This window comes from Mucilaginibacter sp. MD40 (assembly GCF_002288635.1).
In the GTDB taxonomy this organism is placed as follows: Bacteria; Bacteroidota; Bacteroidia; order Sphingobacteriales; family Sphingobacteriaceae; genus Mucilaginibacter.
Genome location: NZ_NRSW01000001.1, coordinates 1738044 through 1795714 on the forward strand (window position 1 = coordinate 1738044; position 57671 = coordinate 1795714).

48 protein-coding genes (2 of these 48 cut by a window edge) are annotated in these 57671 nt (G+C 43.5%); 15 read left to right on the forward strand and 33 right to left on the reverse strand.

Features of this window, described 5'->3' with window-relative positions:
- The 3 genes in view from kdsB to CKK33_RS07910 are tightly spaced (at most 36 nt apart) and all read left to right on the forward strand, a layout consistent with a single transcriptional unit that may run on beyond the window.
- Positions 1 to 593 carry the 3' portion of a 3-deoxy-manno-octulosonate cytidylyltransferase gene (kdsB, locus tag CKK33_RS07900; RefSeq protein ID WP_095703579.1) on the forward strand. It extends 148 nt beyond the left edge of the window, so only the last 593 of its 741 coding nucleotides appear in the window; its start codon lies off the left edge, out of view; its stop codon occupies positions 591 to 593.
- Complete coding sequence (gene kdsA, locus CKK33_RS07905) at positions 580 to 1359, forward strand: 3-deoxy-8-phosphooctulonate synthase (protein WP_095703580.1); 780 nt, start codon at positions 580 to 582, stop codon at positions 1357 to 1359. Before kdsB ends, kdsA begins: the two co-directional genes overlap by 14 nt.
- A 36-nt stretch (positions 1360 to 1395) precedes the next feature.
- Complete coding sequence (locus tag CKK33_RS07910; protein WP_233138164.1) at positions 1396 to 1713, forward strand: DUF6122 family protein; 318 nt, start codon at positions 1396 to 1398, stop codon at positions 1711 to 1713.
- Here the strand turns inward: CKK33_RS07910 and CKK33_RS07915 are convergent.
- Positions 1710 to 2186 carry a nucleoside deaminase gene (locus tag CKK33_RS07915; protein WP_095703582.1) on the reverse strand — a complete coding sequence of 159 codons (477 nt, stop codon included), beginning with the start codon at positions 2184 to 2186 and terminating at the stop codon, positions 1710 to 1712. The genes CKK33_RS07910 and CKK33_RS07915 overlap by 4 nt on opposite strands.
- A 102-nt stretch (positions 2187 to 2288) precedes the next feature.
- Complete coding sequence (locus CKK33_RS07920; RefSeq protein WP_095703583.1) at positions 2289 to 2891, reverse strand: OmpH family outer membrane protein; 603 nt, start codon at positions 2889 to 2891, stop codon at positions 2289 to 2291.
- Positions 2892 to 3065: 174 nt separating this feature from the next.
- Between CKK33_RS07920 and gyrB the strand changes: the two genes are divergently transcribed.
- Complete coding sequence (gene gyrB, locus CKK33_RS07925) at positions 3066 to 5024, forward strand: DNA topoisomerase (ATP-hydrolyzing) subunit B (protein ID WP_095703584.1); 1959 nt, start codon at positions 3066 to 3068, stop codon at positions 5022 to 5024.
- A 58-nt stretch (positions 5025 to 5082) separates the two neighbouring features.
- Here the strand turns inward: gyrB and CKK33_RS07930 are convergent, their stop codons facing one another.
- From CKK33_RS07930 to CKK33_RS07940, 3 genes are read right to left on the reverse strand one after another with little or no spacing between them, the layout of a single operon-like run.
- Positions 5083 to 5529: a retropepsin-like aspartic protease gene (locus CKK33_RS07930; RefSeq protein WP_095703585.1), complete on the reverse strand. Its 447-nt coding sequence runs from the start codon at positions 5527 to 5529 to the stop codon at positions 5083 to 5085.
- A 59-nt stretch (positions 5530 to 5588) separates the two neighbouring features.
- Entirely contained in the window at positions 5589 to 7844 is a 2256-nt protein-coding gene (locus CKK33_RS07935) for a BamA/TamA family outer membrane protein (protein WP_095703586.1), read from the reverse strand.
- On the reverse strand, positions 7841 to 12958 hold the full coding sequence (locus tag CKK33_RS07940) for a translocation/assembly module TamB domain-containing protein (protein ID WP_095703587.1): 5118 nt from the start codon (positions 12956 to 12958) through the stop codon (positions 7841 to 7843). Before CKK33_RS07940 ends, CKK33_RS07935 begins: the two co-directional genes overlap by 4 nt.
- Positions 12959 to 13216: 258 nt before the next feature.
- On the opposite strand from CKK33_RS07940, the gene dnaE reads away from it, so the two are divergent.
- From dnaE to trxA, 3 genes are all read left to right on the forward strand, one after another.
- Positions 13217 to 16807, forward strand: coding sequence for a DNA polymerase III subunit alpha (gene dnaE / locus CKK33_RS07945; RefSeq protein WP_095703588.1), 3591 nt, complete (start codon positions 13217 to 13219; stop codon positions 16805 to 16807).
- Positions 16808 to 16872: 65 nt separating this feature from the next.
- Positions 16873 to 17277, forward strand: a complete 405-nt coding sequence (locus CKK33_RS07950) for an EthD family reductase (protein WP_095703589.1) — start codon at positions 16873 to 16875, stop codon at positions 17275 to 17277.
- A gap of 163 nt (positions 17278 to 17440) precedes the next feature.
- Entirely contained in the window at positions 17441 to 17761 is a 321-nt protein-coding gene (gene trxA / locus CKK33_RS07955; RefSeq protein ID WP_095703590.1) for a thioredoxin, read from the forward strand.
- A gap of 74 nt (positions 17762 to 17835) precedes the next feature.
- Here the strand turns inward: trxA and CKK33_RS07960 are convergent, their stop codons facing one another.
- The 3 genes from CKK33_RS07960 to CKK33_RS07970 form a co-directional block, all read right to left on the reverse strand.
- Positions 17836 to 18528: a head GIN domain-containing protein gene (locus CKK33_RS07960; protein ID WP_095703591.1), complete on the reverse strand. Its 693-nt coding sequence runs from the start codon at positions 18526 to 18528 to the stop codon at positions 17836 to 17838.
- Positions 18529 to 18742: 214 nt separating this feature from the next.
- Entirely contained in the window at positions 18743 to 20410 is a 1668-nt protein-coding gene (locus CKK33_RS07965) for a M1 family metallopeptidase (protein WP_095703592.1), read from the reverse strand.
- A gap of 142 nt (positions 20411 to 20552) precedes the next feature.
- A complete protein-coding gene (locus tag CKK33_RS07970) occupies positions 20553 to 22418 on the reverse strand; it encodes a CocE/NonD family hydrolase (RefSeq protein ID WP_095703593.1) in 1866 nt (621 codons plus the stop codon).
- 224 nt (positions 22419 to 22642) lie between these two features.
- On the opposite strand from CKK33_RS07970, the gene lpdA reads away from it, so the two are divergent.
- On the forward strand, positions 22643 to 24046 hold the full coding sequence (gene lpdA / locus CKK33_RS07975; RefSeq protein ID WP_095703594.1) for a dihydrolipoyl dehydrogenase: 1404 nt from the start codon (positions 22643 to 22645) through the stop codon (positions 24044 to 24046).
- Positions 24047 to 24093: 47 nt separating this feature from the next.
- A complete protein-coding gene (locus CKK33_RS07980; RefSeq protein ID WP_095703595.1) occupies positions 24094 to 24480 on the forward strand; it encodes a four helix bundle protein in 387 nt (128 codons plus the stop codon).
- Between the two features lie 55 nt (positions 24481 to 24535).
- Here the strand turns inward: CKK33_RS07980 and CKK33_RS07985 are convergent, their stop codons facing one another.
- The gene (locus CKK33_RS07985) at positions 24536 to 26896 is read right to left on the reverse strand and encodes an ABC transporter permease (RefSeq protein ID WP_095703596.1); all 2361 of its coding nucleotides are present in this window, start codon (positions 26894 to 26896) and stop codon (positions 24536 to 24538) included.
- Between the two features lie 188 nt (positions 26897 to 27084).
- Here CKK33_RS07985 and CKK33_RS07990 point away from each other — a divergent pair, with 188 nt between their 5' ends.
- Together CKK33_RS07990 and CKK33_RS07995 are read left to right on the forward strand one after the other, a co-directional pair.
- Complete coding sequence (locus tag CKK33_RS07990; RefSeq protein WP_095703597.1) at positions 27085 to 27723, forward strand: TlpA disulfide reductase family protein; 639 nt, start codon at positions 27085 to 27087, stop codon at positions 27721 to 27723.
- The gene (locus tag CKK33_RS07995) at positions 27724 to 28158 is read left to right on the forward strand and encodes a sterol desaturase family protein (RefSeq protein WP_095703598.1); all 435 of its coding nucleotides are present in this window, start codon (positions 27724 to 27726) and stop codon (positions 28156 to 28158) included.
- Between the two features lie 14 nt (positions 28159 to 28172).
- Here the strand turns inward: CKK33_RS07995 and CKK33_RS08000 are convergent, their stop codons facing one another.
- Positions 28173 to 28964 carry a hypothetical protein gene (locus CKK33_RS08000; RefSeq protein ID WP_095703599.1) on the reverse strand — a complete coding sequence of 264 codons (792 nt, stop codon included), beginning with the start codon at positions 28962 to 28964 and terminating at the stop codon, positions 28173 to 28175.
- 73 nt (positions 28965 to 29037) lie between these two features.
- On the opposite strand from CKK33_RS08000, the gene murB reads away from it, so the two are divergent.
- Together murB and CKK33_RS08010 are read left to right on the forward strand one after the other, a co-directional pair.
- The gene (gene murB / locus CKK33_RS08005) at positions 29038 to 30057 is read left to right on the forward strand and encodes a UDP-N-acetylmuramate dehydrogenase (RefSeq protein ID WP_095703600.1); all 1020 of its coding nucleotides are present in this window, start codon (positions 29038 to 29040) and stop codon (positions 30055 to 30057) included.
- A 272-nt stretch (positions 30058 to 30329) separates the two neighbouring features.
- On the forward strand, positions 30330 to 30869 hold the full coding sequence (locus tag CKK33_RS08010) for an RNA polymerase sigma factor (protein WP_095703601.1): 540 nt from the start codon (positions 30330 to 30332) through the stop codon (positions 30867 to 30869).
- Between the two features lie 71 nt (positions 30870 to 30940).
- On the opposite strand, the gene CKK33_RS08015 is transcribed toward CKK33_RS08010, so the two are convergent.
- Genes CKK33_RS08015 through CKK33_RS08030 form a run of 4 tightly spaced genes read right to left on the reverse strand, consistent with a single transcriptional unit; the run spans position 30941 to position 33266 of the window.
- On the reverse strand, positions 30941 to 31177 hold the full coding sequence (locus CKK33_RS08015) for a cytochrome b5 domain-containing protein (protein WP_095703602.1): 237 nt from the start codon (positions 31175 to 31177) through the stop codon (positions 30941 to 30943).
- On the reverse strand, positions 31174 to 31851 hold the full coding sequence (locus CKK33_RS08020; RefSeq protein ID WP_233138165.1) for a lycopene cyclase domain-containing protein: 678 nt from the start codon (positions 31849 to 31851) through the stop codon (positions 31174 to 31176). Before CKK33_RS08020 ends, CKK33_RS08015 begins: the two co-directional genes overlap by 4 nt.
- Entirely contained in the window at positions 31851 to 32426 is a 576-nt protein-coding gene (locus CKK33_RS08025) for a hypothetical protein (RefSeq protein WP_095703604.1), read from the reverse strand. The genes CKK33_RS08020 and CKK33_RS08025 overlap by 1 nt, the downstream gene beginning before the upstream one ends.
- A 6-nt stretch (positions 32427 to 32432) precedes the next feature.
- On the reverse strand, positions 32433 to 33266 hold the full coding sequence (locus tag CKK33_RS08030; protein WP_095703605.1) for a phytoene/squalene synthase family protein: 834 nt from the start codon (positions 33264 to 33266) through the stop codon (positions 32433 to 32435).
- Positions 33267 to 33339: 73 nt separating this feature from the next.
- On the opposite strand from CKK33_RS08030, the gene CKK33_RS08035 reads away from it, so the two are divergent.
- On the forward strand, positions 33340 to 34836 hold the full coding sequence (locus CKK33_RS08035) for an NAD(P)/FAD-dependent oxidoreductase (protein WP_095703606.1): 1497 nt from the start codon (positions 33340 to 33342) through the stop codon (positions 34834 to 34836).
- Between the two features lie 40 nt (positions 34837 to 34876).
- On the opposite strand, the gene ilvA is transcribed toward CKK33_RS08035, so the two are convergent.
- The 11 genes from ilvA to ilvD form a co-directional block, all read right to left on the reverse strand.
- Complete coding sequence (gene ilvA / locus CKK33_RS08040) at positions 34877 to 36127, reverse strand: threonine ammonia-lyase IlvA (protein WP_095703607.1); 1251 nt, start codon at positions 36125 to 36127, stop codon at positions 34877 to 34879.
- Positions 36128 to 36130: 3 nt separating this feature from the next.
- Positions 36131 to 37297 carry a 2-isopropylmalate synthase gene (locus CKK33_RS08045; protein WP_095703608.1) on the reverse strand — a complete coding sequence of 389 codons (1167 nt, stop codon included), beginning with the start codon at positions 37295 to 37297 and terminating at the stop codon, positions 36131 to 36133.
- Between the two features lie 127 nt (positions 37298 to 37424).
- Positions 37425 to 38180, reverse strand: coding sequence for a class I SAM-dependent methyltransferase (locus tag CKK33_RS08050; protein ID WP_095703609.1), 756 nt, complete (start codon positions 38178 to 38180; stop codon positions 37425 to 37427).
- A 47-nt stretch (positions 38181 to 38227) separates the two neighbouring features.
- Complete coding sequence (leuB, locus tag CKK33_RS08055; protein WP_095705790.1) at positions 38228 to 39298, reverse strand: 3-isopropylmalate dehydrogenase; 1071 nt, start codon at positions 39296 to 39298, stop codon at positions 38228 to 38230.
- A gap of 8 nt (positions 39299 to 39306) precedes the next feature.
- Positions 39307 to 40104: a methyltransferase domain-containing protein gene (locus tag CKK33_RS08060; RefSeq protein ID WP_095703610.1), complete on the reverse strand. Its 798-nt coding sequence runs from the start codon at positions 40102 to 40104 to the stop codon at positions 39307 to 39309.
- A 43-nt stretch (positions 40105 to 40147) separates the two neighbouring features.
- On the reverse strand, positions 40148 to 40738 hold the full coding sequence (gene leuD / locus CKK33_RS08065) for a 3-isopropylmalate dehydratase small subunit (protein ID WP_095703611.1): 591 nt from the start codon (positions 40736 to 40738) through the stop codon (positions 40148 to 40150).
- A 104-nt stretch (positions 40739 to 40842) separates the two neighbouring features.
- Entirely contained in the window at positions 40843 to 42258 is a 1416-nt protein-coding gene (gene leuC, locus CKK33_RS08070; protein ID WP_095703612.1) for a 3-isopropylmalate dehydratase large subunit, read from the reverse strand.
- A 161-nt stretch (positions 42259 to 42419) separates the two neighbouring features.
- The gene (ilvC, locus tag CKK33_RS08075) at positions 42420 to 43478 is read right to left on the reverse strand and encodes a ketol-acid reductoisomerase (RefSeq protein WP_095703613.1); all 1059 of its coding nucleotides are present in this window, start codon (positions 43476 to 43478) and stop codon (positions 42420 to 42422) included.
- Between the two features lie 119 nt (positions 43479 to 43597).
- Complete coding sequence (gene ilvN / locus CKK33_RS08080) at positions 43598 to 44203, reverse strand: acetolactate synthase small subunit (RefSeq protein WP_095703614.1); 606 nt, start codon at positions 44201 to 44203, stop codon at positions 43598 to 43600.
- Positions 44204 to 44224: 21 nt separating this feature from the next.
- Positions 44225 to 45976: a biosynthetic-type acetolactate synthase large subunit gene (gene ilvB, locus CKK33_RS08085; protein WP_095703615.1), complete on the reverse strand. Its 1752-nt coding sequence runs from the start codon at positions 45974 to 45976 to the stop codon at positions 44225 to 44227.
- A gap of 85 nt (positions 45977 to 46061) precedes the next feature.
- Positions 46062 to 47771, reverse strand: coding sequence for a dihydroxy-acid dehydratase (gene ilvD / locus CKK33_RS08090; RefSeq protein WP_095703616.1), 1710 nt, complete (start codon positions 47769 to 47771; stop codon positions 46062 to 46064).
- A gap of 997 nt (positions 47772 to 48768) precedes the next feature.
- On the opposite strand from ilvD, the gene CKK33_RS08100 reads away from it, so the two are divergent.
- Positions 48769 to 49833, forward strand: coding sequence for a phosphoadenosine phosphosulfate reductase family protein (locus CKK33_RS08100; protein WP_095703618.1), 1065 nt, complete (start codon positions 48769 to 48771; stop codon positions 49831 to 49833).
- A 56-nt stretch (positions 49834 to 49889) separates the two neighbouring features.
- On the opposite strand, the gene atpC is transcribed toward CKK33_RS08100, so the two are convergent.
- The 8 genes from atpC to CKK33_RS08140 all read right to left on the reverse strand — a co-directional run.
- Positions 49890 to 50135, reverse strand: coding sequence for an ATP synthase F1 subunit epsilon (gene atpC, locus CKK33_RS08105; RefSeq protein ID WP_095703619.1), 246 nt, complete (start codon positions 50133 to 50135; stop codon positions 49890 to 49892).
- An 82-nt stretch (positions 50136 to 50217) separates the two neighbouring features.
- A complete protein-coding gene (gene atpD / locus CKK33_RS08110; RefSeq protein WP_095703620.1) occupies positions 50218 to 51723 on the reverse strand; it encodes a F0F1 ATP synthase subunit beta in 1506 nt (501 codons plus the stop codon).
- A gap of 192 nt (positions 51724 to 51915) precedes the next feature.
- Positions 51916 to 52899 carry an NAD(P)H-quinone oxidoreductase gene (locus tag CKK33_RS08115; RefSeq protein ID WP_095703621.1) on the reverse strand — a complete coding sequence of 328 codons (984 nt, stop codon included), beginning with the start codon at positions 52897 to 52899 and terminating at the stop codon, positions 51916 to 51918.
- 42 nt (positions 52900 to 52941) lie between these two features.
- Positions 52942 to 53682: a DUF2807 domain-containing protein gene (locus CKK33_RS08120; RefSeq protein ID WP_095703622.1), complete on the reverse strand. Its 741-nt coding sequence runs from the start codon at positions 53680 to 53682 to the stop codon at positions 52942 to 52944.
- Positions 53679 to 54056 (reverse strand): GntR family transcriptional regulator, encoded by a 378-nt coding sequence (locus CKK33_RS08125; protein WP_095703623.1) that lies wholly within the window; start codon positions 54054 to 54056, stop codon positions 53679 to 53681. The genes CKK33_RS08120 and CKK33_RS08125 overlap by 4 nt, the downstream gene beginning before the upstream one ends.
- 1 nt (position 54057) lies before the next feature.
- Positions 54058 to 54855 carry a hypothetical protein gene (locus tag CKK33_RS08130; RefSeq protein WP_095703624.1) on the reverse strand — a complete coding sequence of 266 codons (798 nt, stop codon included), beginning with the start codon at positions 54853 to 54855 and terminating at the stop codon, positions 54058 to 54060.
- A 12-nt stretch (positions 54856 to 54867) separates the two neighbouring features.
- Entirely contained in the window at positions 54868 to 55707 is an 840-nt protein-coding gene (locus CKK33_RS08135; RefSeq protein ID WP_095703625.1) for an ATP-binding cassette domain-containing protein, read from the reverse strand.
- Positions 55708 to 55811: 104 nt separating this feature from the next.
- Positions 55812 to 57671, reverse strand: partial view of an ABC transporter permease gene (locus CKK33_RS08140; protein WP_233138166.1) — the 3' portion only. The gene runs 561 nt beyond the window's last position; 1860 of the gene's 2421 nt are visible here — the last part of the coding sequence; its start codon lies off the right edge, out of view; its stop codon occupies positions 55812 to 55814.

Consider the following 57671-nt stretch of genomic DNA (forward strand, 5'->3'; position numbering starts at 1 on the left):
CGGATAGCCGGGAAGTAATGGACACCTGCCTGCGATTCACCTCAAATGTAGTAATGACCAGCGAGCACCATCCCAGCGGTACTGACCGTATTGCCGAAGTGATGAATACCGTTGAAGCGGATCTGGTAATTAACGTACAGGGCGATGAACCTTTTTTTGATGCGGGAATAATTGATAGGCTCATAACAGCCATGCAGCAAACAGACGCGGCTATGGCAAGTGTCTGCGCGCCGGTTGTTGACCAGGCAGAACTGCATAACCCTAACCTGGTAAAGGTGATAACCGATGTAAATGGCTATGCCATCTATTTTTCTCGCTTCGCCATTCCCTTCTCACGGGATAAGGAGGTGACCGATGTGAGCGTTTATCGTAAGCATATGGGGATTTACGCTTATCGTACCACGTTCTTAAAAGAGTTTATTACCATGCCGGTATCGTTTTTAGAGGCATCAGAAAAACTGGAACAATTAAGAGCTATTGAAAATGGCTACAAAATAAAAATGATTGAAGTGAAAAGCATAGAAAAGGGGATAGATACTCCTGAAGATCTGGAGCTTGCACGTAAAAAGATAAAAGACAATGGCACTTTATAACGATATTACCTCGAAGCCCTTTTTTATTGTTGGTCCATGCGTAATGGAGAACCAGGACCTGTTGTATACCGTTGCCGAAAAGGTAGCGGAGATAGGCAGTAAGTACCCGGTGACGGTGGTCTTTAAATCATCATTTGATAAAGCCAACCGAACCAGTATACACAGTTACCGCGGCCCCGGCCTTACTAAAGGTATGGAGATGCTGAATAACGTAAAAGAGAAATTCGGCTTGCCGGTTACAACGGATATCCATGAACCTTTCCAGGCCGCCGCCTGCGCGGAGGTGGTGGATATTTTGCAGATACCGGCCTTTCTTTGCCGTCAAACCGATCTGCTGGTGGCCGCTGCCGAAACAGGTAAGATCGTAAACATCAAAAAAGCACAGTTCCTTTCGGGGCAGGATATGTTTTACCCCGCGCAAAAAGTAAAAGAGGCGGGTAACGATCGGGTGATCCTTACAGAACGCGGCAATTCCTTCGGTTATAATAACCTGGTGGTTGATTTCAGGAATGTAGCTGATATGGCTGAATTTGGTTATCCGGTTTGTATGGATTGTACTCATTCGGTACAGCGCCCGGGCGGCGCAGGTGGTAAAACCGGAGGCGACCGCAAATTCGTACCGGCTATGGCGCGCGCTGCAAAAGCTTTCGGTGCAAGCGGCTACTTCATTGAAACCCATCCCGATCCTGACCACGCCTTGAGCGATGGACCTAACATGCTTTACCTGCGTGATCTGGAAGAATTGATAAAATCACTGATAGCGTAATTGCCATCCATGGGCAATCACGATTTTCTAAGTATAATGCGGACTGTAGTTCACTACAGCCTGCATTTTTTAGCGCCGGGTTTACTGGCGTTTATTTTTTTTAGGAAGAAATGGAAGAAAGCCTGGCTTATTATGATAGCCACTATGCTGGTTGATACCGATCATTTACTGGCTAACCCCATCTTTGACCCTAACCGCTGCAGTATTGGCTACCATCCGCTACATACCTGGTATGCCATAGGTGTATATGTTATTCTGTTAATATTCCCCCGTACCCGTATCATAGCGGTGGGCTTGCTGTTCCATATGCTCACCGACTGGCAGGATTGCCAGTGGCTGCATATTTTACGTTAATAATTAGTTTTCTTTTCAGTAACCTGCCATTGCTTAAATACTTCAAGGGCTTCGGAATGCAGCAATTGTTCAAAAGGTAATTTCCTTTGGGCCATAGGTAGTTCCAGTTCATCATAAATAAAATGGTCGTCGAAGCCAATATCGGCAGCATCCTTTTTGGTATTAGCGTAGTATACCTTATCTATACGTGCCCAGTAGATGGCGCCCAGGCACATTGGGCAAGGCTCGCAACTGGTGTATATTACGCAGCCTTCAAGGTTAAAGGTGCCCAGTTCCTGGCAAGCCAGGCGTATGGTGGCCACTTCTGCATGTGCGGTTGGGTCATTAGTAGGCACAACCTTGTTGGCGCTACGGGCAACTACTTCGCCATCCTTCACTATTACCGCGCCGAAAGGGCCGCCTTGTTCATTCTCAACATTATATCGCGACAGCTCAACGGCCATCCGCATAAATTTTTCGTGATTCTGTTCCATAACTTAGTCCATTAAAAAACCCCAACCATTGGCCGGGGTTTTGTATGAAGTTAAATTTCTCATCTGCCTATCTGCAAACTCGAAATCTGTATATCAAAAAGCTTATTTTTTGTCTTTAGCGTAAGCTTCGTTAAGGCCTTTGATCACTTCGGCAGTTATGTCAAGGCTTGGATCTCCATAAAGAACGGTAGGGTCGCCTTTTTTAAAGGTCAATATCATTTTGTAACCATGCTCTTTAGCGTAAGCTTTTGTAAATTCTGTTAATTTATCATAAAGCTTGGTTTGCTCGTTCACCTGGTCGTTCTGTACGGCGGCAGCAGCGTTTTGCTGATATTGCTGAAACTCTTGTCCTTTACGTTGCAGGCGCTGCTCGGTAGCGGCGCGTTGGTCGGCGCTCATGGTACCAGCGTTTTTCTGGTATTCGGCAACTTCACGCTGTATGGCTTGCTGGCGGCTACCCACATCACTTTGAGCTGCCCGGCCTTTACTTTCAAGCCTTTTTTCCATGTCCTTTATGTAATCATATTTGGCTACAACAGAATCTTGGTTAAAGAATACAATTTCGGGTTTGCCGGCGGTAGCGGTTACCGGAGTAGTTGCCGCAGCTGTTTTATCAGCCGGTTTATTTTGGTTACATGCAGCTAAACCAGCAGCAATACCTAATGCTAAAACTGATTTTGTAACAATTGATGCCTTGAATTTCATTTGTACTGATTCTATAAAAATTTTGACAAATATAATTTTTTAACTCAAGTTTCCTATTCATAAGTGATATGTTTATGAGGCGGATAATTATCAACAATCTCACTATTGTTGCACAATTTTGAACAGGTTTCGGGTATAAAATCGTATTTTTGAAGGTTACTGTTTAACTAAAATATGAGCGAAGAAAATCAAGACAGATCGAATTATTCAGCGGATAATATACAGGTTTTAGAAGGCTTAGAGGCAGTACGCAAAAGGCCTTCCATGTACATTGGTGATACAGGCGTTAAGGGCTTGCACCACCTGGTTTACGAGGTAGTGGATAACTCTATTGACGAGGCGCTTGCCGGCTATTGCGATACCATTAACGTTACCATACACCAGGGAAACTCCATTACGGTTAAAGATAATGGCCGCGGTATCCCTACAGGTATCAACACAAAAGAACAAAAATCGGCACTTGAAATAGTAATGACCGTGCTGCACGCAGGCGGTAAATTTGATAAGGATACGTACAAGGTATCGGGCGGTTTGCACGGTGTGGGTATCAGTTGCGTTAACGCGCTATCAACCCATGTAAAAACAGTGGTGCACCGCGAGGGTAAAATATTTACCCAGGAGTATGAGCGTGGTAAGCCGATGTTTGAGGTAAAGGTAATTGGCGAATCGGACATCACCGGTACCATACAAACTTTCCAGCCGGACCCTGAAATATTTACCACTACGCTTGAATACCGTTTTGAAACGCTGGCTACCCGCTTACGCGAGCTCGCGTTTTTGAACAAAGGTATCAAACTAACCCTTACCGATGAGCGCCAGACCAACGATGACGGCAGCTACGTAATGGAAGAATATTTTTCTGAAGGTGGCTTAAAAGAGTTTGTTAAATACCTGGATGGTACACGTGTACCTATTATTCCTGAGCCTATTTATGTTGAAGGCATTAAGCAGGGGGTACCAGTTGAACTGGCACTTCAATACAATGATACTTACTCAGAGAATGTTCACTCTTACGTAAACAACATTAACACTATTGAAGGCGGTACACACGTTGCCGGTTTCAGGATGGGTTTAACCCGTACTTTGAAAGCTTATGCCGATAAAGAGGGATTGTTAAAGAACGTAAAAGTTGATGTAACCGGTGACGACTTCCGCGAGGGTTTAACTGCCGTTATATCGGTTAAGGTTGCTGAGCCGCAGTTTGAGGGCCAAACTAAAACCAAACTGGGTAACAGCGAGGTAAGTGGCGCCGTTAACGTCGCCGTTGGCGAAATATTGGGTAACTACCTTGAGGAGAACCCTAAAGAGGCGCGCATGATCGTGCAGAAGGTTATCCTTGCTGCTACAGCGCGCGCGGCCGCACGTAAAGCACGTGAAATGGTGCAGCGTAAAAGCGTAATGAGTGGTTCCGGCTTACCCGGTAAACTGGCCGATTGCGCCAACAGTGACCCAACCCTTTGCGAGATATACCTGGTTGAGGGTGACTCGGCGGGTGGTACCGCCAAGCAGGGCCGCGACCGCGAGTTCCAGGCGATATTACCTCTGCGTGGTAAGATCCTGAACGTAGAGAAAGCCATGGAGCATAAGATCTACGAGAACGAAGAGATCAAGAACATGTTTACCGGTTTGGGAGTGAGCATAGGTACGCCGGAGGATGCCAAAGCGTTGAACTTAACTAAGCTTCGTTACCACAAAATTGTGATCATGACGGATGCCGACGTGGACGGTTCGCACATTACAACGCTGATACTTACCTTCTTCTTCCGTTATATGAAGGAGCTGATCGAATACGGATATGTATATGTTGCCTCGCCGCCGCTTTACCTGGTAAAGAAAGGTAAGGAGCAGGAGTACTGCTGGAACGATGAGCAGCGCGATAAAGCCATACAGCGCCTTAAAGGTGCCGGTAAGGAAGATAGCGTACACGTGCAGCGCTATAAAGGTTTGGGTGAGATGAACGCCGAGCAACTTTGGGACACTACCATGAACCCCGCTAATCGTACGCTTAAGCAAGTAAGTATTGAAAATGCCGCGGAGTGCGACCATACCTTCTCTATGCTGATGGGCGATGAAGTTGCCCCCCGACGCGAGTTTATCGAGAAAAACGCGCGTTATGCACGTATTGATACATAAGATGAATTACAGGTGTGCAATAAGTCTGCATCCGCTTTAAATAAACAAGAAGCCCCGCCTAAAGCGGGGCTTCTTGTTTTAGCGTCAATTTCTTTTTGCCAAAATTTATGACACCTTTATATTTCATCAGCACATCGCTGCCGATAACGCCAAGTACCTGCGGATGGCCCATTTGTTCGTAGGCATAGTTGATGGTTGATAGGTCAAGTACAGCTACTTCAATTTCCGGTATCACAAAATCGCCGATGTAAAGCTTTTCAATTATAGCGGTGGCCGATTCCATGGTGGAGGTTCCTAAACCGGTAGATAGTCTTTCGCTTGCAATAATATCAGCTTCAGCATTGGCCTTTGTGAGCACCCCTCGGTCAAATGCTGTGCGTGATGCACCGGTGTCAAGCACAGCCTTAAATGGCTTCCCATAAACGGTAATATCTAAAATAGGGTGGAAGCCGTCGCCATGGAGGTCGATAATTTGCAGCGGAATGATAGATGATATGAGAGGCATGTTTATAACAAAGGCGGCAATATAGTAATAATGCCGCCTTTGTTATTATTCGCAGTTGATTAGAATGGATAACCAATAGCTATATTTAAGATAGCGTTATGAAAGCTTGGGCTGATGGACCTTGAGCCTCCGTTGGTAGGTGTATAAGGCCGCAGCAGCGGGAAGCCCAGGTCAGTACGCAGCACCAGTATGGTAGCATCAAAGCGTAAACCAAAGCCGGCATCAACCGCCATTTGGCTCAGGAAGTTTGGCCCGAATGTGCCTCCCTGCTGGTGTGGTTTGGCGTTCCAGATGTTGCCCGCATCGGCAAATAAAGCACCCTGTACAATGCTGAACAATTTTTGGCGTATCTCAATGTTGGCTTCCAGTTTAATATCACCCGACTGGTCGGCAATAAAGGTATTGCCATCGGGGTTAGGATTAACCGTACCCGGGCCAATTGAACGTGGCCTGAAGCCTCTTAAACTGTTTGGCCCGCCAATAAAGAATTGCTGATTGTAAGGCAATATGGTGGAGTTGCCGTAAGGTAAGCCAACGCCTGCAATTAAGCGTGTAGCCAGCTTGGTACCCGACGTTATCTTATGGAAAAACCGTATCTCGCTCTCGGCCTTAACATACTGGTTAAAGGTGGTACCAAATAGCTTCTTTTCTTTGCCCGCGAGTGTATCGGCGCCGGTAATTAAGCCATACAGGTTGTTTGACAAACTTAGTTTACCACGAAAGTACAAGCTGTTGGTGCGGTAATCTTCGGTAGTGTTGTCAAAGGTATAGGCATAACTTGGGCCTAGGGTAAACTGCGGGTCAATAACGTGCTTAAGCGCAGGGTTAGAGGTTTTGGCGATGCTATCTGTGTAGAGTTGGGTAACGTTACGCGGCTTTACATAGGTAGCCTCTATCAAGTTAAGCTCATGGAGTTTATGCTCATTACTTTTAAACTGATAGCCGAATGAACCGGTGAAAGAATTAAGCGAGTATAGTTTTTGCCTTACTACAGATGAGTAGCCTAATTGTACCACTGTGCGCGGAATGTAGGCGTTAGATGATTCTACCCGCCAGGGTGTAATTAGTCGCGGCCACGAAAGGCTGGTTTGCACACCATATTGGTAAACATTATAACCACTGTTTTGCCCGCCTACCTGTACATCGGTACTACCAAAAAGCGTAACGGTTAACAATTCACCCCCTTTAAAGGCATTACGGTTTTTCCAGCTCAGGTTAATTTGCGAGCCGGTATAGTTAGCTGATGTGGTACGGCCCAATAACTCTAACTGCAGGGATTTTTTCTTGTAAGGTGTAAGGAAATAATATACGTCGAGCTTAGGCGAATCTGGCGTAACATCCTCAAAACGGTTCTTTACATAACGATAGGGCCCAAGGTTAATAAACCGGTTAAGCGAGTTGTTATGTGTAGTGCGGCTGTAAACATCATTAGGGTGCAGCAATACGGTATTGGCAAAAAGATAAGGCCTGGCAGTATTACGCGGGTCAACAATATTGTACCACCGGTATTTATACGCCTGGTCGAGCTTTAGAGAGGTATCGCGCAGCGAATAGTTAGGATAAACATAAATATTGCGTATGGTATATATTTCACGTGCCTGTGGCGGTGTTTCGGGCTTTATGCCGAGTATAACATCTACCTGGTGGTTACCAACGGTGCTATCTACCTTAGCTATCAATTGTTCGGGTGCGAAATAGAAAAAGCCTTCTTCCTTTAAACGGGTATCAATACGTATGCGTTCATTCTTGATCACATCCAGGTTATACTTATCACCCTTTTTTAGCAAGGTTTGTTTCATAGTGCCCTTGACAGCGGTATCCAAATTGTTGTCTGTAGCGTTAGGGAAAGTAAGGTTACGTATAGTGTAAGATGGTCCCGGCAAAGCGGTAAAAACAGTTTTCGCTGTTTTCTTTTTGCCAATGGTATCGCCGCTTACCGTTGCCTGGAAGTAACTGATGTTTTGCAGGCGGTTCTGCATCACATCGCTATTCTTTTGTAAGTCAACCTGGCTTACGAGTACGGGCGGTTCACCGTATTTGCTTAGGAAACGTTGTATAAAATTGCTACGGCTCTTTGTTTTATAGTAAAGCCACAGCTTAATGCGCATACCCAGTAAGGACGAATTGGGTTTCGGCCTTATATAGGTCTTAAGCTCAGAACGCAGCGCTTTTGCCTCACTTTTGGGTATGTTTTTATCATTTATCTTTACATCGCCCCCGGTGTATAGCTTTTGACCCGCAGGTAGGTATTTGGTGGTACTGCAGGCATTTAAAACCACAGCAAGAAATATAAAATATATTATACGTTTGATCATAAGGTAGTTGTCTGTGTTTTTTCGCGTGCTTCTTTATCTTTCTGCTGTTGTTCTTTTTCCAGGCGTTCCTTTTCTTTCTGTTCCTGCAGGTATTTGCGGCGCATAGCTCTTTCTTCCGGTGAACGCTTGCGGAATATTTCACGGAAGCGGTTGTAATCAACGGTTAAGGCAAAGCCTACGCCTGTTTCAATGATCTGTCCCTGTATCACCACAAATTCGTCCTTACGGTAAACGCGAAGCGAATAACGGCCGTCTTTACTCAGTTTATAGTTAATGGAAACATTACCGGCAATGTTGGTGGTTTTTTGCCCTGCCTGCGCTCCTTCTAAATTAAAGTTATTACCCACGCTTACCGTTAGCCTGTCGTTAAGGAAGCGTTTGGATAAACCAACATTCAGATCCGTTCGGTTAGTAGCCGTGCCCGACGAATAATCTTCACCGGAGGTCACCCCAAAATTCAGATCGACCCCTTGTATCAGGTCGCCGGCCAGGTTGTTTAGCTGGTCGGTAAGGAGGCCGCTCACACTATTGCGGATGGCACCTTCAATACCGGCGCTGCCTCCCTGGCTCTGCAGCGGATTGTCGCCAATAAAGTGGCCCAGCAGTAATACGCCAAGCACTTGTTTGTTTAACTCATTAGGATCGGCCCTTACCTGTGCCAGGCGGGTGTCAACCGTGTTGGTTACCTCTGATGATACATTCAGGTTACTGTCCGGCAAAACAATATCAAAACTGATTTGCGGTTTCATCAACTCGTTTTTGAGGTTGAGGTTAACGTTAAATGGTAGTTTTTGCTTGTACTGAGTTGTATTTTGGTCTGATAGTTGGTTGGCCACCAGATCTATAGGTGGTACGTTGGCTATGTAGGTAGCCGTAAGGTCGATATTAGCGCTGGTAGGGTCGCCGGTCCAGGTAATTGTGCTGCCTTTTTTAAAGTTGAATTTACGCGTTACGGTAGCGTACGACAGGTTGTACGAGCCCTCATTAACAATATACGTTCCGGTAAGGCTGGTTTTTCCGCTTGGGTCAATACCGCCGCTCAGGTGCGCTTCGCCTTTCAGGTTCACTACGTCACCATTACGTTCATCCACAACAATAGTAAAGGCGGCGTTTTTATCAATATTTACGGTAGCGTTCACATCAAGCCCGGTAATTTCCGATTTCTTGAGCGAATCCAACTGTTTGGCAATCAATATCGAGTCGGTATTTGGAGCGTCCTGGTCAATAAATTCTACCACGCCTTTGCGATCTTCCACACCGGGATCTGTAGTTGGCAGTACAATGGCAAAATCAGTTTTATCGTTCACGGTCAGCGTGGCATCTACAACCGGTTTGGCCATATCACCACGTACTTTAATATCACTATTAAGATATAATTTGCCATAGAACAACTTATTATCAGCCTTGGTAGAATTGATAACCCGGAAGTTATCAGAACGGATATTCATTCCAAACTTAAAGTCGGTATAGGTTTTTGTGTAGATAGCGCCTGATATTACAGCTTTGTTATTGGTAGAGTCTACCAGGGTAAAATCATTAAAACGTATGCCTTCATCATTAAACGTTATGCTCTCCTTAGGCATAGTAAAATAAGAGTTAAGCATAGATACATTAAAGGCAACCTTATTAAAGTTAATATCACCACGAACGGCGGGTGCATCGGTAGTACCTGTTATTTTAAGTGCGCCCGTAATGTTACCGCTGGAGTTACGGATAGAGCCAAAGGTAAAACCCTGTATGCTCTTCATATTGAGGTTAACAATGTTCAGGTTCATATCAAACCTGCTTGATGGAGCGGTGTAATACAGCCCGTTAAGGTCAACCTGGTTACCCTTGCCGGTGATGCTTACATTAGCGGCGTAAGCGTTTTGTGTTTGGTTATTTACCTTAAGCGCGATGTTGCCCACGGTATCGCCTTTGAAGTTAAAATTGCTGACGTTGATAGCCGATTCAAAAGTTGGCGATTTTTGGAAGTTGCTGATCACCGCTTTACCATCAATGGTGCCGCCTATAAGCAGCGAATCCTGTTTGGCCATTTTGGTGAGGGTTTCAATACGGAAGTTGCGGAAATCAACCGTGATAGGAGAGTTCATGCCGCCCGAACTGTTGGCGCTTAACACCTGGTTGTTGTTGGTGATACTGAAATTGCGCGCCAGTACACCTTTATTACCAAACTGCAGGGCATTATCGGCATTAACAGCCCATGGGGCATAATCAAGCAGGAGCCCGTCCTTTAAAAAGCTGAACTGGTATTCATCAGGCATGGCGCTAAACTCACCGGCAACACGATAGCGTTCCTTACGTTCTTTATCGCGCACCTGGAGGTTGATACCCAGTTTGTTGTTTTGCGCAGCGCCGGTAATGCTGGTATATAGCAGATCAAGCGATGAACCTACCTTTATTTCATCAACTGTTAGACTATAGTTAAGCGCGTTATTACCCGTGTTTATACCCAGCTTTAAATTGTTAACGGTGTTGGTGCCATATATTACTTTTGGTGCAACGCCATTTACCACCAGCTCACCGGTAGCACTGTTAAATTTGCCGGTAAATAGTACCGGATCCAACTGTTTTAGATCAGGCGCGAATTTGGTTACCAGCGGTGTTTTAACCAGGCGGGCGTCAAAGGTAAATTGCTGCGGCGAGTATTTTACCTTGGGCGCCGCTTTATTGCCGCTGGCCAGGTTCATGTCATAGTATTTATTGATCACATCCTGTATGGCAGGCGCTATCTGCGTGAGTTTATATTTGCCGTTCATGTGGGCGTACAGCATCGGCGTTTTTAGGCGCAGGGTGCTGCTATCTGCATTGGCGGTAGAAATAAGGCTGATAGAGTCAAGCGCTATGCGTTCGCCTTTGTTTACAATCAGCAAATTAGTAGCCAATATGTTGGCATTCAGGTAATCCGGGTCGGCGGTTGGTACATCGGCTACTACCTTGCCGTGAAAACGCATAGGGTCTTTAACAAAATTGAGCTTTTGCAGGTCAATGCTATCCACATTCAGCGTTGCGTTTACTGCCGGATATTTTTTATTGAGGTTGGCCTTCGCGTCAAGCGTGAAATTAATGTTAGGGTCGCGCATGGTGGCCTTAGCGGTGTAGGCACCATTGCGGGATGTTCCGTTCATCACCAGGTTACGGTAGGTATAACCTTTAATATTGGCGCTTACCACATCGCCATTAAATTTAAGGCTGGCCGTTTTAGGGTCTAAACCCGCGCCGCTGATGTTGGCACGCATGGTAACAAAGCCAACCATTTGCGGTTGTTTGGTAAGGGCGCCTACATTCAAATTATTGGCTTTTACGTCGGCCGTGTAAGTTTCGCTGCCTTTGCGGGGGCCGCTTCTCATTTGCGCGTTAAGGTCAACCGCTCCATAACTGCTGCGCAGCGCCATTTGGGTGTTAAAGTTTTTCATGCTGCCCTTAAAGGTGCCTTTAAGGTTCATGTTCTCCGGGATACTTACGTTTGGCGGGATTGTGCCTTTAGGTACCAACCGGGCAATATCATACCGTGTGGTGCGGAAATCAGTGATGTTGAGGTCGAAGTAGGCTTTATTTACATCCGGCAGGCCGCGCATGGTGGCCGAAGCTTTAACATAGGTATTGCCAAACCCGCTGATCTCTAAGCTGGGTATACGCAGGTTATTTACCGTTCCGTTTACCCTGCCATTGATCTTAATAATTGAATTTGGCGACGACTTAAACGGCTCCATAGAAGCCATGGTGGGCACCAGTAACAGCACATCTTTCAGGCCCAGTTTGCTGCCATCCAGGTTAGCGTTAATACTTAGTTTGCCCAGGTCCTTCGTAAGCGATTCAATAGAAGGATAGCCCACTTGCAGATCTTTTTGTATAACAGAGCGTGGTGTAACCAGCAGCAGGTCTTTCAGGTAGGCGCTCTTAGGCCCATACAGGAATGTGGTTTGAAACTTGTTTACTTCAAAGCCACTCTTGTCGCTAAAGGTAAAAGAATTCACTTTACCTGATATGGTATCAGGTGAATAGGCCAGCTTTTCTACATCAGCGTTTAGGTTTTTAATATCCATGTGTGCAAAATCAAGGCCGCGTGGAAGGGCTTTTTGCGCATTGTTATCAAACTTTATATGATCGTTGGTAAACGTAACTTTATCCAGTGACGCCGTCCAGCCTTTAGCCTGCGTGCGGGAGGCCAGTGTATCAATCTTTTTAACCGTTTTTTCAACGGCTTGGGCAACGGTTTTAGGTTTCTCAAACAACAGGCCCGCGGTGGTTTCATCCAGCTGGATAGATTTGATACCTACATGCTGGTTCTTCATGTCTATATCATTTATACTAACCAAAAATTTGCCCAGGTTTACGTTGGTCTTCATTTCGCTGGCGCGATAATCAACTTTTACTCTTTGCACGGTTATGTCACCCAACTTCAGGTCAAGATTAAGCGGTTTGGTTGCCGTATCAACTGTGGCAGCCTGTTTAATGGACGAACCTGTAGGCGTTTGAATAATACGCGCGTTCACATCGCTCAGATTAATTTTAGGGATGGTGAACTTCATCTTATCCAAATCAAAATCTTTTATGCGGGTGTCAAAATGGCCTAATAAGAATTTGACATCATTCCCTGTAGTCACATCTTTGTAAGCCAGGTTAATGCGGTCAAGAATGATCTTATCCACTGAGAACTTCATGGTAGAGGTAGTGTCTTCAGGCTTGGGCTCCTTTTTTTGATCGCCTGCAAACGCTTTGATAATATAATCGAAGTTAAAGGTGCTGTCGGCGTCGCGGCTAACCTTCGCAGTAATGCCCTGCAGATTAATTTCGTTGATCTCAACCTGGTTTTTTAACAACTTCAACATAGAGATATCCACCTTAAGCTTATCGCCCGCAATAAGGGTATCTTTTTTCTGATCCTCAAAGTACACATTCTCCAGTACCAGCATTTTGGGCAGTCCCAGGCTTATATGCCCAATCTCTACCTTAGTGCCAATTTTTTTGTGAAGAAAGGTTACCGCTTTATCCTTAGCAAAATTTTGCACAGCCGGTACCTGTATAAGAATAACGATCAGTAATACCAATAACAGTACACTGGCTACTATCCAAAGAATTATTTTAAGGGCTAAACGTCCAAATCGTTCCAAAATCTGTAAAGGTTAGGGTTACCTGTTTTATTAGCGTAACTTGATGTAATGGGGGTATATTTCGTTGGTAACATACAGCCAGAAGGAATTGTTTTTTCTTAGTACGATAATTTGGCGTTTTTTACAACTCTAAAGGATGTTTTTTATTTGTGGAAAAAATTATGCTTTGATGGTCTTTAATTTAGTCTTAACCTGTAGGAGATGATGAGATAAAACCTTAGTTTTTGGTAGCTTTGTGATCCTAAGGATTTTGTTGTTATGCCCGATTTTTCGCACTTACACGTACATACCCAATTCTCGCTGCTCGATGGCGCTGCCGATATCAGCAAGCTTTATAAAAAAGCTGCCGCCGATGGCATGAAGGCCCTGGCCATTACCGACCACGGCAATATGTTTGGTGTATTTAAGTTTGTAGCAGAGGCGGGTAAGCATAATGTAAAGCCCATTGTTGGCTGTGAGTTTTATGTGGTTGATGACCGCCACGTAAAGCAGTTTACCAAAGAGAAAAAAGATAAGCGTTACCACCAGCTTTTCCTGGCTAAAAACCCCGAGGGTTATAAAAACCTGGTAAAACTGTGCTCTTTAGGCTATATGGAAGGCCTTTACAGTAAATGGCCCCGTATTGATAAGGAACTGATATTAAAATATCACAAAGGCCTTATCGCTACTACCTGCTGTATTGGCGCATCGGTACCACAGGCCATTTTGCGCGATGGGGAAGAAGCTGCCGAAAAAGAGTTTAAATGGTGGCTGGATCTGTTTGGCGAGGATTACTACATCGAATTGCAACGCCACGAGATCCATGAGCAGGAGATCATCAACAACACGTTGTTAAAATTTGCCAAGAAGTACGGCGTTAAGGTGATCTGCTCTAACGATTCGCACTATGTAGATCAGCAGGACTCAAACGCCCATGATATTTTGCTTTGCGTAAATACCGGCGACATGCAAAGTACGCCCATAGCTACCGACGAAGAAGGTGGTAAAGGCTATCGCTTCGGCTTCCCTAACGACCAGTTTTACTTTAAAACGCAGGCCGAAATGGGTAAGCTGTTCCATGATATACCGGAATCATTAGATAATACAGGCGAGATAGTGGATAAGGTAGAAACCCTTAAACTGAAAAGGGACATACTATTACCCAACTACGTTATACCACAAGAATTTAAGATACACAGCGAAAGCACGCCCGATGCCGATACCCTTAACCAGTGGGAATACCTTAAGCATCTTACCTTTATGGGAGCTAAGGAGCGTTATAAAGACATTAGCCCCGAAGCAGAGGAGCGCATCAACTTTGAGCTGTTCACCATCCGTACGATGGGTTTCGCGGGTTACTTCCTTATCGTTGCCGATTTCATTAAGGCTGGTCGCGATATGGGCGTGTTCATCGGCCCCGGCCGCGGTTCGGCGGCGGGTTCTGTAGTGGCCTATTGTATTGGTATCACCAATATTGATCCTTTAAAGTACAACCTCCTGTTTGAGCGTTTCCTGAACCCCGACCGTAAGTCAATGCCCGATATTGATACGGATTTTGACGATTCGGGCCGCCAAAAGGTGATTGATTACGTAGTAGATAAGTACGGCAAGAACCAGGTAGCACAGATCATCACTTATGGCTCCATGGCTGCCCGTACCAGTATACAGGACGTAGGCCGCGTGCTGGATATGCCGCTGAGTGATGTAAACGCATTGAAGAAGCTGGTGCCCGAAACGCTGGGTATTAACCTTAAAACCGCCATTGAACAGGTACCCGAGCTACAGGAGATCTATAAATCAAACGACCTGAAAGGTGTGGTACTGCGTGAGGCTGAAAAGCTGGAAGGCTCGGTACGTAACACAGGTGTGCATGCGGCGGGTATCATCATAGCTCCGTATGACCTTACAGAAATTGTACCGGTAGCCACAGCCAAGGACTCTGACCTGCTGGTTACCCAGTATGATGGCCGTGTAATTGAGGATGCAGGCGTTATCAAGATGGACTTTTTGGGCCTGAAAACCCTTACCATTATCAAGGATGCGCTGCGCCTTATTAAGCAGAACCACGGGGTAGAAATTGATATTGACTACATCCCGCTGGATGATGAGAAAACTTATGCTCTCTACCAACGTGGTGATACCAACGGTACTTTCCAGTTTGAAAGTGACGGTATGCAAATGTACCTGCGCGACCTTAAACCCGATAAGTTTGAGGACTTAATTGCCATGAACGCCTTGTACCGTCCTGGTCCGATAGAGTATATACCCAACTTTATTAAACGTAAGCACGGGCAGGAAGAGATCGTATTCGACCTACCGGATATGGAGGAGTACCTTGGCGAAACCTATGGTATTACCGTATACCAGGAGCAGGTGATGCTTTTATCGCAGAAGTTGGCAGGCTTTAGTAAAGGCGATGCCGACGTATTACGTAAGGCGATGGGTAAGAAACAGATTGAGGTGCTTAACAAAATGGAGGCGCAGTTTATGGAAGGGGCCATGGCCAAAGGCCACCCTAAAGATAAACTTACCAAGATATGGACGGACTGGAAAGCTTTTGCGCAGTATGCTTTCAATAAATCGCACTCTACCTGCTATGCCTTTGTGGCCTATCAGACCGCTTACCTGAAAGCGCATTACCCTGCTGAATATATGGCAGCGGTATTGAACAACCAGAACAGCATGGAGAAGATCACCTTCTTTATGGAGGAGTGTCGCCGCATGGGTATTGAGGTATTGGGTCCGGATATTAATGAGAGTTACATGTCGTTCACCGCCAATGCTAAAGGGGTTATCCGTTTTGGTTTGGCCGGAGTGAAAGGCGTAGGTGAGAAGGCGGTTGAAAGTATTATCGAAGAGCGTATAGAGAATGGTCCATATAAATCTGTTTATGATTTTGCGCAGCGTTCCAACACGCGTAACGTTAACCGTAAATCATACGAAAACCTGGTTTATGGCGGCGCGTTTGATGGCTTTGGTTTAAAGCGTGCCCAGTTCTTCGCTAAAACCGAGAATGGACTGCTTACGGGTGTGGAGCGACTTATAAAATACGCTAATGATTACCAGAACACTCAGAATAGTTCGCAGGCATCACTATTTGGCGGTGCGGTTGCATCCTATATTCCGGAACCTACCATGCCCGAGTGTGAGGAGTGGGGCCTGATAGAGAAACTCAAATATGAGAAAGATGTAATCGGTATTTACCTTACCGGGCACCCGTTGGATAATTACCGCCTGGAACTTGATAAGTATTGTAACACTACCATTACGGAACTCAAAACATTGCAAAAGGCCCGCTCCGGTGAGGGCGGTGACGAGGTGATGGCCAAGTTTGCCGAACTACGTAAACGCGGGGAAATATGTATAGGCGGCCTGGTATCGGGCGTGCAGCACCGTTTCACCAAAATGGGTAAGCCTTTTGGCGCTTTTATGCTCGAAGATTATAACGACTCTTATGAATTCGCTTTTTTTGGCGATGATTATGTGAAGTTCCGCAACATGATGGTTGATGGCTACTTCCTGCACATCAAGGGGAACATTGAGGAGAAGTTCAGGCAAAAGGATAACTGGGACTTGCGGGTGGTGTCTATCAGTTTGCTGTCTGAAATGCGTGACAAGCTCAGTAAATCATTAACCGTATGCCTGGATGTACGTAACCTGAACAACCAGTTACTGGATAATCTGGTAGAGGTAATTAATCAGAACAACGAGAAATATCCGGCTAAGAGTTGCCAGCTGCGCTTTAAGATCATGGATGGTGAGGAAGCGATGTCTGTAGACTTGTTCTCCAAACTCTACCGGGTAAGCCCAAGCGACGATCTGATGGAGGATATTTACAACGTAACCAATGCCAGGGCCGTATTGGCATAAGCTTTAAGTATACTTGATGAAGTGCTTTGGTTTACCTAATTTGCTGGTAACCAATTATCCATATCATGAAATCAAGATTATTTATTCTCATCGCCGCTGTGGCGTTTTTATGTATGATCCAGACAAAGCATGCTGAAGCTCAATCCGCCAAAAAAGGAATGATCAAAGTAACTATACTTTACCCTAACGGCGAAGGGAAGAAGTTTGACATGAACTACTACACTACCAAACATTTTCCTATGTTAAGGCGGTTGTTTGGTAATACGTTAAAGGGCACTGCAATTGATAAAGGTTTGGCAGCCGGTGCGACTGATGCGCCAATACCATATCTGGCTGTAGGATACCTGTATTTTGAGAACGTAGAGGCATTTAGGGACGGTATGAAAATCCATGCCAAAGAAATAAGGGGAGATATACCCCATTACACCAATATTACGCCGATCATTCAGATAAGCGAGGTTGTTGAATAGCACTTATCCACACAAAAAGTAACCCTTTCGGCTACCTATAAAACAAAGCCATTGTCAGGTTTGTAGTTGTTGATAATCTTATTGTCACATTGTCAGGTCGGGTGTTGTGGCAAGTGTTTTGATTAGTATATATTTGTATAACATTATTTAAAAAACAGAAATCATGGCTTTAGAAATAACTGATGCGAACTTCGAGGAACTTGTCCTTAAATCAGATAAACCGGTGTTAATTGACTTTTGGGCAGAGTGGTGCGGTCCGTGTAGAATGGTTGGCCCTGTTGTTGAAGAATTAGCTAAAGACTACGAAGGCAAAGCCGTAGTAGGTAAAGTTAACGTAGATAACAACCCCGGCATTTCAATGAAGTATGGCATCCGCAATATCCCTGCCTTATTATACTTTAAAGGTGGCGAAATTGTTGACAAGCAAATTGGCGCAGTGCCAAAATCAGTACTTGCCGATAAATTGAGCAAACAATTAGCTTAATAAGCTACAGCGATATCAAATAATAAAGGCCTTGAATATTTCAAGGCCTTTATTATTTTAGGATAACCCGATGCTTACATACGGCTGATACTGCCACTTCCAGATTGGTGGGAAGATATGTTTTTTACTGTGCCGGTGTAATGAATATCACCACTACCGGTAACTGCCGCATCAAGGTTATCATTCACATTTACGCGTGCGCTTGCCGAGCCGGAAACCCTTATTTTGGTTGAGCCGGTTGCAAGGTCTTGCGCGTTGAAATCGCCGGAGCCTGAAACGGATATGCTCGCGACATCAGCGCGGCCGGCAATATTGATATCACCCGAACCCATTACACTGCTCATTAATTCTTTCACTTCTATTTTACCTTGTATATCACCTGAACCACCAACACCTAATTTTAATGATGGCGCCTTCAAGCCGTTCTTAAAATATACATTTCCCGAACCACCCACATTTACTTCGTTCACATTAATGAGAGTTACATAAATGGTTACCTTTTTATCGTTGTTCCAATAGTAATTATTGCTTTTAGGATGTATTTTAAGTACACCTCCCTTTACCTCGGTGATAATATTGCTGATCATATCTGCGGGAGCATCTACCTTAACAGATTCGGTTGAGCCCTGGGTAATGTATATGTCATATGAACCGGAAGCATTTACAGCGTTAAAGCCGGATAAATGTCTGTCCTGTACTTCGGCCTTGGCGATGACAGCGCCGGCCATCAGTAAAGCTGCCAGTAATAAGGTTTTTAGTTTCTTCATCTCTTTAGTGTTTAGTCTATTAGATGCTTTTGCAACAAAAAAGTTGCACAAAAGAGAAAATAAATATTGGCGTTTACCACGGTTTGGATTAGGCATATGACATATGCATTATGCATTCGCCGACAAGAGACGTAAAACGGCAAGGCAACCCTCGATATACAGATAAGTCTATATATCGGGATTGCCTTGCTATTGATTGTAATGAAGGATGAGATTAATCTATAAGTACGCCTATGTAATAATTAAATTGGTCTACCTCAATGTTATCTTTTGTGGCACCTGCAATGTTTACCGGCGTGAAGCGGTTACCTGGTTTAATAAACTGATATTCGCCGCCTTTTACCCGCACCTTAACCGGTATGTTAAAGCCATGTACATCAGCTATCCACCTGCACATCAGTTTGCCATTAATGGTATCAAACTCCAGGGTAGGGATCACAGTATGTTTAAGGTATTGCTCAAATACAGGCGAAAGGTTCATGCCGCTTTGTTCGTTAATGTAGTTCACTACATCATTGTAGGTAACGGTTTGGTGATAAAAGGTTTTATTTAAACCACGCAATATTCCCCGCCATTTTTCATCATCGTTGATTATAGTGCGGATCATATTAAGCATGTTGCCACCCTTCGGATACATATCTCCTGAGCCTTCCTTATTTACGTTATAAGGGCCAACTATAGGTCCATCGTTTTGTATGCCCAGGCGGGTGCCATGCACATATTCCTGCCCGGCCTGCTTACCCCAGTTATCCTCAACAAATAACGATTCGCTGTAATTAGTAAAGCTTTCGTGTATCCACATATCGGCCAGGTCTTTTGAGGTAATGTTGTTGCCAAACCACTCGTGCCCGCTCTCGTGTACCACAATAAAATCCCATTTTAATCCCCAACCAGTGCCAGACAGGTCGCGGCCAAGATAGCCGTTTTGGTAATAGTTGCCATAAGCAGTACCGCTTTGGTGCTCCATACCCAGGTGATGCGTTTCTACCAGCTTGTAACCATCCTCATAAAAAGGGTAGGGGCCAAACCAATGTTCAAAAGCTTTTAGCATGGGTTTAGCGTTTGCGCCCCAATGCTTTTTGGCTTTCTCCAGGTTATAACTTAATGGCCAAAAATCCATGGTGAGTTTACCTTTTTCGCCCATGTATGTATCGGTGTAATGCGCGTAATCGCCAATGTTGGCTTCAATATCATAATTGTTAATAGGGTTGGCCACAAACCAGTCGAAACGGGTATAGCCATCCTTTAGTTTAGTAACCTTACGCAGGCGGCCGTTGCTAACATCCTTTAAGCCATTGGGTACGCTAATGCTAATGAGGGCGCTATCAACCTCGTCGGCTTGTTGGTCTTTAGTTGGCCACCAAACGCTTGCCCCCATACCCTGGCAGGCGGTTGATACCCATTTGTGCCCAAGCGAATCTACATTATATTCTACACCGCCGTCCCACGGCGCGCGTTTGGCTATGGTTGGGTTACCGGAGTAATATACGGTAAACTGCTCCTTACTACCGCTTTTAATGGTCTGCGGGAAGGTTACAAATACCGCGTTGTACTCGCGGGTGTAGGGTACCTCTTTGCCCTTATAAATCACTTTCTCTACCTTAAGATTAGAGAACAGATCGAATTGCAGTTTGTTAAAATCCTGCGTAGCAGTGTATTTAAAAAGTACATTACCACTGATAAATTTATTATCGATATCAAACTTCACATCCAGGTGGTAGTAGTTAATATCGTAACAAGTACGCAGTGGAGTAGTAAGCGAGCCACGCAGGGTATCTGCACGGGTAAATGTTTCTTTAGCTACGCCGAGCTGGGCATGAGCATTTGATGAAAGCAAACCGGCAAACAAAATGCCGACGTATATTGAGTTTCTAATTTTCATGGTAATAATTATATAACTATGTCATTGCGAGGTCCCGATGTATATCGGGAGACGTGGCAATCTCACAGGCTAATTAAATATGCTTGTCCTTTGAGATTGCCGCGCTAATGCTCGCAATGACAAGTTGTAGTCAATGTCTATACTACTTCAACACCTGCACATCAATAAAACTATCATTAAACACAGTGTGCGTAGCTTTCTGATAGTCGCTTGCCGCGGCTTTGTATGGGTTTTCTACAAATTTTTGCGGATTGCGAGCATACAGCGGGAAAGATGTACTTTGTACCTGTATCATAATGCGGTGACCCTTTTTAAAGGTGTGCAGCACATCATTCAGGTGGAAGTTAACAGCAGTTTTTTGATTTGGCACCATTGCCTCAGGTTTTTCAAAACTATTGCGGAAACGGGCCGGCATGATCTGCGAACGCACCATTTGCCAGTAATTGCTCAGGATAATATTCTTGTTTGGCATGTATGGGTTATTCGGCTCATCAGGAGGATAAACGTCGATCAGTTTTACTATCCAATCGGCATCGGTACCCGTAGTAGCTACTTTAAGGTTAGCCATGATCTCGCCGCCAAGGGTCACATCATCTGTTAAAACATCGGTTTGGAAAACCAGCACATCCGTACGGCGACCGGCAAAGCGCTGGTCCTCGCTCATGTAATTGTGCGGTGTAAAGCCCATAGTAGTGGTATTGTCCTCGGTGTAAGGCACCGGTTTTAGCGGATCGCTTACAAAGCTGGTCCCTGCGCCACCGTTTTGAGCGGTTTCAGTGAGCTTGCCATCGTTATTCAGATAGAATTTAATATGACTGGCATCTGGCGAAGGCCATTTATCAAACTTGCGCCACTCATTTTTACCGGTGTTGAACATATAAGCCTCAGGCAGGCCGGAATTTTTGTCTCCGTTCTCTTTCAGGAAATGGTGAAAGAATTTCTGCTCCATTTCTTTCTGATAGAAAGTTGCTATGCTATCGCCAAAGTATACATTACTATGCATGGTGTGCCCAGTCTCGCGCGACCAGCGGCCGTGACCAAAAGGGCCCATTACGATAGTGTTGTACGCGTTAGGGTCTTTCTTCTCAATAGTTTTATAAATAGCCAACGGGCCTGTTAAGTCCTCTGCATCAAACCAGCCACCTACAAGCATCACGGCAGGTTTTACTTTATTGTAGTGTTTTAGCAAGCCGCGTTTTTGCCAAAACTCATCATAGTTAGGGTGGTTAACGGTTTCCTGCCAAAAGAAGTTGTCTTTGTAGTACTTGTCTGCATTGCTTAGCGGACCAAGATCTAACAGGAACTGATAGCCATCACGAGTGCCCGGATTGAACATAGTGTTCTGGTACCATGCTTTTGAAGTTGTATCGGTTTTTTGTACACCGAATACCGGGAAAGTAAAGAAGTAACCTTCTATGAAAGCACCGTTGTGGTGAAAATCATCAAAGAAGAAATCGGAAATAGGTGCCTGCGGCGATGAGGCTTTCAGCGCAGGGTGATTGCTCAGGATACCCGCTGCCGTGTAAAAGCCCGGGTAGCTAATGCCCCACTGGCCAACTTTACCATTGTTGTTGGGCACGTTCTTGATCAACCAATCGATGGTATCGTAAGTATCAGAACCTTCGTCAACATCTTTCTTGGTTTTCTTGTTATCGATAACCGGAGTCATGTTGGTCCAGGTGCCTTCGCTTTTGTAGCGGCCTCGCACGTCCTGGTAAACAAAGATATAACCTTCCTGCATCATGTATTTCGACGGGCCAACCTGGTTAGGATATTTGGTTTCGCCGTAGGGCGCTACGCTATAACAGGTGCGCTGCATAATAATAGGATACTTTTTATCCTTAGCGGCATCGTTAGGCGTGTAGATGGAAGTGAAAAGTTTAACGCCATCGCGCATGGTGATATAGACGTCCTTTTTAGTGTAGTGCTCTTTTACGTAACTGCTTTGGGCAAACAGCGGGTTGCAGGCAACCGCTATGAGCAGTAATAATGCGGAGAGTTTTTTCATGATGTGGGTCAGTAATAGTTTAACGGGCGTAATTTACTAAGTATATTGATAATTAGCTACAAAGTTGCAAGGATGTTACAAAAGCAACATTGTTTCATTTGTGAATATACTAAAGATTGTTTACAGTATATTTACGTGGAGACATGTCCTCTTCACATTTTAATTAAATAGCTATTTATAAGGCTATAAACATTGCGTAACTTTGACCTCCAAATTATACTACTATGCAATATGATGTTATCGTTGTAGGGTCTGGTCCTGGTGGTTATGTGGCTGCCATACGCTGTGCCCAATTGGGGTTAAAAACCGCAATAGTCGAAAAATATAATACGCTTGGCGGTACCTGCCTTAATGTGGGCTGTATCCCATCAAAAGCCCTGCTTGATTCTTCTGAGCATTACCACAATGCTGCACATGCCTTTGCAGCGCATGGTATTAAACTGGATAACCTGGGTATTGATTTCGGCCAGATGATCAAACGCAAACAGGAAGTGGTTGATGCCAATACCAGCGGTATCTCTTTCCTGATGAAGAAGAACAAGATAGATGTACACCAGGGTGTAGGTTCTTTTAAAGATAAAAACACGATTACAGTTACCAAAGCTGATGGGACAGCTACAGAAATTACCGGCAAGAATGTAATTATTGCGACTGGTTCAAAACCATCGAGCCTGCCGTTCCTGAAGATAGATAAGAAACGCATTATCACTTCAACCGAAGCATTAAAGCTTACCGAAGTACCAAAACACCTGATCTTAATTGGCGGGGGGGTTATTGGTTTGGAGTTGGGATCTGTATATGCCCGCCTGGGTGCGAAGGTGTCTGTAATTGAGTTTATGGATGGCATTATCCCAACAATGGACAAAGCACTTGGCCGCGAGCTGCAAAAGGTGCTTAAAAAACTGGGCATGGACTTTTACCTTAACCACAAGGTAACAGGTGCTACCGTTAAAGGCAAAGAAGTGACTGTTACGTTTGATAACGCCAAAGGTGAAAAACAAGAGCTTAGGGGCGACTACTGCATGGTAGCCGTTGGTCGTGTGGCTTACACTGATAGTTTAGGCTTAGATAAAATTGGCATCACCGTTGAAGAACGTGGCCGTAAGATACCGGTTAACGAGCATCTGGAAACCAGTGTTAAAGGTGTTTACGCCATTGGTGATGTTATTAAAGGCGCTATGCTTGCTCACAAGGCGGAAGATGAAGGTACTTTTGTTGCCGAGATTATAGCCGGACAAAAACCACACATCAATTATAACCTTATACCGGGTGTAGTTTACACCTGGCCGGAGGTTGCTGCGGTGGGCTTCACCGAAGAGCAATTGAAAGAAGCGGGTACAAAATATAAAGTAGGCTCATTCCCATTCAAAGCCAGTGGCCGTGCGCGTGCAAGCGGCGACCTTGACGGTTTTGTAAAAGTATTGGCTGATGCTACTACCGATGAGATCTTAGGTGTACACATGATTGGTCCCCGTGCTGCGGATATGATCGCCGAAGCGGTTATTGCTATGGAGTTCCGCGCCTCTGCAGAGGACGTGACCCGTGCAAGCCATGCCCACCCAACTTATACCGAAGCCATGCGCGAAGCTTGCTTAGCAGCCACAGAAAATCGCGCTATACATATTTAGTATTGTTGGAAGGTTTTAATGTTGAAAGGTTGTAATGTTAAAATGCTTTGAGCAAATTCAATAGATTTGAAGATCTCGATATCTGGAAGATAGCCGTTTCTATTGCTGTTGATGTTTATTTGCTCTGCGATACCGAACCATTAAAGTCAGACTGGAGCATGAAAGACCAGATGAGACGAGCTGCTTGCTCGATGTCTGATACCATTGCTGAAGGTTTTGAATACAACAACAATCCGGACTTCATACGATATTTGGCTTACGCCAAAGGTTCGTCAGGGGAGTTTAGAAATAAGTTAGTTATCCTCAACAAAGCAGGAAAACTTGATGACCAAATATACCAAGAACTCTATGCCAAAAGCATAGAGTTCTCTTCTAAAACAAAATCTTTGATAGATTACTTAAAGAAGTTTGAAGGTGATAAAAAGAAGAAATAACTGAACAAGTTAACATTCCAACTTTTCAACCTTACAACATTCCAACAAAATTATCCTATTCTGTCTTAATGCTTTTTATCGGATTTGCCAACGCTGCTTTTGCAGCCTGGTAACTCACGGTTATCACTGCTATAATAACAGCTGCCAATCCGGAATATAGGAAGATTGTCCAGCTGATCTGAATGCGGTAATTAAAATCCTGCAGCCATTTGTTCATAAACCACCAGCCGATTGGCGCGGCAATAATCACGGATACCAACACAAGTGCCACAAAATCACGCGTTAGCAACTGCATCAAGTTGGCTACTCCTGCGCCCAATACTTTACGGATGCCTATTTCTTTGGCCCGGCTTTCGGCCATGTAGGCGGCAAGGCCAAACAAACCCAAGCACGATATGATGATGGTTAAGCAGGAGAATGTGAAGGCAATTTTACCGGTGCGTTCTTCGCTCTTAAATTTTTCAGCATAGGCCTGGTCTACAAAATGATACTGGAACGGATATGCCGGATTGTACTTTTTAAATATCGCTTCCGCTTGTTTAAGGCTCGCCGATACCGGCTTATGCGGATTGAGCCTAAAGGTTAAAGAGTTTGACCAGTTTTTTGTACCAAAAACCAGCATAGGGTTAATGGCTTGTGATGGGGAGCCGATAATGAAATCTTTCACTACGCCCACAATGGTTAATTTGTTTGTACCGCTTAATATAGTTTGCCCTATCGGGTCTTTTAAGCCCATTACCTTTAAGGCCGCTTCGTTCATCATTACCGCGCTTGAATCTGATGGATATTTATTAAAGTCGATATCGCGCCCGGCAACCAGTTTAAAGCCAAAAGTTTTAACAAAGTCACCTGTGGTGCCAAACCTGCTAAAGCTCAGGTTTTTGTGACCGGGGTCCATGTCGCCCCAATTAAATCCCGAGCCCGAACTGGCATCAAGCGTTACCGGCATACTTGTTTTGCTTACGGCTACAGCAGTGCCACTATTGATCAGGTCGTTTTTTAAAGCTTCAAAATTCTTATTTATCGTTCCGTTTATCGGATGCTCTATCAGGTTGTTTCGCACATAGCCCGTATTTCTACTTTGAACATAATTGATTTGCTGATAAATGATAACAGTTGCGATAATTAAGACAATAGCCACCGTGAATTGTGTAACCACTAAAAACTTACGCGGATTAATGACTTGTGTCTGGGTTTTAAACAACCCCTTAAGCACTTTAACCGGCCTGAAAGACGATAAGTAAAAGGCCGGATAACTGCCCGCAAGTAAACCGGTTAATAATATAAACGCTAAGCCCGCCAGCCACAAATATGGGTCGCTATAATTAATAAAGATCTTGGTACCTGTTAATTCCTGAAAGTAAGGTAATGCCAATTGCACTAAAGAAATTCCTATCAGTCCGGCAATGGCCGTAACCAATATGGATTCTGTTAAGAACTGTTTGATGATTGATAACCTGCCCGCACCGATCACCTTGCGTACGCCCACTTCTTTACCACGCTTTTCGCTTTGGGCTGTGGTAAGGTTCATGAAATTGATGCAGGCGATCAATAATATCAATACAGCTATGCCTAATAATAGCCGCACGGTTTCGATAGCCCCGCCAACAGCGACACCATTTTCAAACCTTGAGTTAAGGTGCCATTTTTTGGATGGGTGTAAGAATATGCCGAATTTAAGATTGGGATCATGCTGGGTAAGCATGCCGTTTATCTTTTTATCAAAAGCTTCTACATTGGTCCCCGGCTGCAGTTGTACATAGGTGTTAAAGCTGGCGTTACCCCAGTTGTTGGATTCCGAAGTACCTATTAACGGAATAACAGATACCAGGTAATCAAACTGGAACTGTGTATTTGCCGGGGGATCTTTAACTACGCCCGTTACCTTGTAATTGTCTTTATCGTTTATCCGCAGCATTTTATCTGTAGGGTCTTCATCGCCAAATATTCGCTTAGCCAGGCTTGAAGTTAAAACAATGCTTTTCTGATCATTAAGGGCCTGCTTGCTCCCGTATACCATCGGGAAACTGAACATGCTTAAAAACTCCGGATCAACATCAAGGCCTGTGGCTACAATGCTTTTATCCTTGTAATTAAACAAGCGGTCGTTCGGCCAGTAAACCCTTGCCGCAGCTTTTACTTCCGGGTATTTCTGTTTAAGCTCGGTTGCTATGGGAGCCGAGGTGATATCCCAGGTGTAAATGTTACCGCTTGCATCTTTGTATGAACGGTTCCAAATCTTGTACAGATTATCTGCATTTTTATGGAAACGGTCAAAACTCAACTCATTTTGTACCCAGGTGAATATCAAAATGGCGCCGCACATACCGGTAGCAAGGCCAACAATGTTGATAAAGGAAAATACCTTGTTTTTCCATAAATTGCGCCAGGCAATCTTAAAATAGTTTTTGAGCATAGCTGTAAGCGATATTGTTTAATATATGATAAAGCTTGTGCCAATATATTAATTGTCTGTTTATCAATTATTTTAATATATAAAATTAGCACTTGATTGTTCGGAATCGGACAGCTCATGTTCGGGTGTATTACATTATTATAGCTTCCTGTTTTTCTATAACTTTATATCAGATATAATTATCTTTCATGAAAAAGCTCAGCGCTATTATTCTGATGTTTATACTTAATAGGCCTTTAGCGGTTAATGCACAGATTTATGGCACCAAAAAAGCTCCCCTGGATTCTGCGCCCGATATTGAGTTACTTGATATAAACGGTAAGGTGGTAAAACTTAAAGAACTGGCTAAAGGTAAAGTGCTGTTTATAGACAATTGGTTCATCCCTTGCCCTCCATGTTTTATAGAAATGAAAATGCTGCATGATCTTTACGCTAAATACAAGGGCAACAAGAATTTTTGCTTTATTACTATCAGCCGTACAGACAGGGATATTGTAAAGAGGTTTATTGCTAAAGACCCATTGCTAAAAAAGTATACCGACCAATATGAGTATTTTAGTACGCTTGACCACTTTAGTTTGCCGGTGTATTTTTCACCCGGTTGTAACGCTAAAGTTCAAATAGAAGGTGAAGCCGTGCATTGGACAGAAACTAACGACCCTGCAAAATGTGCTGATAATATATTTGGTTTCAGTGGCTATCCTACTGTTGTTGTTTTTAATAAACAAGGCAAACTTATATTCAACAAAACAGGTTATGATGGTAATAATTATGCAGCCATGGCCGAAATTGAAAACGTTTTAAGGCCAGCATTGGCTAAAAATTAAATGGTATTACTTAACATCGGTATCTTATTATTAACCATAGCCGTAATGGAATTATTATCATGGGCTATGCACAAATACCTGTTCCATGGGCCGCTTTGGTTTATCCATAAAACGCATCACCAGCAGCGCCACGGTTGGTTTGAATTGAACGACCTTTTCAGCATTGGCTTTGCGGCACTGGCCTTATGGCTGATGTGGGCCGGGCATATCAGTTTAGATTACCGCTTTTGGATAGGAGTAGGTATCAGTGCCTACGGCATCATTTATTTCATTTTTCACGATTGGTTTATCCACAACCGTTTTAAAGCTTTTAAAAGCAATAACCGCTACCTGTTAGGCATCCGCAGAGCACATAAGATACACCATAAATCAACAGAGAAAAACCCTTCGGAAGAGTTTGGGTTGCTGGTCGCGAGTAGGAAGTGGTTTAAGTAATTGTGAAGTAAGCATTACTTAGTATAGTGCAAAAATTCTTTGTTTATAAACTTATTAGCATAGTATTCTCCAGGCCTAATATGTTTATTTTCCTCAAAATTAATAAATGGTTTAGCGCAATGTGGGCAATTAAGGGAGTTATAATACCTATAACCTTCATTTGAAAAACCGGACAATTTAGCTTCCACCTCTTGTAAAGATTGTTCATCAATCAACTCTTGTAATTGAACAGGTATGTTTTCTATTTCGCCGTATTTGACTAATAGGGTACGTTGACTATTTGATGAGTAGAAATATTGTACCTCTGAAAATCCGGAATGAATGTGTTGTAGAGTAAAACTCTTTTTACAGAAATCGCAAATGCAGATATTTCTAACACCCCCCGGTGTTATGGTACCGGGATAATGTAATCCTCTTTCAAACAAGCCTTTGCCAATAAGTTGCTTGTTTTGATATTCTGAAGATTTAAGAAAAAAAGGTTGAAATCTTACCGCTTCATAGTTTTCATCAGTCCAATCTAAATGGGAATCATTTCTATTTGATATAATTCCATCAATCATAACTGCATCATTTTCCTGGACTGAAATTGAAAAATGTAAAAACTGTCCTTTAAGGTCGTAGTTTGAAGATAAAGGTTCGATAACGTATGAGCGTATGATCTCCTTACCTTCAAAAACGTTGATAATTGGAATCGTCTCTTTCAGTTCAATGACTCCTTTTATATTTGCTGAACGTTTTGAAAATATATTTTTCTTATCGATAACGATATTATGATCAATAACCCTGATCCTGTTAAATGAAATCATTAAAGTATTTTAATAATAAGCAAGCCCGAATCTAATAAAACAACTTCTAATAATTTTCCCGAAATTCGCCCGCATGCTGCAAATACAGGAAAACGTATCCCTTAAAAACTTTAACACTTTTGGTATTGATGTAAACGCCCGCTACTTCGCGGAGATCAACCATGAGGCAGACCTGGTGGAGCTTTTTGCCGACCCACAATGGCACCAGGTGCAGCGCCTGGTATTAGGCGGCGGCAGCAATATGCTTTTGGTGAAGGATTTCGACGGGTTGGTTATCCGCCTGAACATCCGCGGTATTGAACATCGCATCAGCCATGATGATGTACATGTTGAGGCAGGTGCCGGCGAGGTTTGGAACGACTTGGTCAATTACTGTGTAGCACGCGATTTCGCCGGTATGGAAAACCTGAGCCTTATACCCGGATCGGTAGGTGCATCACCTGTACAAAATATCGGTGCTTACGGTGTGGACCTAAAAGATGTGTTTGAAAGCTGCCATGCTTTTGAAATAGCTACCGGGCAATTCCATACGTTTACCAAAGATGATTGTAAATTTGGCTATCGCGAAAGCGTGTTTAAGGCGGAACTTGCCGGGCAGTTTATCATCACCCTGGTAAAGTTTAAATTATCACTCACCCCTCACCTAAATTTAAAATATGGTGCCATTGAGCAGGAACTGGCTAACCGGAATATAGAAAAGCCGACTATTAAAGATGTATCGCAAGTGGTATCGCACATACGCGTATCTAAACTGCCGGATCCATCTATCATAGGAAATGCAGGCAGTTTCTTTAAAAATCCGGTGATATCCCAACAAGAATTTGAGGCCATACAACAAAAACATCCTGACGTGGTAAACTACCCGGCAGGAGACGGTATGGTAAAATTGGCCGCAGGGTGGTTAATTGAGCAATGCGGCTGGAAAGGAAAACAGGTAGGGCATACCGGTACCTGGAAGAACCAGGCTTTGGTATTGGTGAACCACGGTGGCGCTACAGGTGAAGAGATCTACAACTTTTCGTCGCAAATTATAGACAGTGTGTATGATAAATTTGGCGTTTCACTACAACGTGAAGTAAATATCATACGATGATTAGGTAGTGTATTCTATTCTGTGCAGTTAGCAGCGGTTTACAAAAACTTAATATCAGCGTCTCTTTCCTATGTGCCTAACTGGAAATCTCAACTAAGCAATAATTGTCAGAATAGTGTAAGTTCCTTTTAAACAGTGTTTTAATCTATGTGACTGAGTCAGTTTGCAGTTTACCTAAGCTTAATAATAAGCCGTATATAGCTAAGTAATTTCATCAACTTTTCATTCATGGTATCGTGTTTGTATAAATAGTAATACAAAACATTAACAGAATGACAAAGATTGAGTTTAACACCCTGGTATTACGTCAAGCAAGTTCATTAAGGTCATATGCCTTACACTTTACTCATGACGCCGACGATGCAAACGACCTTGTTCAGGATACAATGTTGAAAGCCATTACTTACTATAATAAATTTAAGGAAGGCACTAATTTGAAAGGTTGGTTGTATACCATCATGAAAAACACTTTTATCAACAACTATCGCCGTTTTGTTAAGATGAGCACTTTTGTAACCAAAAGCGATGAAATATCTTCACCAAACCTGGTATTTAGTTCAACAAAGAACCAAGGCGAGGCAAAATTTGTGATGGATGATATCAAACGCGCTTTAGACCGTTTACCATCAGATTATTATGTACCTTTCACTATGTATTTTGAAGGACATAAGTATCACGAGATCGCCGATCATTTGGATATCCCTATCGGTACCGTTAAAACCCGTATTCACGTAGCTCGTAAATTGCTTAAAAAGAATTTAAAAGCCTACGATAACGGTGTAGCCAAACCAGTTTACGCGGAGAATGAATAATTAGATACTAAACTCAATATATATATATATAGAAAGAGGCCCGTTGCAAAACGGGCCTCTTTTGTTTATTATTAACCTAATTTCCCTACAGCCACAAACTTTTCGAAAACGACGGCAGTATGTGGCGCGTCAGCCAGTTCTTCGGTAAGGTCCTGGCCTGCCCAGTGTTCGTAATGTTTGCCATTACGCCACAACCGGCTTTCGGTAACATCATAGATGATGCCCTTGTAGGCCACCCATATCTGTGGTTTGTCCTGCCCGTTACGCAGTGCCAGTTGTGATCGTGTAAAAACAGGCAGATCGGTCATGCGGCTAATGGCTTACGATTTTTATAATAATCATAAAACGCGATATTCATCATCAACAGGGCCATGCTATAGAAATGATCTTCAAAAGGTATGGTAGTTACCCTGATAGCCATATTTTGCGCGTTGTTATACAACACCACCGGTATGGAGGTGAGCAAACCATTTACAATATAGAATGGCAATAAAGAAACTATAAAAGCCATGTAAAATTTGGGCAGCCATTCTTTTTTAAAAGTAAACAACAAAACCAGTGGGAGTAACGCAAAGGTTACCGCTGTGTATAATCTGTCATGATAGATAGCAAGCAATACCAAAGATACAACCATCAGTATAACAGAAATACCTTTAGCTATATTTCGCGGCAGTTGCCATTTTACATAGTAATTTAAGCAAGCGTAAATAAATATACAGGCGAAGGGCACGGTCAGGAAGAAAAGTATTTCCTCCAACGGCAAGCCAAAAAAGCGTAAGCCTATGATGTATTGATCATTAAAAGACCATACGCCATAAATAGTAAACAGTACATCCCAAAACAAAAAGATGATGCCGGTAATGGCCATGCCCGGCCAAATAAACTTCCACGTTTTGGCAAAGGCCACCCTTTTATCAAAAGATAGTACAACAGGGAAAAAGATAGTGAGTATATTAATGATCAGGTAGGTGTACTGCTTCACTACAATGCGGCTAAGTGTTCTTTAAGGTTTTCATTCTCCGTAGGCGTGCAGCGCTTAGATTCCAGCAGGAAAGTAATAATGGTTTTCACTAAGGCTTTATCTGCCGATGAGTAGTATTTCCGATCTATCTGTTTGATCATTTCTTCTCTGTCGGCAATTAGGTTTTTATTGATGCCTAAAAATTTAGGGACATTATGCTCGATAGAAAAGCGCATAAAACGTATCTCAATATTATGCGGATCGGCGCTTACCGCGCCTTTAAATGTTTTTTCGCTATCGTTCAAATACTTGATCTTGTAATAAGGGTTCCAGGCGTGTTTAGCCTTTAATGCTTCAAGCGTGCCCATGTAAGCAGTAAGCAATGCCGACCGGTCTTTTATTCCTGATAAATGTGAGTATAAAGAATCAGTAGTTTTTTTACTCTCGAGGGCAGTTACCAACAATTTACGAATGCGGTGCAGGTTAGGTTCGTTAGTGTCATCAGCTTTAAATGCCGATGTGGTAAAAAGCAAAGCTATTAAAGCCATTAATGCGGTAAACCATAATTTCCGGTGTGTATTTAAAACTACAGTCATGGTGTGTTAAATATAATTGAGTTTACGGTGTACCACTGCTTTCATGTACAAACCCAGTTTCTGCGTGTCAGAAACCCGTATACGTTTATCAACTATGGTACTTGCCGGGGTAGCTCTTATTTTTTTAAACAGCTGCAGGTAATACACATAAGCAATGTATACGCCCAGGCGGCTTCCTTTGGGGAGCAGTTTAATACCTTGCAGCGCATCATCGAAATCTTTTTTAATATCAATCTCTATCTGCTTTTTATCATCTTCAGTAAAATTATTAAAATCTACCTCAGGAAAATAAGTGCGCCCCCGATCTTCATAGTCAGACTTAATATCCCGTAAAAAGTTTATTTTCTGGAATGCCGAGCCCAGGCTGCGTGCCTTAGGCACCAGCCGGTCGTATAAATTGGTGTTATTTTCACAGAATATCCGCAGGCACATCAAACCTACTACCTCTGCCGAGCCGTAGATATAGGTTTTGTAGCCATCGTCATTATATTGGGTCTTGTCCAGGTCCATTCTCATGGAATGTAAAAAGGCCTCTATCAGTTCACGGTCAACTCCATACTGGTTAACTACCTGTTGAAATGACTGCAGTACCGGATTGGTACTAATACCGCGTTCAATAGCTTTAAAGGTTTCCTCCTGAAACTCATCTATCAGTTCACGCTGGTTGTGGCCATAAAAGGTGTCCACAATTTCATCGGCATAACGTACAAAACCGTATATGGCGTAAACAGGGTAACGAAAACGCTTATCAAAAGCTTTTATACCTGCACTAAACGATGTACTATACTTGTTAGTTATAACTTTGCTGCATTCGAAACAGGTTGCGTCAAATAGGTTCATCAACCAAATGTACAAAATGGAAACTGTATTGTTTTTTAACGACTTAAAAGGAATTGTTTAAATTGAGCGCAAAATGGATAAAAAAGAGCGTATCGTTGTAATAGGCGCAGGCTTTGCCGGTTTGGCAACGGCATGTGTATTGGCGAAAGAAGGTTATCAGGTAACTATACTGGAAAAGAACGATCAGCCAGGGGGACGGGCACGTATCTGGGAAAAAGATGGTTTTACTTTTGATATGGGACCAAGCTGGTACTGGATGCCCGATGTTTTTGACAATTTTTACGCATTATTTGGCAAGCAAGCAAGTGATTTTTACAGATTAAAGCGGCTGGACCCCGGGTACCGTATTTATTATGGAAAGGATGACATGCTGGATGTGCCGGCCGATATGCAGCAACTTGAAAAACTGTTTGAGTCAATTGAGCCGGGCAGCAGTAAGGGCTTACAAGAATTTTTAGCGCAAGCCGAGTATAAATATAAGGTGAGTATGAGCGACTATGTGTTCCGCCCGTCGCATTCCATTACCGAATTTATAGATTTTCAAATGATACGTAAAAGCCTAAGCATGCAATTGCTAACCAGCATGAGTAGCCACGTACGCAAATACTTTAAAAGCCCAAGGCTGATAAAGATGCTGGAATTCCCAGTATTGTTCCTGGGCGCTACGCCTAAAGATACCCCGGCCATGTACAGCATGATGAACTATGCCGACCTGGCCCTCGGTACATGGTACCCAATGGGCGGCATGAATGAGATTGTTAAAGCAATGGTAAGCATTGCTGAAAGCCAGGGTGTAGAAATTAAGCTGAATACCAAAGTAACCCGGCTGGAGGTGGCTAACGGAAAAGTAAGCAGTATACAAACCAGCAATGGCACATACGAGGCTGATATGGTAATTTCTGGAGCTGATTATGAGCATACCGACCAGCATTTGTTGCCTAAGTCTGCACGTAATTATTCTGAAAAATATTGGGATACCCGTACCATGTCGCCATCAAGTTTGTTATTTTATATTGGCACTAATAAAAGAGTAGACGGTATACAACACCATAATCTGTTTTTTGACGAGGATTTTGACCGCCATGCAACTGAGATATATAAACAGCCACAATGGCCAGGCGCGCCATTGTTTTATGTTTCCTGCTCCTCTAAAACCGACCCGGGCTGCGCGCCCGAAGGCGGCGAAAATCTCTTTTTCCTGATGCCTATAGCTCCTGACCTGAAAGACGATGAGGCTATTCGGGAGAAATATTTTGATTTGTTAATAGATAGGTTTGAGCGCATCACCGGCCAAAGCATAAGAAATAGTATTGTTGTAAAACGCAGTTATGCGCTTGATGACTTTAAGGCCGATTACCACTCATTTAAAGGTAATGCCTACGGTTTAGCGAACACTTTGGCACAAACCGCCTTTTTTAAACCGGCCATGAAAGCAAAGCACGTGAAAAACCTGCTGCATACCGGCCAGCTAACAGTTCCCGGCCCGGGTGTGCCGCCCGCGTTGATCTCGGGGCAGATAGCGGCTAAGGAGGCGATGAAGATATTAGAAAAAAGCCGCTCAATAAATTGAACGGCTTTTTATAGCTTATTTTAATTCTATCAATTGGCTATCAGACCAGATACTCAAACAGTGTAGCATCTTTGTTGATCTCTATTACATCGAAACGGTTTTCCTGCATACGTTGCAGCAGAGCAGGGTAGTCGCCGGCATTTTTTAGTTCGATACCTACCAGGGCCGGGCCGTTCTCTTTTGATGTTTTTTTGATGAACTCGAAACGGGTAATATCATCGCCGGGGCCTAACACTTCGGTCACAAACAATTTTAAAGCACCGGGGCGCTGTGGGAAACGAACGATGAAGTAGTGTTTAAGGCCTTCGTACAACAATGATTTTTCCTTGATCTCGGCCATACGGTCAATATCATTATTGCCACCGCTAATAATGCAAACTACGTTCTTGCCTTTTATTTGGTCTTTAACCGCGTCAAGCGCTGTTACAGAAAGGGCACCGGCGGGTTCAACCACAATGGCATCTTCATTATAAAGCCTTAAAATGGTTGTACAAACCTTACCCTCAGGCACGGTAAGCATATCATCCAGTATCTCCCGGCAGATAGTAAAGGTTTTTTCGCCCACGCGTTTAACAGCCGCGCCATCAACAAACCTGTCTATATCGCCAAGGGTAGTATTCTCCCCGTTTTGGATAGAGGTAAGCATAGATGGTGCACCTTCCGGCTCAACACCAATCAATTTGATACCAGGTACGGTTTGCTTCAGGTAAGTACCCATTCCTGCAGCTAAACCACCACCGCCAATAGGCATAATGGCTACTTCGGGGGTTGGCAGGTCCTGCAATATTTCGATACCTACAGTACCTTGGCCTTCTATGGTGCGGTAATCATCAAACGGAGGGATGAAGGTCATGCCATGCTCGGCGGTGTATGCTAAAGCCTCACGCAGGCAATCGTCAAAAGTATCACCGGTTAAAACCAGTTCTACGTTGCCATTACCAAACATCTCGGTTTGGTTAACCTTTTGTTTAGGGGTAATCTCCGGCATAAAAATTACGCCTTTAATGCCCATTTTTTTGCAGGAGTAAGCCACACCCTGTGCATGGTTGCCCGCGCTGGCGCAAACCACGCCACGGCTCAATTCATCTGCAGTGAGCTGACTTATCATGTTGTATGCGCCTCTTAACTTGTACGAGCGCACCAATTGCATGTCTTCGCGCTTTAAGTATATATTGCATTCGTATTTTTCAGATAGGCGCTGGTTGTACTCCAATGGCGTACGTTTTACCACATCTTTCAGCCTTGCGTAGGCCGCGTCAAAATCCAGGTGCACTGCTGTATCTGTATCCATTACTTAGTTCTTTACCAGCCTGGCTGCCATTAAGCCTTGCAGGTCTTCATCATTTATGTCCAGTTTACTATCAGCAAGTGTTAAAAAACGCTGGTAAACTTCGTAAAGTTCGTCTTTATCTAATTTATGGCCTAATCTTTCCAGGTGGAATTTTAGGGCATGGCGGCCGCTGCGAGCCGTAAGCACAATACTTGCGCTTGGGAAACCAACGTCCTCAGGCTTAATGATCTCGTAGTTTTCGCGGTTTTTCAAAAATCCGTCCTGGTGAATGCCTGAGCTGTGTGCGAAAGCGTTTGCGCCTACAATAGCCTTGTTAGGCTGTACCGGCATACGCATCTGGCTGCTTACCATACGGCTCATTTCATAGAAGTTTTTGGCGTTGATATTAGTATACAAGCCCATTGAGGCATGGGTTTTTAAAACCATTACCACCTCTTCAATGGAGGTATTACCTGCACGTTCGCCAATGCCGTTAATGGTGCCTTCAATCTGGCGGGCACCGTTCTGTAAACCGGCTATAGAGTTAGCGGTAGCCAAACCCAAATCGTTATGGCAATGAACAGATATGATGGCTTTATCAATGTTCTTCACATTCTCTTTAAGGAACTTGATCTTAGCGCCATACTGGTCGGGCAGGCAATAGCCATTGGTATCGGGGATGTTTACCACTGTAGCACCCGCGGCTATAACAGCCTCAACCATTTGCGCCAGGAAAACCACATCCGCACGGCCTGCATCTTCGGCGTAAAACTCAATATCTTCTACTGCCTTTTTGGCGTATTTAACGGCTTCAACCGCACGCTCCAGGATATCCTCGCGGGTGCTGTTGAATTTATGTTTAATGTGCTGGTCTGATGAGCCAATCCCGGTATGGATACGCGGATGTTTGGCGTATTTAAGAGCTTCTATAGCGGCATCAATATCACCTTTGTTGGCACGGGTTAGCGCACAAACAGTAGGGGCGGATACCGCTTTAGAGATCTCTACAACACTCTGGAAATCGCCCGGACTTGACACCGGGAAACCTGCCTCAATAATATCCACGCCAAGCGTTTCCAGCTCGCGGGCTATTTCTATCTTTTCCGGGGTTGTTAACTGGCAACCCGGTACCTGCTCGCCATCGCGAAGCGTGGTGTCAAAAACGTAAACGCGGTTTGGATCGTGTAACATATTTTTCCTTTTAGTAATTAGTAGTTAGTATCAAGTATCAAGACTCGATGTATTCTATTTTAATAAAGCTAAGTTTAGCATCAGATGCAAGATGTATTTTGTCTTGCTACTTGATACTATATACTTGCTATTCTTTAACAGCTGTAAATCTTAATCGCACGTAATCTGCGTACCATTGGCCGTTCTCATTGTAATGCGGCTCAAGTAGTTCCGTAACTTCCGTAAGCATTTGCTGCTTTTCTTCTTCGGGAATGCCAACCAGGTACAAAGGCGCAAACATGGTTATCCACTTAGCTACTCCCTGGTCGCCATCCTGCAGTGGTGTTTTACGATCAAAATGCGCCGCAAACGTAACCCTGAAACCTTGTGCCTCCAACCTGCTGGTATATTCACTTAACGATGGGAAATACCAGACCTCGGTCTTTGCCTGCTTATGATAGCCATGGTTAACGAGCACTTGTTTGGTAGCTGCTATCAGTTTAGCTACGTTGCCTTTGCCGCCCATTTCGGCTACAAAGCGGCCGCCGGGCTTAAGTGAATCATAAACGCTTTTGATCACAGCATCCGCATTGCGGATCCAGTGAAGCGTAGCGTTTGAAAACACAGCATCAAACTTTTCATCGAAATGAAAATCGGCCCCATCAGCCACAAAGAAATCTACATTACCATAGGTTTCACGTGCTTTCTTCACCATCTCGGGCGATGAATCAATACCGGTTGCTACCGCGCCCAATTTTTGTATCTCATTGGTTAAATGTCCGGTGCCACAACCCAGGTCAAGGATATGCTCGCCGGGTTTAACGTTAAGCATTTCCAAAACACTCTCGCCGTATTGAAATACGAAAGCATGTTTGTTATCATATAATTCAGCGTTCCACTTCATAAACTTCGTTTAGTCCATGGTCCATGGTCTATAGTCCATGGACTCTTTTACAAATACTCCAGCACTTTTTGCCCCATGGCTTTGGTGCCTAATATTTTTGCTTTATCGGTATGGGCATCGGCGATGTCGCCGGTGCGGTAACCATCTTTTAATGTTTTGTCGATAGCGTCGGTTATCTTTTTGGCTTCTTCTTTAAGGCCGAAGCTGATTTCCAGCATCAGGGCTACCGATAGGATAGAGGCAAGCGGGTTAGCCTTGTCCTGACCGGCAATATCATGCGCTGAACCATGAATAGGCTCAAAGAAGCCAGTGCCATCACCAACCGAAGCTGATGCCAGCATACCCATAGAACCTGCTATCTGCGATGCCTCATCAGTTAGGATATCACCAAAAAGATTGGCGGTTAATACCACATCAAACTTCTTAGGGTTTTTAACCAGTTGCATTGCCGCGTTATCGATGAACATGTGCTCGGTTTCCACATCAGGATATTGTTTGGCAATTTCCTGTACTACCTCGCGCCACAGGCGTGATGCTTCCAAAACGTTAGCTTTATCAACAGAACATAAACGTTTGCCGCGCACACGTGCTGCTTCATATGCTTTGATGGCGATACGCTCAACTTCGTAGCGTGAATAGATCATAAGGTCAGAAGCTGTATTGCGGTCTTCGCTGCGTTTTTTCTCGCCGAAGTAAACGTCACCCGTTAGTTCGCGGAAGAAAAGAATGTCAGTACCGCGCAGTATCTCCGGTTTCAGGCTTGATGCATCTAAAAGTTCATCAAACAGCATAATAGGGCGGAGGTTGGCATACAAGCCCAATTCCTTACGTATCTTTAATAAACCCTGCTCCGGACGAACCTTCGCCGATGGATCATTATCATATTTGATATGGCCGATAGCGCCGAACAAGATGGCATCACTTGCCTTTGCTTTTTCAAGCGTTTCATCAGGCAGCGGGCTACCGGTAGCCTCAATACCTGCGTGGCCCATCAGCGCCTCGTCAAACGTAAACTCGTGGCCATAGTCGTGGCCAATTTTTTCTAAAACCGCTTTACCCCAAGTCGTTACCTCGGAGCCAATACCATCGCCCGGTATTACTAATATGTGTTTTTTAATTCCCATTACTAATTATTCGTTCCCCGCACTTCTTTAAGTTTCATTACCATTTGTTGTGCGTGAGTTGATATCCAATTGTTGTAATCTTCGATTGCTTTAAGGCGGTCATCGTTGCTGATGTAGCCTTCATTAACTATCTGGTCCATTTGCGCAACAGACGACCAAATGCCTGCCTTGTGCTCAAAATTGGCATCGCCTTTTTTATAAACCTCGTTTGCGTCAAGTACCTCAATATCCTGTAAGCCTGCTTGCTTAAAAAGTTCCTGTAAGCTATCAGCCATTCTATTATCCATGCCGGCGTCAGAGCGCCATCTAAGGAAGGTGGCATAAAACTTCCGCATACTTACAGGCGGTTCCGGCTGCCATTCCAGTACCTCGTGATTATAATCGAGGATGGATAGTGTTCCACCTGGTTGCAACAAGCTCTTCAGCTTGTTTACTGCACGTTGCGGATCGCTTAACCATTGAAAAGTACGCGCACTTACAATAAGGTCGAATTTCTCTTCCGGCTCGTAAGTGTACAGGTCAGCGTGATGCAATTCGAGATTTTCTGTGTCAGCGTAAGTTTTCCTACCGCTTTCAATAAAGTATTCGGTATTATCAATGCCAATAACCTTACCCGTTGGCCCAATAAGCCTTGCAATATCTTTTGATATTGCACCCGTACCGCAACCCACATCCAACACGCGTAGCCCCTGTTTTAGCAGCGGCTGCAAAGTGGCGTAATCAGCCGCTAAACTGCGCTCATCGAACAGTTTTGCAGTACCTTTGCCTTCGCGTTGTATCTCTTTTGGGTTAGTTGTCATTGGTTCATTGAGTCATTGCCTTTTAGCTTTAACCTATCGCCTTTTACCTTACATCTTCAAACTCTTCTATTTTATTTTTTTGGCTCAGGATGTAATCGATATCATCATAGCCGTTTATCATACAGGCTTTTTTGTAAGGGTTAACCTCGAAGGTTTCCTGCTCGCCGGTGGCAGAGATCTTGATATACTGATTTTCAAGATCGATCTCCACTTCAGCGGTGTGATCTGCAGCTACTGCATCAAAGATCTTTTGTAGGAAGTCGTCGCTTACTTGTACCGGAAGCAAGCCGTTGTTAAGAGCGTTGCCTTTAAAAATATCAGCAAAGAAGCTGCTTACTACGGCGTCAAAGCCATAATCTGCAATAGCCCAGGCAGCATGCTCACGACTGCTACCACAACCGAAGTTTTTGCCGGCTACCAATACCTTACCACTGTAAGTGGGGTTGTTCAGCACGAAGTCAGGTTTTGGGTGGTCGTTCTCATCGAAGCGCCAGTCGCGGAATAGGTTATTACCGAAGCCTTCTCGGGTAGTGGCCTTTAAAAAACGGGCCGGGATGATCTGGTCTGTATCGATGTTCTCGATAGCCAGCGGCACCACGGGTGTTTGTATGTGTTTGAATATTTTAGTCGCCATTGTTGTTTTTCGTTTGTGTCATTGCGAGCGATAGCGTGGCAATCTTAGCATATCCAATAGGATTGTCCTTTGAGATTGCTTCGTGCCTCGCAATGACACGTGGTTTATACCAACTCCTCCTCTTTCAAAAACTCCCTTATATCCGTCACTCTACCTGTAATGGCACTTGCCGCTGCGGTTAGCGGGCTGGCCAGGAAGGTGCGGCTATTAGGGCCTTGTCTGCCTTCAAAGTTTCTGTTTGAAGTAGATACACAGTATTTACCTGCTGGTATCTTATCCTCGTTCATACCCAAACAGGCACTGCATCCAGGTTCGCGCAGCGGGAAGCCTGCTTCGTTAAAGATCTTGTCCAAGCCTTCGCGGATGGCTTGCTCCTGTACTTGTTTTGAGCCGGGGACAACCCATACGGTAACGTTATCTGCCTTGTGTTTACCTTTTACAAATTCGGCAACCTGGCGCAGGTCTTCTATACGTGAATTGGTACAGCTGCCGATGAATACGTAATCGATAGGTTTGCCTAACAATTGCTCATCATCATGCAGCCCCATGTAATCCAAAGCTTTTTTGTATGATACCTGCTCTTTTACGTCAAAAGAAGCCGTTTCCGGCACGTGTTGGGTTACACCGATGCCCATACCAGGGTTAGTACCATAGGTGATCATCGGTTCGATATCTTCTGCGCGGAAGCTTAGCACGCTATCAAACTCGGCATCCGCATCAGAATACAGCGTTTGCCAGTAAGCAACTGCTTTATCCCACTCTTCGCCTTTTGGTGCAAATTCGCGACCTTTAACGTAGTTGATGGTGGTTTCGTCAGGAGCGATCAAGCCGCAACGGGCACCCATTTCGATGCTCATGTTGCAGATAGTCATGCGGCCTTCCATGCTTAGCGAACGGATGGTGTCGCCGGCGTACTCAACGGCATAGCCCGTACCGCCTGCGGCAGAAATTTGGGCAATGATGTAAAGGATGATATCCTTTGCACCAACACCTTTTTGCAGTTTACCGTTCACTTCAATTTTCATTCGCTTAGGGCGCGATTGCAGCAGGCATTGGGTGGCCAAAACCTGTTCAACCTGCGATGTGCCTATCCCAAACGCAATGGCACCAAAGGCACCGTGTGTAGAGGTATGGCTGTCGCCGCAAACGTAAGTGCCGCCGGGGCGGGTAATGCCCAGTTCAGGGCCTATAACATGGACGATACCCTGGTAAGGATGCCCCAGACCGTAAAGCTCGATGCCGAACTCTTTACAATTTTTGGTAAGCATATCTACCTGGTATCGGGAAAGTTCTTCTTTAATGGGGAGGTGCTGGTCCCAGGTGGGGACGTTGTGGTCGGCTGTGGCAACGGTTTGTTGCGGCCTAAAAACCGGTAACCCTCTCTTACGCAAACCATCAAATGCCTGCGGACTGGTTACCTCGTGAATAAAGTGCGTGTCGATGTACAAGATATCCGGGAAGCCTTCAGCGCTACTGACGACGTGCGCATCCCAGATCTTATCAAATAATGTTTGTCCCATGTTTTTTATTTTTATAAAAATATGTCATTGCGAGGAACGAAGCAATCTCAGAAAACAATCCTGTTGGATATGCCGAGATTGCCACGCTATCGCTCGCAATGACATGGTGGTTTGGCTTTTGATAATCGGCTTTAGCCTTTTACCTTTAAGCTTTAACCTTATTACGCTTCTACAGCCTGGTTCTCAGGGCGTAAGCTGCGTACGGTTTTACCCGCTTGCCACATTTCGCTTTCGCGTAATTCACGTAATTCTTCGTTCAATTTCTCGCGGTAATCAGGCTGGCTGTTTGAGTCGATAGAACGCTGAGATTCTTTACCGGTAGCTACGCTATCGTATAGTTTCTCAAAAACCGGTTTAGTAGCATCGCGGAACTCTTTCCACCAGTCTAACGCACCGCGTTGTGCAGTGGTAGAACAGTTTGCATACATCCAGTCCATACCATTCTCCGCTACTAATGGCATTAATGATTGGGTTAACTCTTCAACGGTTTCATTGAAAGCTTCAGAAGGTGAGTGGCCTTTGCTGCGTAATACATCGTACTGTGCTGCGAAGATACCCTGCACACAACCCATTAAAGTGCCACGCTCGCCGGTAAGGTCGCTGTATACTTCTTTTTTGAAATCGGTTTCGAAAAGGTAACCGCTGCCTACTGCAATACCTAATGCAATAACACGCTCCTGAGCTTTACCTGTAGCATCCTGGAAGATAGCGTAGCTTGAGTTTAAGCCACGGCCTTGCAGGAACATGCGGCGTAACGAGGTACCTGAACCTTTTGGCGCAACCAGAAATACATCCACATCAGCAGGAGGGATAATGCCGGTTTGCTCTTTAAAAGTGATACCGAAACCGTGAGAGAAATAAAGCGCTTTACCCGGGGTTAAGTGCTTTTTAACAGTTGGCCAAAGTTCAATCTGGGCAGCATCGCTAAGCAGGTAGCAAATGATGGTACCGCGCTCTAAAGCTTCTTCAATTTCAAAAAGGGTTTCGCCCGGCACAAAGCCATCGCTTACCGCTTTATCCCATGATTTTGAATCTTTACGCTGACCAACAATAACGTTAATACCGTTATCTTTTTGGTTTAGCGCCTGGCCAGGGCCTTGTACACCATAACCAATTACGGCTACGGTTTCATTTTTTAATACTTCCTGAGCTTTTGCTAAAGGAAACTCCTCGCGGGTTACTACATTCTCTTCAGTACCGCCGAAATTTAGTTTTGCCATTTTTTTGTTTTTACTTGATTACACCGATGTGGTTTAATGATTACACCGATGGTAGTTTTATAGTTCGTTTGTAATTAGTTACTTTTTATTCTACTCCCTCTTCAGGGGGCTGGGGGGCTTTACATCGTAAACACCTTTTGTCCCTGGTTGAGGTATTCGTTTTCTATCACCTCTTCGCCCGGTTCAAGGCGCTCAAATTCGCGCAGCTTGCTGTTGAAGCCTTCGCTGTCTTTAATGATGGCTACACGGGCACTGCGTACAAATTCGATCAGTCCGTAGGGCTGAAGGATCTTGATCAGGTTATCGGTTTCCTCACGGTGGCCGGTTGCCTCAAATACAGTATAATCTTTACGGATGGTTACCGCACGTGCGCCATTTTCGCGCAACAAACGCTCAACACTTACTTTCTCCGCGATGACATCTGTAGACACCTTGTAAAGCGCTAATTCCTGCCAAACTACATCGGCATTGGTATGATAGTACACTTTTAATACTTCTACTTGCTTCTCTATCTGGCGGGTGAGCTTGCGCACTACTTCTTCCGATTCAGTGATCACAATATTAAAACGGTGAATACTATCGATCTCTGATGGAGAAGTGTTTAAACTGTCGATATTTATTTTTCTGCGGGTAAATATAATAGCTATCCGGTTTAATAAACCTATCTGGTTTTCAGTATAAACCGTGATGTTAAATTCCTGCTTATCAGTTTCCTGGATTTCCATTGTCTTTAGTTTATGGATTACTTATTTTAACCTGATCTCTGCTACGCTGCAACCTTGCGGTACCATCGGGAAAACGTTGTTCTCTTTTGTGACAAATACTTCTAAAAGGAACGAGCCATCATGTGCCAGCATTTCTTTTAAGGAACCTTCCAGTTCGCTGCGGTCTGATATTGATTTACCGGCAATGCCATATCCTTTCGCAACGGTCACAAAATCGGGGCTTTGTATATCCACAAAAGAATAACGACGCTGGTTAAATAGCTCCTGCCACTGGCGCACCATACCCAGGAACCTATTGTTAAGGATAACGATCTTGACATTAACGCCCGTCTGCATAATGGTACCCAATTCCTGCAAAGTCATTTGGAAACCACCATCGCCAATAATAGCGATTACATCGCGCTGTTGCGCACCGAATTTGGCACCAATAGCGGCTGGAAGGGCAAATCCCATGGTACCTAAGCCACCGCTGGTAACATTACTGCGTGTTTTGTTGAATTTAGCGTAACGACAAGCTACCATTTGGTGCTGGCCTACGTCGGTAACGATAACTGCATCGCCGTTGGTCAATTCGTTAAGGTGTTTGATCACCTCACCCATGGTCATTTCTTCTGTTGATGGGTTCAGTTCTTCATGAATAACCTGTTCAACTTCCTTGCGGGTATATTCATTGAAGGTATTCAACCACTCTGTATACTGGCGTTGTTCAACCAGTTGAGTCAGCATAGGGATAGTTTCTTTACAATCTCCCCAAACCGGTACGGTTGATTTTACATTCTTGTCGATCTCGGCAGGATCAATATCCAGGTGAATTACCTTTGCCTGCTTAGCATACTTGTCTAAACGACCTGTTACACGGTCGTCAAAACGCATACCGATGGCGATGAGTACGTCACACTCGTTAGTTAACACGTTAGGGCCATAATTACCATGCATACCCAACATGCCCACATTCTGCGGATGATCTGTTGGGATAGCGCCTGCTCCAAGGATGGTCCATGCTGCCGGGATACCGCTCTTTTCAACAAAAGCTTTAAACTCTTTTTCGGCACTGCCTAATATCACACCTTGCCCCCAAATAATGAATGGTTTTTTGGCGTTATTGATCAGCTCTGCAGCTTGCTGTATGTATTGCGGCCTAACGATAGGTTTTGGCCTATAGCTGCGGATATGGTTGCAAGGGGTGTAGCCCTCAAACTGAAATTTCTGTATCTGTGCGTTCTTAGTAATATCTATCAGCACCGGGCCTGGGCGACCGCTGCGCGCAATGTAAAACGCTTTAGCAATCACTTCGGGGATTTCGGTGGCATCCGTAACCTGGTAGTTCCATTTGGTGATAGGGGTGGTGATATTGATCACATCCGTTTCCTGGAAGGCATCGGTACCTAAAAGGTGCGCAAATACCTGCCCGGTGATGCAAACCAATGGCGTGCTATCTATCTGTGCATCGGCAAGGCCGGTAACCAGGTTAGTTGCGCCGGGGCCACTGGTGGCAAACACAACGCCCACTTTGCCGGAGGTACGTGCGTAGCCCTGGCCGGCATGGATGCCGCCCTGCTCATGGCGGACCAGGATGTGGTTCAGTTTTTCGCTGTAGTCGTAAAGTGCATCATAAATGGGCATAATTGCACCACCCGGATAACCAAAAATGGTATCCACACCTTCAACTATCAGTGCCTCTAATAAAGCCTCAGAACCTGATAATTCCTTTGAAACAGGCTGCGTTGCTGCAGCGGTTTCGCCGATCTCCTGTGTGATTGTTTGTGTTTCCATTTGTGAACTTAGATTACACCGATGCTTTTTATGATTGCACCGGTTTTATTCTGTTAATTCTTAAATTCTTTAATTCGGGTTCAGACTATAATTCGTCTGTTACGCAACCTTCTGCTGCGTTACTTACCGTTTTTGCGTATCTGTATAAAAGCCCTTTGCTTACCTTTAATGGTGGCTGGGTCCAGGCAGCTTTACGGGCAGCCAGTTCCTCGTCGGATATTTTCAGGTTGATGCTGTTGGTGGTAGCGTCTATCTCTATCAGGTCGTCATCTTTAACTAAGCCGATAACACCACCTTTGTAAGCCTCCGGTGTAATATGGCCTACCACAAAACCGTGTGTGCCACCACTAAATCTACCATCTGTTATCAGCGCTACTGAAGCTCCTAAACCGGCACCGTATATAGCAGATGTTGGTTTTAACATCTCGGGCATACCAGGCGCACCAACAGGTCCAACGTTGCGGATAACTACCACATCGCCAGCTTTAACACGGCCATTCGTAATACCGTCTATCAGATCAAATTCCCCATCGAACGTGCGGGCGGGGCCAGAGAAACGCTCACCTTCCTTGCCACTGATCTTGGCTACGCTGCCGCCTTCGGCAAGGTTTCCGTAAAGGATTTGCAAGTGACCGGTGGCTTTAACCGGTTTCTCAACCGGCCAGATAATATCCTGCTTGCTGAAATCTAAACCAGGCAGATCGGCTAAGTTTTCGGCAATGGTTTTACCGGTAACCGTTAGGCAGTCGCCATGTAACCAACCTTGTTCTAAACAGTATTTCATTACGGCAGGTACACCACCAACAGCGTGCAGGTCGGTCATCATGTATTTGCCGCTCGGCTTCATATCCGCTAAAACCGGTATCCGGTCGCTAATAGCCTGGAAATCATCCTGAGTAACCTTTACACCAACGCTTTTAGCCATGGCTATCATGTGTAGAACAGCATTTGTGCTACCACCTAAAACCATAATTACCACCATAGCATTTTCAAATGCCTGGCGGGTCATGATATCGCTTGGTTTAATATCTTTCTCTAACAGTACGCGGATGGCTTTACCTGCCGCCAAACACTCGGCTTTCTTTTCATCGCTTAAAGCAGGATTACTTGATGAATAAGGTAAGCTCATGCCTAACGCTTCGATTGCGGCAGCCATAGTATTGGCAGTATAAACACCACCGCAAGCACCTGCGCTTGGGCAGGCGTTTTTTATCACACCCATGAAATCTTCAGGGGTGATAGTTCCTGCTATCTTTTTACCTAATGCTTCAAAGGCCGATACGATATTCAGGTCTTCGCCTTTCCAATGGCCGGGATGGATGGTGCCACCGTATACCATGATCGAAGGGCGGTTTAAACGGCCCATCGCGATAATCGAACCCGGCATGTTTTTATCACAACCCGGCAGGGCGATCAAACCGTCATAATACTGCGCACCGGTAATGGCTTCAATAGAATCGGCAATAACATCACGACTGATCAACGAATAACGCATACCCGGTGTGCCGTTACCCATGCCATCGCTAACGCCGATGGTGTTAAATATCAGGCCAACCATATCATTATCCCAAACACCCTGTTTAACCAATTGGGCCAGATCATTAAGGTGCATATTACAGGTATTACCATCATAACCCATGCTGGCAACACCCACCTGCGCCTTTTTCATATCCTCATCGGTTAAGCCAATGCCGTAAAGCATGGCTTGGGCTGCGGGTTGGGTAGGGTCTTGCGTAAAAGTTTTGCTGTATTTGTTTAATTCTACAGCGTTTGTGTTATCCTGTTGCGAACTCATATTATCTATTCGGCAGTGTGCCTTAAGCGTTTAATTTAGTAGCCCGTTTAACAGGGCGTTTTTCATTTCTGTAAGTTAGGGATAGGGCTTTTTAAACACAATAGCGCAAAAAATATTTTTTAATTTAGAATATAATTCTGTTTTATTTTATTTAATTATTATTTATTCTTAAAATTAATAAATAAATGGAATATAATTCTTTAATGCCTATACCAAAATTCAAAACGGTATTCGGTATGTATTTTATGCTTGCATAATAAAGTTTCAAAATTCGGCGTGAAATGGATAGGAGAATAAATTTTTTTTATAGAAACAGATTCAAGAGTAGCAGTTATTTATAACTTTATTAATCTAAATTATATCGCAATGGAGCAGTCTACTCTAAAGCTTTTTCGGATAACAATACCTGGATTGATTTCGATTGCTGTTTTTTTGATTTTTTTCAGCACAATAAAAAAGACAGAAATTTTGAACTTGAAACTTATAGATTATACTTATATAAGTTTTATAGCCTTGATTATCGGAACCATTTATCACTTATTAGAAGTTAGAAATTTAATAACAAATTTTTCTCATAAAAGAATAGACCTAAACATTAAGCATAATATTATAAATCTTTATATAGGAACGTTAACAAACAATCAACAGCAATATTTATATCAAAAGAATAGGTTAAAAAATATATTTTATAAGATTGTTGACAATGATGAATCATTGAAAAGAAAAGGATCACTCGTCTATTTTAATGGTTTGCTTTGGACATCTACGGCCGATTTATTTATAATCTCAGGATTTGGATCTGTAATCTTTTTGCTTTCAAGCGTTCATTTTATTTACGTTAAAAGCGTCTTTCTTAATTGGTCTTTAATAATGCTAATTACAGCTTTCTCCGCCCTTTTTTTTCATATCATTGCATATTATAAGCATATAAACTTATCTAATGACCAGATAGAGTACATAGAAACGCATTGCATTGTACAATTAAATCAAATAACCAATGACGTTTTGCACCAAATGCCTTAATCCGATATCTGAAAAAGATTCGCTAACTATTGAGCTAATTAAAGAGGAATACAAGAAAGACAATATCCCTTGGTATATAGGTTACAGTGGTGGTAAGGATTCGTCAGCACTTTTATCTTTAGTAATTAATGCACTATATTTAATTGATGATTATTTACGCCCTATTATAGTTATATATTGCGATACAGGCGTTGAAAATCCAATAATAACTAATTACGTGTATGAAACTTTTAATTTGCTGAAAATTGAATGTCAAAACTTGAAAATTCCGATCGATTTTAAAATCGTTAAGCCTAATTTAAAAGACCGATTTTTCGTGAAAGTAATAGGCAAAGGATATCCAACCCCCACAAATATTTTTAGATGGTGTACAAAATCACTAAGAATTAATCCTGTAAAAAAAGTTATACACAAAAATAAGAAAGCGTATGTTTTACTGGGTGTTAGAGAAGGGGAAAGTGTTGAAAGGGATAGAACAATTGGGAAACATAGATTAAATAAAGATTTTTATTTGAGGCAAAGTAGTTCAAAAGTTACAACAATTTTCGCACCGATTATCAATTATTCCTTACAAGATGTGTGGGCGACTCTAAAATTTAAACAGTTTCCAAAAAGCATTAGCCATGAAAAGATCGGTCAACTATATAAAGATGCTGGAGCAGAATGTCCTGTCTACCGCGAATCGAAAGGCACGCCATGTGGGAAAGGTAGATTTGGCTGTTGGACATGCACTGTTGTAAGAAAGGATAAATCAGTAGAAAACCTTATCGAAAATGGTTACAATGAATTAGGCCCATATTTTTTATTTAGAAATTGGATTGCAGAATTCAGAGATAATAAAGAATACCGATGTAAAAAAAGGCGAAATGGTAAAGTCGGTTTGGGACCTATAACTTTAAGAGGCAGACGAATAATTTTAGATAAATTATTAGAACTTCAAAAAGAAACGGAATCGAATATTATTGATACAGACGAGCTCAATTTAATCTATTCCTACTGGAAGGAAGATTCTGAAAATACAATGTATTTCGAAAGCTAAACAAAAACGCCCGGACAAACTGCCCGGGCGTTTTTGTTTATAGAAAAGTTTTTTAATTACTTGTGTATAATGCCTTCGGCTAAAACGGTTACTTTATTGTTTAAAGCCTCAACTACACCACCCTTAATAAAGAACACTTCTTCGGTAGCACCTTTTACGGTTAGCTTACCATCGTTTAAAGTAGATATGATAGGCGCATGGTTATTTAGTATTTCAAAAAAACCTAAATTGCCAGGCAGCGTAACCGATTTGGCTTCGCCTTCAAATACTTTTTTATCGGGTGTAAGAATTTCTAATGTCATGTCTTGTTAGATTCAAGAGTCAAGAATCAAGCTGTAAGATATTTCTCTGTTCTTGTTTCTTGGCTCTTATTTCTTGTATCTATTACGCGTTTGCTTCAGCTAAAATTTTCTTGCCTTTTTCAATAGCATCTTCTATGCTACCTACCAGGTTAAATGCTGATTCAGGATATTCGTCAACTTCACCATCCATGATCATATTGAAACCTTTGATGGTATCTTTAATATCAACCAATACACCTTTTAAACCGGTGAACTGCTCAGCAACGTGGAATGGCTGAGAAAGGAAACGTTGAACACGGCGAGCGCGTGATACTGTTAATTTATCTTCTTCAGAAAGCTCATCCATACCTAAAATAGCGATGATGTCCTGTAGCTCTTTGTAACGCTGAAGGATCTCTTTAACACGTTGTGCAGTGTTGTAGTGCTCATCACCTAATACTGCAGGGCTAAGGATACGTGAGGTTGAATCCAGAGGGTCAACCGCAGGATAGATACCTAACTCAGCAATTTTACGTGAAAGTACGGTAGTAGCATCCAAGTGGGCGAAGGTTGTAGCCGGCGCAGGGTCGGTCAAGTCATCCGCAGGTACGTATACCGCCTGTACCGAAGTAATTGAACCACGTTTAGTTGAGGTGATACGCTCTTGCATGGTACCCATCTCTGTTGCCAAAGTTGGCTGGTAACCTACCGCCGATGGCATACGGCCCAATAGTGCCGATACCTCAGAACCTGCCTGGGTAAAGCGGAAAATGTTGTCGATAAAGAATAATATATCGCGGCCTTTACCATCTTCGTCACCATCGCGGAAATACTCAGCGATAGTAAGACCTGACAATGCCACACGTGCACGTGCACCCGGCGGCTCGTTCATCTGGCCGAAAACGAAGGTTGCTTTTGAATCTTTAAGGGCTTCAGTATCAATTTTAGTTAAATCCCAGCCGCCTTCTTCCATTGAGTGCATAAACGCATCACCGTATTTGATAATGCCTGATTCAAGCATCTCACGAAGTAAGTCGTTACCTTCACGGGTACGCTCACCTACACCGGCAAATACTGATAAACCTGCATATGCTTTAGCGATGTTGTTGATCAGCTCCTGGATCAATACTGTTTTACCTACACCAGCACCACCGAATAAACCAATTTTACCGCCTTTAGCATAAGGTTCTAAAAGGTCGATAACTTTAATACCGGTGAATAGTACTTCAGTTTCGGTTGATAGGTCCTCAAAACGAGGAGGTGTAGCGTGGATAGCGCGGCCGTTGGTTTTATCAAGGTTTGGAATACCATCAATAGCGTCGCCAACTACGTTAAATACGCGGCCTTTGATGTTATCGCCAATAGGCATTTTAATCGCAGCTTCGGTATCTAAAACCGGCATTCCGCGTAATAAACCATCAGTTGAGTCCATCGCAATAGCACGTACGCGATCTTCACCTAAATGTTGTTGTACTTCTAAAACAACTTTCTGACCGTTCTCTTTTGTGATCTCAAGAGCGTCATAAATTTTAGGAAGATGTGCATCATCAGCAAAGCTAACGTCCACTACCGGACCAATGATCCTTGATATTTTTCCAATGTTTGGCATATATAACCTGGTATTTTAAAGAATTTAAAATGAAACAGATAGTGTTTATACTAAGCACTGCTATTTCAGAGGCGCAAAGTTAAGGTTTATTGGCAAAATAATAAACACTTGTGTGAACTTTTTATTGCCTTGTAGCCAATGGTTTGCACAAGGGCTTGTAACAGGTATTTTACAGCGGTTTACCTTTAGCGATTAAGCCCACTTGATCACAATTTTGCCCATGTGTGTACTATCTTCCATCAGTTGATGTGCCGCGGCGGCGTCAGTTGGTGTGAATGTTTTGAAGATGACCGGTTTAATTTCCCCGGCTGTTAGCAGCGGCCATATATGCTGTTTAAGACTGGCAGCGATAGCGGTTTTAAAGGCAACATCGCGGTTGCGGAGGGTTGAGCCAGTAACGGTTAATCGCTTGCGCATGACGAGGGAAAGGTCTACCGCAACATCTTTACCTTTCATGGTATTGATCAATACCAGGCGGCCATCTTCTGCCAGTATCTGCAGGTTTTGTTCCGTGTAATCGCCGCCAACCATATCCAGTATCACATTTACACCATTGCCACCGGTGAGTTCTTTTATCCGTTCCGCAAAATTTTCTGTTTTGTAATTGATGGCTTTTACCGCGCCTAATTGTTCACAAAAGCGGCATTTTTCTTCGCTGCCTGCAGTAACATAAACCGTGCTGCCGAGCGCGTTGGCCATTTGGATGGCGGTAACACCAATACCACTGCTGCCGCCATGTACTAACAGGGTTTCTCCGGGTTGCAACCCACCACGGTCAAAAACGTTGCTCCAAACGGTAAAGAAAGTTTCGGGCAATGATGCTGCCTCTTCAAAAGTAATATTGCCGGGGATGGGTAAGCATTGGTCCTCGGGTGCTGCGCAGTATTCGGCATAGCCACCACCGCTTACCAGGGCGCAAACTTTATCACCAACTTTAAATCGGGTAATGTCTTGTCCTATTTGAGTTATTTCGCCGGCTATCTCTAACCCGGGTATATCAGCCGAAGCGCCCGGCGGGGCGGGGTAGTTGCCTTTGCGTTGCGCAACATCTGGCCGGTTAATACCCGATGCCTTTACCTTTACCAGCACTTCATTATCCTTTATAATGGGTAACGGTCGCTCCTGCAACTGCAAAACATCTGGTGCGCCGGGTTGGGTAATTACGATGGCTTTCATGGTTTGGTAAACGTTTAGGGCTACCGTCTGGTTTTGAATGTGCTACTTATGCATTGCTTTAACTGATTTGCCTGAAAGGATAATAGCTGCACTGTCGGCAATATCCAAATTAAGTTTATTAGCATAGCCATGGCCTATATCTAATATCGTATAGTCTTTTAATTTGGCATTCACATACCCAAATTGCATGTTTTTACTGCCCTTTAATTCCGGCGACATTTCAAACATTACTTGGCTCGAATCGGCCTGTGTTACGTTGAGCGTATCAAATCGGTAATTATAACTTTCTACTTCCAGTCTTGATTTCCCTTTCAGGTTTATGCTGATGTTAGGCTGTCGCAAACCCTCTATTTCAAAATTGGTATTGCTGCCATCAATGGCAAGCAATTGTGGGGCAAACAATCGCACTAATACGGTCCGGCTCATCCAGTCGCGTTCGTTAAGGTTTTTATATTTATTAGGGAATACCAGGTGCAGCGTATCATTTTTTACAAAAGTTTTAAATGTTACCCCTTTTTCATATTCGCGCCAATCGTTAAAAACCCTTACAGATGCTTTCTTATTTTGCTCAAATATAATATTGGTAATGTTGCCGCCATCTATTTTGAGGTACTTATAAGGTTCCGAAAATACCGTGTTATAATTCCAGTAAAGATCAGTTTTATCTATTTTATTATAAACGTTTTTCATTGCCGCGTTGGCTACAAAAACTCCAGCAAGGAGTATGGCTAACAAAGTATACAGTATGCTATTGCTTATTTTATATCTGTAATTATTTTTCATGATTCTTTAAAATTTTGATCAATAAAATCCTCGTATCGTTGTGTTATTTCGCTTGTTGAAAGGTTAAGGAGATACATGTTTCTGAATAACAGCGGTAATTCGTTTTTTATAAACTGTTCTTTCCTCAGTTTAATCACCTTATCTATCGCGTTCTCATCGGCAAAGTAACCCACGCCACGCTTGTTAATAATAATTTCCTGCTGTTGTAAAAAATCATAAGCGCGCTGAACGGTATTTGGGTTAACCTCCATCATTACGGCCAGGTCGCGTATGCTCAGGATCTTATTTGCCGGCAGCCATTTTTTTAGCAGGAGCTGGTCGCAAACATATTCGGCTATTTGTAAGTATATTGGTTGGTTATCTCTAAAATCCATTCTATATTTCTTTTTCTTTCAGCTTAATTAAAGCCGTTATCCATAGCGTAGCAGGTATAATTACATTAATAAAAGCATCTACTATAAAGCTGCCGATATGGGGTAAATTTATTACGCCAACCTCAGAGCGTACTTTGATCAATACCGTATAGTAAGGGAACGCAATATCAATGTTTTTAAAAAATAACGAAGCTACTGCAAGATTCAGAAAATAAATAATACCAGCTAACACACAAGCTGCCAAAGCAACTTTTACAATGGCTACTTTGTTAAAATATAACGACCCAACCAGCATAACACCCGAAAGATTGGCCCAAATAATAAAAACCTTTTTTACTACCTGGTTTTGTAAAAATGGATAAATATAAACATGGTCATATTGGTTTTTGTAAAGCGGGCTATCATGGTTAAGCCCGTTATGGTAAGCTGTTACAAAACAATAATCCATTAAGCGGTAAAAGCCAAGAAATATAAGCAGGAAAAATATCCCGGCTATGAGCACCGCGCAAAGCCATTTTTCAAATACCGATGCAGGTAGTGTTAAATAGGCGGCACCGGCAGCATTGGTGTTAAAGTAATTAAATACAAAGGCTGATAGTACAGTTCCGCCACCGGCAAGCCCCCATATAAACGATAAATTTTGCGCAGACCCATAATCAATGCTGTAGAGTACCAGTGAGTACAAGATAACCGTAAAGCATAAGATTAAGCCCATAACGCCAATTATCTGGATAGGGCGTTCTAATGTGACTTTTTTAAATAGTAAATAAAAACGCCTGGGGTCAAAAGTATCGTTCATGATATTGGTAATTTAATTGATTGGAAATATTTTTTGAGCTATAGCAGGGTTTTCAGTTACGCCGTTAAAAAGGTGTTCCAGGTTAATAGCAGTATCTTCACCGTTAATGTTTTCCATGATCACTGATGTACCGCGGAGCATTTTTTCAGTGTAAAGGATATTAGCCCCTTCGGGAATTTGTTTTACAGTTTTAAAGCATAACTTTTCGCCTATTTCAGTTATAGACGAATAGAGTAATAAATTACCATTATCAACTATCATCACTTTATCTATCATGTTTTCCAGGTCGCGTATCTGGTGCGTGGATATAAAAATGATACGCTCATCATTCATTGCCGAAGCAATAAGTTTCCTAAACTGCGCCTTTGAAGGTATATCTAAACCATTAGTAGGTTCATCCATTAATAATATTTTCGTATTGCAGGCCAGCGCAAAGGCTATTACAAACTTTTTTTGCTGCCCAAACGATAGTTTGTTCAGTTTACTGTCAATGCCTACCTCTAACTCACGCAGGTTCTTATAAAAATCGTCCTGACTGAAAAGAGGGTAAAAGGGTGCGAAAAGCGCTTGGTATTGTTTTATGGTTAATGCGGGTACATACACATCCTCGGCTAAGTAATAAATGGTTCTTAAGAACGACGGTTTACGGTCACGGGGTTCAATGCCATCAACATAAACAGTGCCTTTAATCGGAAACAACGTTCCTGCAATGTTTTTAAGCAGCGTGGACTTACCAGCGCCATTTTTGCCTAATAGCCCATAAATACTGCCATTCTCAACAGAAAGTGTGAGATTGTTATAAAGCATTTTTTTGTGGGAATAACCAAAAGATAAATTGTCAAATCGTATCATTAGTGTATTAGTTTAGTAGTACACTACAAATGTTCAATTTGATTTCGATATTTCAAAGAGATTTTTGAAAAATTTTATAAATCGAAAATGATTTTTATTGACACCTACTCACTCTTTAAACTCTCCGCAGGGTTAGCCACCGCTGCCTTAAATGATTGCGTGCTGATAGTTGCAAAGGCGATAAGCACCGAGCCAGCGCCCGCTACCACAACAACCCACCATTGTATGTTTTGGCGATAGGCGAAACCATCCAGCCATTTATGCATTACCAGCCAGGCCAGTGGCGCAGCGATCAGGAATGATAGCAGTACCAGCTTAATGAAATCTTTAGAGAGCATGCTTACGATGGATGATACGCTTGCACCTAATACTTTGCGTATGCCTATCTCCTTGTTGCGCTGCTCGGCAGCGTAAGCGGCCAGGCTAAACAATCCCAAACCTGCAATAATAATGGCTAAAGTGGCAAATACCAGAAACAGCTGACCGGTGCGTTGTTCTGTGCGATAGGTCGCGTTAAAATCCTCGCCCATAAATGAATATTCAAACCGTTGATTAGGAGATGCCCGGTTCCATTTTGCCTCAATAAGCGGAAGAAAATGTTTTACGTCAGCTCCTTGTAGTTTAACGCTAAGTGCATTGTTGTTGCTTTGCAGCATCATCACCACAGGGGTAATGTTGTCGCGCAGGGATTTAAAGTTGAAATCTTTTATTACACCTATCACTTTTAATTCTTTTATCGCTGTATCGCGTTCGTTGCGTTCCGGCTCGTAGTAAAGGCTTTTACCTATGGGGTTAGCTGCGTAGCCCAACGCACGGGCAGCAGTTTCATTAATGATCACTTTGGATGAATCTGATATGTTGCCTTCTTCAAAGTTGCGGCCCTGCGATAACTTCATGCTCATGGTAGGCAGGTAATGCTCATCAACAGGCCATATCTCTGTAAATACGGCATTCTTGGGTACAGGTGTACGGCTTTTAAATACCGAATTGGGCTGCCTTAAAGTCCCTGTTGGTAAAAAGCCACTCAATGAAGCATCGCTTATTCCTGCAATTTGCTTTAAATCGTTTTTAAGTGCCCTGGCATTTTCTACCCCCAGCGTGTTTTTTATTACGAGTACATGGCTGCGGTCGTACCCCAGGTCTTTTTGCTGGATATAATTTAATTGGTTGTAAATTACGATGGTGCCAATGATCAAAAAGATAGATACCGAGAACTGCAACACCACCAGGCTGTTACGCAATACGCTGCCTTTAAATCCGGTTGATAACTTGCCCTTTAAAACCGCGATAGGTTGAAAAGCTGACAAATAAAATGCAGGATAAGCGCCGGCCAGTACGCCTACAGTTAATACCATCGAAAAAATAGCAGGTAGCAGCCATTTAATAGTTTGCAGATTTATACTCAATGCTTTGCCCGCTATGTTGTTAAACGCAGGCAGCAATGCCCAAGCCGCCAGCACAGCAATTAGCGCGGCAACCAATGTTACTAAAGTAGATTCGGTAAGGAATTGAAAAATCAGCATTTTGCGCGGCGAGCCGAGCACTTTACGCACACCTACTTCACGTGCGCGGTTGGCCGAGCGTGCCGTGGAAATATTCATGAAGTTGATACAGGCCAGCACCAATATGAATAATGCAATAGCCGAAAAGATGTACACATAGGTAATGTCACTGTTGCTGCCTAACTCATACTGCCTATTAGAGCGTAGGTGAATATCGGTAAGTGGAGTGAGGTTTACGCGTACATAATTGCCGTTTTTGGCGAAGGCCGCTTTATTAAAACCCGGCTGTTTTTCAAAGTGCGATTGGAAAAGCGCATCCAAACTTTTGCTCAATGCGGCCGCGTCAGCTTCCGGTCGGGCAAGAAGATAGGTGCTGTAAATAAAACTGTTCCAAACGTTGGCCTTGCTGTCCTCGTTGGTGCTCATTGATATCAGGAAGTCATAATTAAAATGCGACAGCTC

Bases quoted from the DNA above. Each gene is read 5' to 3' on its own strand.
- kdsA (WP_095703580.1), top strand. From the start codon at position 580: ATGGCACTTTATAACGATATTACCTCGAAGCCCTTTTTTATTGTTGGT.
- CKK33_RS07970 (WP_095703593.1), bottom strand. From the start codon at position 22,418: ATGAAAAAACTCTCCGCATTATTACTGCTCATAGCGGTTGCCTGCAAC.
- gyrB (WP_095703584.1), top strand. From the start codon at position 3,066: ATGAGCGAAGAAAATCAAGACAGATCGAATTATTCAGCGGATAATATA.
- CKK33_RS08050 (WP_095703609.1), bottom strand. From the start codon at position 38,180: ATGAAGTGGAACGCTGAATTATATGATAACAAACATGCTTTCGTATTT.
- CKK33_RS08015 (WP_095703602.1), bottom strand. From the start codon at position 31,177: ATGACCGATCTGCCTGTTTTTACACGATCACAACTGGCACTGCGTAAC.
- CKK33_RS08000 (WP_095703599.1), bottom strand. From the start codon at position 28,964: ATGATTTCATTTAACAGGATCAGGGTTATTGATCATAATATCGTTATC.
- trxA (WP_095703590.1), top strand. From the start codon at position 17,441: ATGGCTTTAGAAATAACTGATGCGAACTTCGAGGAACTTGTCCTTAAA.
- atpC (WP_095703619.1), bottom strand. From the start codon at position 50,135: ATGACATTAGAAATTCTTACACCCGATAAAAAAGTATTTGAAGGCGAA.
- CKK33_RS08125 (WP_095703623.1), bottom strand. From the start codon at position 54,056: ATGGATTTTAGAGATAACCAACCAATATACTTACAAATAGCCGAATAT.
- ilvA (WP_095703607.1), bottom strand. From the start codon at position 36,127: ATGGATACAGATACAGCAGTGCACCTGGATTTTGACGCGGCCTACGCA.
- ilvC (WP_095703613.1), bottom strand. From the start codon at position 43,478: ATGGCAAAACTAAATTTCGGCGGTACTGAAGAGAATGTAGTAACCCGC.
- CKK33_RS08060 (WP_095703610.1), bottom strand. From the start codon at position 40,104: ATGACAACTAACCCAAAAGAGATACAACGCGAAGGCAAAGGTACTGCA.
- CKK33_RS08030 (WP_095703605.1), bottom strand. From the start codon at position 33,266: ATGAACCTATTTGACGCAACCTGTTTCGAATGCAGCAAAGTTATAACT.
- CKK33_RS07960 (WP_095703591.1), bottom strand. From the start codon at position 18,528: ATGAAGAAACTAAAAACCTTATTACTGGCAGCTTTACTGATGGCCGGC.
- CKK33_RS08120 (WP_095703622.1), bottom strand. From the start codon at position 53,682: ATGAAAAATAATTACAGATATAAAATAAGCAATAGCATACTGTATACT.
- CKK33_RS07985 (WP_095703596.1), bottom strand. From the start codon at position 26,896: ATGCTCAAAAACTATTTTAAGATTGCCTGGCGCAATTTATGGAAAAAC.
- CKK33_RS08130 (WP_095703624.1), bottom strand. From the start codon at position 54,855: ATGAACGATACTTTTGACCCCAGGCGTTTTTATTTACTATTTAAAAAA.
- CKK33_RS07910 (WP_233138164.1), top strand. From the start codon at position 1,396: ATGCGGACTGTAGTTCACTACAGCCTGCATTTTTTAGCGCCGGGTTTA.
- atpD (WP_095703620.1), bottom strand. From the start codon at position 51,723: ATGCCAAACATTGGAAAAATATCAAGGATCATTGGTCCGGTAGTGGAC.
- leuC (WP_095703612.1), bottom strand. From the start codon at position 42,258: ATGGGACAAACATTATTTGATAAGATCTGGGATGCGCACGTCGTCAGT.
- CKK33_RS08115 (WP_095703621.1), bottom strand. From the start codon at position 52,899: ATGAAAGCCATCGTAATTACCCAACCCGGCGCACCAGATGTTTTGCAG.
- CKK33_RS07965 (WP_095703592.1), bottom strand. From the start codon at position 20,410: ATGAAAATTAGAAACTCAATATACGTCGGCATTTTGTTTGCCGGTTTG.
- dnaE (WP_095703588.1), top strand. From the start codon at position 13,217: ATGCCCGATTTTTCGCACTTACACGTACATACCCAATTCTCGCTGCTC.
- CKK33_RS08025 (WP_095703604.1), bottom strand. From the start codon at position 32,426: ATGACTGTAGTTTTAAATACACACCGGAAATTATGGTTTACCGCATTA.
- CKK33_RS08035 (WP_095703606.1), top strand. From the start codon at position 33,340: ATGGATAAAAAAGAGCGTATCGTTGTAATAGGCGCAGGCTTTGCCGGT.
- CKK33_RS07990 (WP_095703597.1), top strand. From the start codon at position 27,085: ATGAAAAAGCTCAGCGCTATTATTCTGATGTTTATACTTAATAGGCCT.
- CKK33_RS08010 (WP_095703601.1), top strand. From the start codon at position 30,330: ATGACAAAGATTGAGTTTAACACCCTGGTATTACGTCAAGCAAGTTCA.
- ilvN (WP_095703614.1), bottom strand. From the start codon at position 44,203: ATGGAAATCCAGGAAACTGATAAGCAGGAATTTAACATCACGGTTTAT.
- CKK33_RS07915 (WP_095703582.1), bottom strand. From the start codon at position 2,186: ATGGAACAGAATCACGAAAAATTTATGCGGATGGCCGTTGAGCTGTCG.
- CKK33_RS07930 (WP_095703585.1), bottom strand. From the start codon at position 5,529: ATGCCTCTCATATCATCTATCATTCCGCTGCAAATTATCGACCTCCAT.
- ilvD (WP_095703616.1), bottom strand. From the start codon at position 47,771: ATGAGTTCGCAACAGGATAACACAAACGCTGTAGAATTAAACAAATAC.
- CKK33_RS07995 (WP_095703598.1), top strand. From the start codon at position 27,724: ATGGTATTACTTAACATCGGTATCTTATTATTAACCATAGCCGTAATG.
- CKK33_RS07920 (WP_095703583.1), bottom strand. From the start codon at position 2,891: ATGAAATTCAAGGCATCAATTGTTACAAAATCAGTTTTAGCATTAGGT.
- leuD (WP_095703611.1), bottom strand. From the start codon at position 40,738: ATGGCGACTAAAATATTCAAACACATACAAACACCCGTGGTGCCGCTG.
- lpdA (WP_095703594.1), top strand. From the start codon at position 22,643: ATGCAATATGATGTTATCGTTGTAGGGTCTGGTCCTGGTGGTTATGTG.
- CKK33_RS08135 (WP_095703625.1), bottom strand. From the start codon at position 55,707: ATGATACGATTTGACAATTTATCTTTTGGTTATTCCCACAAAAAAATG.
- CKK33_RS07950 (WP_095703589.1), top strand. From the start codon at position 16,873: ATGAAATCAAGATTATTTATTCTCATCGCCGCTGTGGCGTTTTTATGT.
- ilvB (WP_095703615.1), bottom strand. From the start codon at position 45,976: ATGGAAACACAAACAATCACACAGGAGATCGGCGAAACCGCTGCAGCA.
- CKK33_RS08045 (WP_095703608.1), bottom strand. From the start codon at position 37,297: ATGTTACACGATCCAAACCGCGTTTACGTTTTTGACACCACGCTTCGC.
- CKK33_RS08100 (WP_095703618.1), top strand. From the start codon at position 48,769: ATGACGTTTTGCACCAAATGCCTTAATCCGATATCTGAAAAAGATTCG.
- murB (WP_095703600.1), top strand. From the start codon at position 29,038: ATGCTGCAAATACAGGAAAACGTATCCCTTAAAAACTTTAACACTTTT.
- CKK33_RS07935 (WP_095703586.1), bottom strand. From the start codon at position 7,844: ATGATCAAACGTATAATATATTTTATATTTCTTGCTGTGGTTTTAAAT.